Here is a 57,671-nt window from a genome sequence, read left to right as displayed (position 1 = left end):
TTATTTTAGTAACTCTCTCATCTACTTTAACTTCAAACTTTTTAGATGCAAATCCTAAAAGAATCCCAAATAAAAAACCTAATACACCTAAAACTAAAATAGAATAAAATATACTTGAAAAGTCCATTTAATCGCCTCCTGATCTATATAAGTCCTTGGAATCCTAAAAAGGCAATAGACATAAGTGCTGCTGTAAAAAGAGTTATTGGTAATCCTCTAAAATATGGATGTATTTCTTCATTGTCATCTATTTTTTCTCTTAAAAATGACATTAATACTATAGCAAGCATAAATCCTCCAGCAGCCCCTAAAGCATGTACTATTGATTGAATAAGATTATATCCTTCTTCCACATTAGTAACAGCCATTCCTAAAACAGCGCAGTTTGTAGTTATTAAGGGTAAAAATATACCTAAGGCTTTATATAAACTAGGACTATATTTTTTAACAACCATCTCCACAAATTGAACTAAGGAAGCTATAACAAGAACAAAAACTATTGTTTTTAAATAAGTTATATTAAATTTATCTAAAACAAGATTATAAACAAGCCAAGAAATTATACTAGCTAATACCATTACAAAGGTAACCGCAAGTCCCATTCCTACTGCAGCATCCTTCTTTTTTGAAACTCCTATAAATGAACATATTCCTAAAAATTGTGATAAAACAAAGTTATTAACAAGCATAGCTCCAATAAAAATCAGAAATAATTCCATAAACTTCACCTCTAATCCCCATATATTTTATTAAGAATTTTTACTGCATCCAGAACAAGTGCTACAATTATGTTCTAAACATTTAGCCTTTTTCCCTTGCTTTTCAGCTTTCTTTATATTTCTATAATTTAAGAAAGTCATTAATGCTCCTAAGGTTAAAAATGCACCTGGAGCTAATATCATAATAGTAGCTGGCTTAAATCCCTCTGGCATAATGCTCTTTCCTAAAAATGTTCCAGCACCTAGTATTTCTCTAAAAGTTCCTATAGAAAATAACGCTATAGTAAATCCAATTCCCATTCCAATGGCATCAAAAATAGATGGTAGGATTTTGTTATTTGAAGCATAAGCCTCAGCTCTCCCTAATATAACGCAGTTAACTACTATAAGAGGTATGAAAATTCCTAAGGATTTATATAATGATTGAACATAAGCATTCATTAACATATCAACCACAGTAACAAAGGATGCAATTATAACTATATATGCAGGAATTCTTATTTTATTTGGTATAAACTTTCTTAAGGCTGAAATTATCATATTAGAAAAAATTAAAACCACTGTAGAAGCTATTCCCATGCCCACGGCATTTTCAACACTTGAAGTAACTGCTAGGGTTGGACACATAGCTAATACTTGAACAAATATAGGATTTTCAGTAACTATACCATTTTTTAATCTTTCAAATAAAACTTTCAAAAATATCCCTCCCTAATTTAACTAAGATTATTATTATAGAAATTAATCACATTAGTAATTCCTTTTATAATAGCCATTGAGCTCTTAGTTGCTCCGCTTATTGAATCAACATTAACCACTTCACCATAGACACTTAAATCAATTTCATTTGTGTTTTCTTTAACTGAAAGTTTATCTAGGGAAGATACTCCTATAAAAGAATTTAAAAAGTTTTCATCTTCTATTAAATCTCCTAAACCAGCAGTTTCTTTATGATCTATTATTTGTACCCCTGTAATTATTCCACCTGTTGAAATTCCAAGGGCAAATTTAATTGGTTTCTCTTCATACATACCAACTTCACTAGCTTCTATGGCATAACCAATCTCTTTTTCTCCATTAGATACTATAGAAACCTTATCTATTCCCTCTTCTAATTCAATAGTTAATTCCTTTAGGTCTCCTTCTAGGTTAATCTTTGATAAATTTAAGATCTTTTCCTTTGATAGATCTTCTCCTAAAACATTTTCTTTATAAAAACTAATTGCATCATTTATTCCACTTGAAACAGCATTTGATGATATGGTTGCTCCTGTTATTCCTTGAATTTCCCCCTGAGAACTTGGTGAGGTTTTAACTATTTTTATATTATCTTCAATGGTTAACCCTTTAAACTTTTCAGAAAAAGAACTCTCTTCAACCTTAGCTCCTAAACCTGGAGTCTCTGCTTGGGATAATACTTTAACTCCACTAATTTCTCTATTCTTATCAATAGCTACTACCATATCTATTGGCCCATTAAATCCCTTTGGAGAAACTTTTATAATATATCCTTCATTTTCAGAACCATTTTTAGCTTGGAACACTTCTGATATAGTTGAATCTTCATTCTTTTCAAAAGCAAAATCTTCTAATTTATTTGCTTTAGGCAATATTTCTTTTAAATCATCTGCACTTAACTTTGCATTTTGAGCAATAACTTCTTTTGTAAATTCATTTGCAAAACCTAAGAATACTCCTGCAAAAGAGGTTATTAAACAAAGTATAATGCCTAATTTTAGATTTTCTTTCATGATATTTTCCCTCCCATAAATAAATAATTTAAAAATCTAAAATCCTTAGTACACTACTTTAAAATTACTAGTTAATTGTGATTTTAATAAATCAATATTTCATTAGCATTATTTTCTTTTTAGGCTATATTAAAAGGTAGTGTTTTAACTCTTAAAATATTACAAAAAATAAAAAAAACATAAGACTAGATTTGTTTAGCCTTATGTTTCTTAAAAATATAAATTTTCGCTTCTAATAAATATATCTTTTTTCTATGCTTGAATCTGATATTATAGGTGAAATATCAACTTTTAAAACTGAATCTTTAGAGCAGTTTTCCATAGAAATAATAGTTATATTCATATTTACTTTTCCTAATATTTTTACAGGTACATTGTTATTAAATATTACACTTCTCTCTTTAAATCTTCTATAAATCATTCTAAATATATCATAGAAAACATTATTTTTAATTTCTCTGCTTATGCCTAAGCCATGAACATTACCACATTCAATTATTCCTATTTCCATATCCTTATCTGCCTTAAAAAGACAACCATATCCTACAGTTTGTCCCTTTGAAACTTTATAGGTATTTACTGGTTTTGCATAGTATTCATAAGTCTTTTTAATTCCTTTATTAAAGCCTATATATCCATAAAGAACATTACCGGCTCTTGCCCCTGTAGTAAAATCACATGCTTTTCTTAATTGATCATTTACAATAGCACTTGACGCCATGCAGTGTATTATTCTTACTTTATCTTTATACTTTTCAACTGTAGATTTAAATAATTCTATTTGTTTTAAGGTATAATTAACATCCTTAGCATTATGTAAATGAGTATAGATACCATCTATTTCAAGGTTAGGAAATTCATTTTTAATTCTTTCTATAAATGAATCTAACTTGTTAGGCTTTATACCCATTCTGTTCATACCTGTATCTACATATATATGTACTCTTTTCTTTGTTTCCTTATCTAATTCATTTAATATTTCCTCATTATCTAAAGTTAATATTAAATTATCTCTTTCATCTTTAAAATCATCTTTTGTACATAAAGGTGATAAGATAAGTATATCCTTATTAATATTATCTAAGCATAAGCTCTCATCAATATTACCTACTGCTATTATGTCAACCTTATCTTCTATAAATTCAGCAATTTTTTTACTGCCTAATCCATAAGCATCTCCCTTTATAACTGCAATTAGCTTTTTATTTTGTATTAAATCTCTTATTACATTTATATTATTCTCTATATTTTTTAAATTTACATCGCACCAAAAATAATTACTCATTTTAAAATCCTCTTTCTACATTGAAATTACATTTTATATGATAACATTTTTTTATGAATATATAAATTACTAATTTATACCTAAATAAAAAAATCCCTTTACTCTTTAAAGCAAAGGGAAAAATTAATGCCTACGTAAGCCTTTTTAAAGACTCAAAAATAGTATATTCCTAATAATAATTATTTATTCTCTTTATTTTCTTTTAAAATATCAGCAATAGCTGCTATACTTCCTAAAGAAGAAACTGCTTCATTAGGTAAAATAAGCTTATTAGCTGGGTTAGCTGCCATTTCTTTTAATGCTTCAACTTGTTTTAAAGCAATTACTACTTCGTTAGTTCCAGATTCAATTATTGAAGTATTTATTCTTTCAATAGCTGCAGCTTCTGCCTTTGAAACCTCTTCAATAGCTCTAGCCTTACCTTCAGCTTCAAGTAATTGAGATTCTTTTAAACCTTCAGCATGTCTTATATTAGCTTCTTTTTCAGCCTCAGCTCTTAAAATTTTAGCTTGCTTTTCAGCTTCTGCTCTTGCTATTTCACTTTGTTTTAAACCTTCAGCTTGTAATATAGTAGCTCTCTTATCTCTTTCTGCCTTCATTTGTTTTTCCATGGCATCTTGAATTTCAGCTGGAGGAATTATATTTTTAATTTCTACAGAAAGTATCTTTATACCATAAGCATCTGTTATAGAATCTATTATTGTTAAAAGCTCTAAGTTTATTTTATCTCTACCTGATAAAACTTCATCTAAAGACATATTACCTACTATGTTTCTCATGTTTGTTATTGTTGAGTAAACTATACCTGATTTAAAATCTTCTATATTATAAACAGCATCTTTAGCGTTTAATACTTTATAGAATATAACATTATCAATTTCAATTTTTACGTTATCTTTTGTTATTACATATTGTGGAGGTATATCTAGAATTTGTTGCTTTGTTGAAATTTTCTTTCTTACAAAGTCAGCGAAAGGAATAACTAAATGCCAACCTGGCTCTAAAATTTTACTAAATTGTCCAAAACGTTCTAACACATAAACATATCCTGTATTTACAACCTTGATTGATGAAATTGCTGCAAATAACACTATTAATAATAAGATTATAATAATTACAGTAGCTACCATGAGTAACCCCTCCTAGTTTTTATTTTTTTATTAGAATTTTATTTCCTTCTATTCCTATGATCTCGACTTCTGTCCCTTTCTTTAATGGTCCACTAACACTTTTAAATGTCCAATAAATCCCCTCAAATTTAATCAATGATGAATCTTCTACATTTTCATCTAATATAATTTTTCTTCCTATATAGGATTGTTCCATGGTTTTTGTTCCTATATTATCTACTTTTATCTTTCTTTTAATTTTAGGATAAACATAGAAGAAAAATAAAATTGTTATTATGGAGAATAGTATGAATTGTAATATTACATTCACATCTAGAAATGCTAATACTAAACCACCTAAAGCCCCAAAGGAAAATCCAACAAATAGAACATCAGAACTTAAATAGTCTATTATTATTCCAGCTAGAATAACTACTACCCAAAGCCATAACATAGTTTGCCCCCTCCTTTTTTTATTAATTTTAACTTTTTATTAATATTTACTTTATTATACAGTTTATACATTATTATTTCAAGTACTATTTTAAACTTTTTTAAATAATATTTTTAAACTTAATAAGAGTTAATTAATACTATTTATCTCCTGTTGATTTTCTTATAAATTCACATTAATATTTAATATATAGTTTTGTTTAGTAAAAGTTACTACTATAAGAAAATATTATTTAAAAATCTAGTTTTACTTAAAGGATAAACTTTTATTACTATAGAAATACTAAAAATAAAAATATACTGGAGATGATGCTATGGATTTCATAAAAGTAGGTGCAGCTTCACCTAAATTAAAAATAAGCGATACAAAATATAATCTTAAAGAAATAGAAACTATGATTTTAAATGCTATAGAAGAAGAAGTTAAGGTTTTAGTTTTTCCTGAGCTAAGTATATCAGCATACTCTTGTGGTGATTTATTTACCAACAAAAAGTTAATTGAAAATTGTAATTTAGCAATAAAAAATCTAGTTGAATTTTCTAAAGGCAAAGATATTTTAATGGCTGTTGGTGCTCCTTTTTTATATAGATATTCCTTATATAATTGCGCATATGTAATATTAAATGGAAAAGTTTTAGGTATAGTGCCAAAAAGCTACATACCAAACTACTCTGAGTTTTATGAAAAAAGATGGTTTACAGAAGGTTTTAATATAAAAGGATTAAATGTTGATTTAGATTTTCAAAAGGAAGTACCTTTTGGAACTGATTTAATATTCTCATTTAAAAATTTAAAAGTAGGTTTTGAAATTTGTGAAGATCTTTGGGTTACTATACCACCTAGCTCTAATTTAGCTTTAATGGGTGCTAACCTTATTTGTAACCTTTCAGCTTCTAATGAACTTGTATCAAAAAGTTCTTATAGAAAATCATTAGTTCAAAACCAAAGTGCTAGAACAATGTGTTCTTATATTTATTCTTCAGCAGGAGTTCATGAATCAACTACAGATTTATTATTTAGTGGTCACATGATAATAGCTGAAAATGGAACTATTATAAAAGAAAATAATAGATTCAAAAGAGAAAATGATTTATTAACTGGTATAGTTGATTTATTTAAATTAGACGCAGAAAGAATAAAAAATATAAGTTTTAGAAATTCAACTTTTAATGAAAATAATGAACCTAGATTTATTCCTTTTAATTTAGAAAATACAGAGATTAAAAACTTTGATAGAGAAATAGATAAACATCCTTTCTTACCAAAATCTCAGTATGCTATGGAAGCACGTTGTGAAGAAATATTAAACATACAAGCTGCTGCCCTTGCTAAAAGATTAGAGCATACAAACCTTAAGAAAGCAGTAATTGGTATTTCAGGAGGATTGGATTCTACTCTTGCCCTATTAGTTGTGGTAAAAACCTTTGATATGCTAAATATACCAAGAGAAAATATAATAACTATAACTATGCCTGGTTTTGGAACTACAGATAGAACTTATAATAATGCAGTAACTTTATGCAAGGAACTTCACTGTGATTTTAGAGAAATAAATATAGTAAATGCTGCTCTTCAACATTTTGAAGATATAGGACATGATAAAGATATTCATGATGTAACATATGAAAATGTTCAAGCAAGAGAAAGAACTCAAATACTTATGGATTTAGCTAATAAGGAAGGTGGATTATTAATAGGTACTGGAGATCTTTCTGAACTAGCTTTAGGATGGTGTACTTATAATGGAGATCATATGTCAATGTACTCAGTAAACTGCTCTATTCCTAAAACTTTAGTTAGATTCTTAGTTAATTATTTTGCTAATCATGAAATTTCAAATGATGCTAAGGAAGCTTTATTAGATATTTTAGATACTCCTGTAAGTCCAGAATTATTACCAAAGGATAAAGAAGGTAAAATAGCTCAGAAAACAGAAGACATTGTTGGCCCTTATGAACTTCATGATTTCTTCTTATATCATTTTATAAAGCATGGATCAAGTCCTGAAAGAATACTATTCTTAGCTAAGGAAGCATTTAAAAATGATTATAATGAAGAAACTCTAAAAAAATGGCTAGATAAGTTTATAAGAAGATTCTTTACTCAACAATTTAAGCGTTCTGCTCTTCCAGATGGACCAAAGGTTGGTTCTATATCACTTTCTCCTAGAGGTGATTGGAGAATGCCTTCAGATGCTGTATATAATGACTTTTTAATTTAGTAATATTAAAAGGCTTAAAATATGAACTATAAACATTTTCTTCACATTATTTTTAATTAATAAAAAATAATTTTAGACTCTGTTTATAGTTCTTTTTTGCTTATTTATAACTATCATTTAAAATTTAATTTTTAAATAATGGTAAAACTCCTAAATAGATTAATTTTACTATTTTTGCTCCTTTTTTATATAATAAAATCTTATTTTGTAAAAAAAATAAGAACATTGACATAGTTTTGCCAAAAATATATTGTAAAATTTTATATATATAATGTATAATTAGAATTTAGACAGATACTTATTTATTTTATCGAAATATGTTTGATAAAAATTATTGAAAAAGGAGGAGCTATAAAGCTATGAGTAAATATGATAAAAAACTTAAAAAAGCGTTAGCTCAATATGAAAATGGGAATTATGAAGAAGCATTAGATATATGTGAAAAAGTACTTGATAAGGACTATAATAACGAGGAAGCTCTTACACTAGAAAGTAGAGCCCTTGAAAAGCTTAACAGAATAAGCGACGCTATTGTTTCTTGGAAAATAAATGCTGAGTATAATAACAATGAGGAAGCTAGAACAAAACTTGATAAATTTAATAATTTAGATGAAAAAAAACTAGCAATGAGTACTATATTCAGTGAAACTATGAAGGATGAAATTAAGGCTAGACTTCAAGAAGAAGCTCAAAAAGAATATGCTAAGCAATTAGAAAAGAGAGATTCTGAAATTAAGCCATTACCTAAAGACACTGAAAAAGAGAAAGAAAACAAAAAGGTTGAACAAGCTCCAGTTATTAAGATAAATAAAGAAAAACCTAGAGAAGATGTTAAGATTGATGATATAAAACCATTAGATCATAAAGCTAAAGAAACTTCAAAGACTGAAAGTAATCATCTTGATAATGTGACAAAGGTAGATTTCCATAAAAAAGATGAAATTAAAAAATCTAAAGATAAACCTAAGGATGATAATGAACCTAAAGTTATTAGTACTCCTAATTTTAAAAACGAGAAATCTAACGCTAAAAAATCTAACAAAAAGAAACCAGTTAAGTATATAGCTGTAGCTGTTTCAGGTGCTATAGTTTTATTACTTGCTTATGGAGTAACAAAAAATATAAAAACTACAGATGCTAGTAAAAATCAAATAACAGCAAGTGAAGAAGCTAATAATAATGCTAACAAGACTGAAAATTCAACTGACAATAAGACAAATGAAGATTCAAAAAAAGAAACTAAGACTATTACTGCTGATGAATTAAATAAAGCTATTAGTAATAATGATATAAATTCTCTTTATACACTATTAACTTCTACTCCTAAGGATAAAGTACCTCAAGATGCCTTAGATGCTTATAATAAAGCAGAAAATTTAATGAAAACTGATGGGGTTAAGGATTTATACCTAAAAGGATCAGATTTATTTAAAGAGAAAAAATATGAAGATGCCCTTAAGGACTTTGAAAAAGCATATGCCTTTTCATCTGATTCTTACTTGAGACCTCACTTAATTTATTTCATGGGAACTTCTTATGAAAACTTAGATAAAAATACAGAGGCAATCAAGTATTTCCAAGAATATTTAAAGGATTATAAGGCAAAACCAGATGCTGAAGATTTTATGTACACACCTCAATGTTTATATAACTTAGCTATTTTATATAATAAAGAAGGTAACAGTGCTGAATCTAAAAAATATGCGCAAGAAATTGAAAATGATTATCCAAACACAATGTTCTACAATGATGTTACTAAAAAAATTATATACGGTAATTAATAAAAAAGCACAAGGAATTATTCCTTGTGCTTTTTTATTATCTATAGATTAAAACTTTATAGATAATTATTTTAAAATCTCTTCTCATACAAATTTTTTAATAAATTTATATAAGTTATAGTGTCTTATATTGCTTCTGAATCTGGGAAAATCATATTTGCAACCTTCTCAAACTCTACTCCAACATATTTTGAACTATGAGAATCAGATCCTAATACCATAGGTATATTATACTTTAAGCATAAATCTAAAAATATTCCTTGAGGATGTACCTCTCCACATTTCGCTCTTCTAAGGCCTGAAGTATTTAAATCAATTTCATAATTTCCTTTTTTCATTTCTTTTAGAATACTCTCTAAAAGCTTAATATTATATTTTTCATTAGGAAAATCTGCTTTATACTTTCTAACTAAAGTTGGATGTCCTATTCTTTTAGGTTTAAAGGCTCCTAGATCGCATTTAATTGACTTTAACATAGTTTCATAGTATAGATCATAAAGTTTGTCCATTCCGCCAATTTTCTCTACTAATTCACCAATCATATCTGATCCATTACCTATTTGATAATACTCTCCTTGAAACTTCACTATATGAACTGAAAGAATTGCATCATCTAAATATTTTCCATATTTATTTAATATAGCTTTAGTCTCTTCTTCATACCCTTCAACATAATCAACCTCTAAGCCTACATTAACTTTAATTTTATCCTTAACCTTTTCTTTTAACTCAGTTATTCCTTTTATGTACTCCTCTAATCTTTCCATAGGTAAAGCACTGTTTTTTCTTGGTGAAGGGTCTTCCATAGGTAGTGGCATGTGTTCTGTAAAAGTTATTTCTGTAATCCCATTTTTTAATGCAGTATCAATGTACATATCTAGACTATCATTACTACCATGTGGGCAATAAGTACTATGAACATGTCCATCTCTTTTTGTGTTTAAAATCATTTTATCCTCCGTATTATGCTGCTATAAATTTTGTCAAAATCTAAAATCTTAATAAAAAGATTCATTTAGATTTAAAAAATTAAAAACTCTAAGAATAAACTTTATTATAATTTACAATTAGTTTTTAATCCATTTATATTATACCTTATTAAATTAATAAGACAACATACTACGAATATACTGCTATTTTAATTCTAATTCACATATTACTGGGTAATGATCAGAAGGATAGCCCCCATTTATTTTTCTATCATCAATATTTAAACTTTTTATTTCACATTCCTTTGAGTATAGTATATAATCTATTATTCTCCCATCATATCCCCCTTTAAAATAATGAAAAGTTCCAAGTATGTTATTTTTTATATTATCATAGCATACATTAAAGCATGTATTGTTTGTTTCTTCTTCCCTGATTATATTAAAAATATTATCCTCTAAATAACAATTGAAATCACCCATTATTATATATGGAGTTTTATAAATTTTATAATTTTTCTTCACTTCTTTTAATATTATTTTTATGCCTTCTTCCCTTGCAAGTTCACTTTCATGATCTAAATGAGTGTTATATATATCTATCTTTAATCCGCTTATTTTATCCTTTAACTTAAGCTTAGTACATATTCTAGGAAGACTACTATTAAAATCTTTACTTCCCTTAATATTAGGAGTTTTAGATAACCAAAATTGATTCCACTCTAGTACTTCAAACTTATTTTTTAAAAAGAAAATTGCATTAAATTCATCTTTCCCATTTCCTTCTCGATCTTCTCCAACCCATGAATACTCATCTAATAAATCATCCATATCATCTAACATATGAATAAGTCCCTCTTGAGTACCTATTATATCTGGCAAATGGTCTTTTATTAGCTTTGTAATTCTTAAACATCTTTGACTCCATTCATTATTGTCTTGTGCTTTAAAATCATATTTTAAATTAAATGTCATAACCTTTAAATTTCTCATAATTATTAGTTTAATTAATAAATTAATTAAACCTCTCCCCCTTTATCTAAATCTTTTTAAAATAAGCTCTGTTTTAAAAGTTAAGATTTACTTAAAACAGAGCCTAAAACAATTATAATATTTATATAGATATGTTTTATAGTGACAAATTCTAATTTATATGTACTTATTTTAAATTAAATATAAATTATTAAAATTTCAAATTAGACACTTGCTTAAACATATTTATTTCCTTTTCAGATTCTACAGAATCTAAAGTTTCATTCCAATCTTTATCAAAATTAATCTTAAATAGTTCCACATGAGTCTTATCATTTTTAGGTGCCATTGCTACATATTCTGCACCACAAATTAATTTTTGTTCTAAAACCAGATATTCAATCTTTTTTCCATTTTCATCTCTAAAAGATACTACTTGATTATCATTCATTTTTATTTCCTCCTTTAAATTTTTCTTTCTTATTTATTATTTTATATATTTTTTTATTTATTCTTTTTTAATTTTATACTCATTTACGAGTATATTATATACGATATTAAATAAATATTATTAATACTTATTCTAATAAATTTTAAAATAAGTAAATAATTATATGTTCTTTTATAAAATAAATTTCTAAAATTTAAAGCTAATAATTATTTATTTAAATCCCTATTTAAAATTGATAAGACTTAAACTTTAGATAAAAAACAAACCACCTTAATTAAATACTAAGATGATTTGTTTTTTTTGTTATTTATATTTTATAGCTATAATTACATTCCATAAAATCTGGATTACTAAAACTATAATTCCTATCATTATAAAGTAATAATAAGCTAAAAGATTTTGAAAAAATGTTAGCTTTATAACAAGAATTAATATAATAGCCATAATGCTTGTTATTATAGTTTGAATTTTATAAAAACCACTCTTTTTAGCTTTTATAGAATAAATAAACCATATAAAAAATACTAAAGATATAATTAAAGCTATAATTGATAAAATATTTAAATTTTCAATACTTATGCTATTTGAATATTGATATTTCCTAAAATAAACATGGTGCATTACACCAGCTTTTTTATTAGTTAAATATTGAATAGCAATTACCCCAATCCATAATATGGTTTGAATTATTACTATTATTGGATATAGTATTTTTTTTATTTTATCCATGAACTATTTTGTAGGCTCTCCAGTAATTGATGGATTTCCACCATTACTCCAACCAATCCATCCATCACTGTATATAGATGTATTTTTTAGTCCCATTACATTAGCATAAGTGTAAACCTCAGCTGCACGCCATCCACTACCACACATAAATGCAAGATGATTTTTTAAGTTTATTCCTTGATCTTCCCACATTTTTTCTATTTCATATCCATTTCTCATTGTATTATCTACATTTCTATAATACTCTAAAGATGTTGGACCATTTACTCCTGCGTATCCAAAAACAGCACCTTCTATACGGCCTTTTTTATCATGATAGCTATATCCTGATATTTTACCTATATATTCATCCCAAGTACGGTTATCAACTAAAGTAAAATCAGATTTTTTAAGGTCTTCTTTAAGCTCTGGTATAGTAGTAATTACTTCAGGATCTGCTGGTATAGTAGCACCAAAATCTACTCCTGGAGTTTTAGGATTAACCTTAGTTTCTAATTCATATCCAGCACTAGTCCAAGCTCCATCTCCCCCATTTAATACTCTTACATCTTTAACACCCATGTATTTTAAAACACTAGCTAAACGATAAGCTGCCATTTGCTCAGCACCTGTAAGTATTATTGTATCATCTTTATTAATTCCATAGTCTGAAGCAAATTGAGTTAATGTCTTATCATCTGCAAGCATCCAAGTTGGAGGTGGTTCTATAGTGTCTGTATTTATATGTACACTTGTAGGAACGTGTCCCTTTCCATATGTTTGATTTTCATCTCCCCAGCTTGCCTCAAGTACCTTTATGTTTTTAGCATTTTCAAAAGTTTCTGGTTTATTTCCATCAATAACTTCCTTTAATATTTTAGCAGGAACTATTAAACTATAGTCTTCATATTTCTCTAAAGGAAGATCTTTATCACTAGCCCACTCTTTAATATCATATGAGTAAAGATTTTTATATCCTTTTTTTGAAAGATAATCAGCAACTACCTTTGAATCTTCTCCATTAGCATCATATAATATTATTTTCTTATCTGTAGTTATCCCTTTAGTTTTTAAGGCTTCATCTAATTTATTTTCTTTATCCTTAGCATCAACCTTTATCCAGTTTGCAGAAAAGTCCTCTGCATTTGGAATGTGTCCTCCCCTAGCTTCATCATATAATATCCACCCATTATATGAATCACTTAAACGTGTATCCACAGCTATCCAAGAATTATCTTTTAAATTTTCTTGTACTTCTTTTGTGCTTAAAGATTTAATAGAAGTATTTGTTTCATTACTTTTATTTCCAGAACAGGCCATAAAAGTTAAAGTTGTAGATACTGCCATTAAACCTAAAGTTAATTTTTTTAATAAACTCATCTTTTCCTCCTTAGTTTTATTAATTTTCTATTAATTTTAGTACCATTAAAAATAATATCAAATTTATATTATTTAGTAAATAACTATTAAAAATTATTAAATTCACACCAATTTACTAATTTTATTGAATTTATTATTATTTTTTCCATAAAATATATTTATTTTATTATTTTCTCTTTTTTATCAAATATTTTTATGAGTATTTTTAAGTATTTTTTGATTAATTTATTAGATTCAGTAAATTTAAGGAATTAAAGTGCATTTTTCGAAAGATTTTTTAACAAATATGGAGTATGATAAAAATATAAATATTAAATGAGGTGATTTTTTTTATGGAAATTAACAAAAATATAGTCAAATCAATAGCTGAACATCTTTCAGATAGACCTTTTGACTTAGAATATTGGGATGGTGAAATAATTAAGTATGGTGAAGGAGAACCTGAATTCAAGCTTATTATAAAAAATTTCCCAAGTAAAAAAGAACTTTTATCAGATCCTAGTGTAGCTTTAGGTGAAGCCTACATGAAAGGTGATATTGATATAGAAGGAGATCTTCAAAAATTCTTTGAAAGTATTATTCGTAACAAAGATAGCTTTATGAACAAAAATACAGTATTTAGACTTGCTTCTAAAATAAAAGCTCCATCTTTAATAAAATCAAAAAAAGATATAGCACATCACTATGATATAGGTAATGATTTTTATAGTTTATGGTTAGATAAAACAATGAGTTATTCATGTGGATATTTTAAAAATCCAACAGATACACTTTATGATGCCCAGATGAATAAAATACATCATATATTAAAGAAACTTAATTTAAAAGAAGGTCAACATTTATTAGATATAGGTTGTGGTTGGGGTTACTTAATAATAGAAGCTGCTAAACTTTATAAGGTAAAAGCTTTAGGTATAACTCTTAGTGAAGAACAATTTAAGAAAGCTAAAGAAAGAATAAAACAAGAAGGACTTGAAGATTTAGTTGATGTTCAATTAATGGATTATAGAAACTTAGAAAAATCCAACTTAGAGTTTGATAGAATTGTTAGTGTTGGTATGGCAGAACATGTTGGTCACGCTAACTTACCTTTATTCTTCAAAAATGTTGATTCTGTATTAAAAGAAAGTGGATTATTCCTATTACATAACATAACTAACCTTGTAGAGACAGAAGGAAACAAATGGATCACAACATACATATTCCCAGGTGGATACCTTCCAACATTAAGAGAAGAGCTTAATATTGCAGCAGATATTAACTTCCGTACATTAGATGTAGAAAGTTTAAGACTTCATTATATGAAAACATTAGAAGAATGGTGTAAAAACTTCATGAATCATTTAGATGAAGAAAGAGATATGTTTGATGATGAATTCTTAAGAATGTGGCATTTATATCTTGCTACTTGTGCAGCTGCATTCCACTATTGGGATATTGACATACATCAAATCCTATTCTCAAAAGGAATAAACAACACTCTTCCTATGACAAGAAAATATTTATATGAAGACTAATTAATATTAAAGTCTTTTATAAATTAAGTCTTATTATAAGGTTTTAATACAAGACCTTATATATTGTAACATATTAACTTTTTTAGCTATGTTCTCAAAGAATATCTTCTAAAATTATAGGGACAATATATATTGAAGTTCTTTTTAGGAGGTATTTAAAATGAATAATAATAAATCAGCCCATGACATAGCTAAACAAATGATTATTGATGGTGAATCCTTCGATAAAATAAAAGAGGTTACTAACCTAAGATTAAAAGAGATAAAAAGAATTCAAAGAGATGAAATAAATCCAAAGTTTTAATTTCAATAATAAAAAATCCAACTTAATTTTAAGTTGGATTTTTTTATTACATATTTTCAAACATTGATTTTAGTATTGATGTTGAATTTTTAACTCCCACAGGTATAAATTCTTTATAATCCATGTGAGCCCCATTATTAGCATTATCTGATATTGAACGTATTATTACAAATGGAATTTTATTAAGATATGCAACTTGAGCTATAGCTGCACTTTCCATTTCAACAGCCTTAGCATTAAACTCTTCATCTAATACTTTAACTTTATTACTATCTGCAATAAATTGGTCTCCAGATACTATTCTTCCTACATAAGTTTTAACCTCTGGAACATTTTTTGCAGCCTCTTTTGCTAAGTTTAATAATTTCTCATCAGCTTTAAAATCATAAACATCCATTCTAGGTATTTGTCCGATTTTATCTCCAAAAACAGATGCATCTACATCGTGTTGTACATATGTATCACCTATAACTATATCTCCTGGATATATATCTTTAGATACTCCTCCAGCAACCCCTATATTTATTAAAGATTTAACATTAAACTCACTTGCTAATATTTGAGTACATGAAGCTGCATTAACTTTTCCTACTCCTGATACAACAGCTACAACATGTTGACCCCATAAGTCTCCCTCATAAAAAGTTAAATCATTTCTTTTTACTTCCTTTTGATTTTTCATATCCTTAAGAAGTACTTCTAGTTCTTCATTCATAGCACCTATGATTCCTATAGTATTTTCTTCCTTAGATGCTTCTACATTTTTCTTGCTTTCACATGCAATTAAGCTAAAACTTGTAATTAATATAGCTAATAATACACTTGTTGTCTTTTTTAATATATTCAATTTGCCCCTCCTAAAAATGTTTATTCGAACTATATATCATTTTAAAATTTAATAGTTCGTTATTCCACAAATAATTATACATAATATTTTTATAATTACAAGTATTTTTTTATATTTTTTAATATATAACCTAATAAATTAATGATAAACTAAAAAAACAGAGAGGAAAGTAATTTAAAAACTTTCCTCTCTGTTTTAAAAACTTATTAACTTTAAAGCTATTTACGAATTTTATAATTTTCTCAAAATATTAATTAAATAAAAAACTTACTTAAATTAAAGGTTTTATTAATTATATTAAGTTATCCTCTTTTAAAAGCTTATATAATGTTGGACTTAAATTAAACTCATTCATAAGATTATTAACCTCACTTAAAGCCTTTTCTTTCTTACCCTTAGAAACATTTCCTTTAGTTGCTCTTATTAATATATTTTTAGGTGAATGTGCTATATCTATAAATTCTAAAAGCTGAGTTTTATATCCTGCACACTCTAAAAGATTAGCTCTAACTGAATCAGTCATAAGTGCTGATATTCTTTCTTTAATTATTCCATAGTTAGTAAGTATAGAAAACTTTTCACTTTCTATTTGACTATTAAATTCATGTTGACAACATGGAACTGAGAATATCATTTTACTATTCCACTTTATTGCATTATATAAAGCATAATCTGTTGCTGTATCACAAGCATGTAATGTTATTACCATATCTACTTTATTATTATATTTAAATCCATTTATATCTCCAAGCTCAAAATGTAAATTTTCATAATTATATTTTTTAGCTATTTCATTACATTTTTTTATAACATCAGCCTTTAAATCTAATCCTATCATATTAACTTTTATCTTTTTGATTTCAACAAAATAATAATATAATATAAATGTTAAATATGATTTACCACATCCAAAATCTAATATTGTAAGCTCTTTTTGATCTATCTTTTTTATTTCATCATCTATTATTTCTATAAATCTATTTATTTGCTTGTATTTATCATATTTAGAGTTTATAACCTTTCCTTCTTTCGTAAAAACTCCTAAGTCTATAAGAGGCTCTATAATCATTCCCTCTTCTAATATGTAGTTTTTCTTTCTATTATGTTCCTTCTTTAAAACTTTTAAAGCCTCATTATTTTTCTTAATTCCTAAAAATACCTTTCCCTTTTTAGAAACCTTAAGATCGAAAGAACTTTCCTTAGAAAAAGCATTTAATTGCTTGTATTTAGAAACAAATAATTCTTCTATCTTCTCTTTAAGTTCTTTTTTCTCTATATTTTCATGAAAAACTTGTTTTTCAGTATATTTCTCTATTTGATAAAAATCCTTTTTATTTTTTTCTTTAAGCTGAAATACTATTTTTTTATATTCAGTATCCTTATTTAATTTATTACTAATTACTAGTTTTATGATTTCCTCTTCTGTAATCTTATCAATTGCTTTTATTAAATCATCCATTAAAACTCACCTTACAATCTATTATTAAAGTTAAACTTAACATTTTTCTAAAATAAACTCTTATCTCTGATTTTTATTAGTGTCTTTAAGTAAATTTTCTCCTTAAAAATTAAACCTTAATAAATATCCATCATAGATTAAAGTTAAATTACTATTAAACTTAACTTGCTATATAATATAATACATAAGATTTAAATATATATCAAATATGAGCTTATAATTTACATTAGAATATCTTTTATATTTAGAACTCTATTTTCTCCTAATAACTCTTTAGCAATATAACTTAAATTGAAATCCTCTGTAACCAAAGAAAATTCACATTTTTCTTTCAAAGCTACTATAAGTAACAAGTCATTTTTGCTTATCTTTTTTCCATTATAATAATAAAATTCACCTTTTATATGATCAAAATTTATCTCTTTAATAAAATTTTCTGCCATTATATTATCTAATTTAATTCTATAAGGAATTAACTTCATAAAACGCTCTGACATTATTAATTCACCCTTAAATAACATTCTTTCTTTTTTTGCTAGTTCCTTAAGTATTTCATCTATAATTATAATTTCATTTTCCTGTAAAATATCATTAAATATAGTTTCTTCTTTATTCCAAAGTTTTATAATAACATTAGTGTCTAGTATATAATTCCCCAAAATCATCACCTCTTAAAAAAAGCTTAAAGATATTATATAAAAAATATATAGCTAACAAATAAACTTTAATATTAATTTAATGAAAATATTATATTTAAAATAAATGTTTATTTCTAGATATAAAAGCTATTTAAGTCTAAATATATGTAAAAATTTAAAATATGACTAATAAAAAGGTTTATAAAAGATTTTATCTCTTATAAACCTAATTAATAATTTCACCATAATTTATTTAGCATCAAGCTTATTTTTTATAACCCATTGATCTAACTCTTCTTCACTTTTTACTTCAAAAATTTCATCAATTATTTTTCCATTTTTCACATAATACATTGAAGGGGTAGAATCAAATTCTGGAAAAACCTTATTTATTTTCTTTCTATTATTTTGAATTTCCTCTTTAGATGTTCCTTCATTATCCAAAACAACTTCATGAATACTTACTTTGTGATTTTCTAAATAAGGAATTAATATCTTCTTTAAATTTATACAATCTTTACAAGTTGACTGCGTAAAAAGTATAATAGACTCTTCTTTTTCAGCAATTGTAATAGCATTATCCAATTTAATCTCTACTATACTCCCTTTAGAAGTATCCCTAAGATAATTTCCTTCTATACAACCAACTAAATTGAGTAATAGTATAAATATAAATACTATCTTTGTTATTTTTCTCATAATTTAACCCTCTCCCTAAAATGTATATCATTATATTCAAGGAGTAATAAAATTATACTTATCCTCCTTGAATAATTATTACTTGATAATATCTACCTTGCTGTTCTAATAGTTATTGATGACTTTTCTGAAATTTTTCCATTTGAATACTTAGCTGCAATCTTAAAATTATAAATTGTATGTCTGTTTAATTTATTAAACATATATGAAGTTTCATCCGCTTCTAACTGAGCTACTTTCTTTCCATCTCTATAGAGTATATATCCTTCTAATCCAGTAGTTGATTCTGGAGTAGTCCATGTTACAGTTACATCTTTTTTATTAACCTGAGAAGCTTTAAAGTCTCTTACTGGACTAACTATTATTTCCTCAGAAACGCTATCTTCTACTATAACCTTGGAAGTAGCAGATTTTCCATTAGGTATTGTAGCAGTGATTAAGGCTTCTCCTTTGCCTATTCCAGTAACTACTCCATTTTCATCTACTTTAGCAATGCTCTCATCACTTGAAGTCCAAGTAATAGTATCATTACTTTCTATAGGATTTAATACAGCTTTTAGTTGCTCTGATTCATTAACATTTAATTTTAACTCTGTCTTTTCTAATGTAATAGATTCAGCACTTACTTTCCCCTCTTTTCCGTAGAATACTAATTCAGCTGCACTTGCATACTTATTATTTGTATCTCCTAAAGTTTTAAGGGCTGTAAATCTTAAATATTGAGCATTAATAGTATTAAATCTTATAGGATTATATCCTCTATTAGCCAAAGCATTACCAGCTTCATTAACTTCTAGGTTCCCTGTTCTTACCTCAGTCCAATTTTCATTATCTAAACTTGTTTCAATCTTATACTCAGTAACATGACCATTTCTACTGTTTTGTCTTGGTAAATAGTCTATTTGATTAAGATCATAAGCTTTATCTAACTTAATTGTTATAGATACTGGTAGTTTATCTGCAGCTTGATAAGCTGAATGCCAAATGGTATTTTCATCTCCATCTACAGCATTCTCTTTATAATCTCTATCTGCTTCACTAGTTGCATAAATAGCTTCTAACTTGCTAGAATCTATCTTATCCTCCTCTACAGTTTCACGTTCTTCTAACTTTGAAATTTTGCTTCTTAAATTTATTATTGCATCTCCAATTTCTTTTTCACTTGAACTATTTTCTAATACATCTTCAGCATGTTTAATAGCTTCAAGTAAAGCTTCATAAGATTCAATAGTATATATCTCACTTAAAGATTCATAGGATTTAGCTTCTTCTATGGCTTTAGTTAATAAAGTTTTATCAATTCCATCTAAAACAACTATTTCTTTTTCAACTTTATGATTTCCCTCAGCAGTAGTTGCAACTAATTTTGCTACTCCAGGATTTAATCCACGTAAATAATAAGTTGCTTTATCCTCTCTATCTACACGTAAAATTTGCAAAATATCAGGGTTTTCTGAGGCTAATCTATAGTTTAAGTTATTTGCATTATCAGGTGTAACTTCTGCAAAAATAGGAGTAATTCTATTTAAATATACTGATTCTGGAGTATTTTCTGCGAAACTTATTCCTGTTGTTTCCACTTCACTCTTCTCATAAAATTCAATTTCATTTATAGCTAAAGTATTCTTATCTTTATGAGAATCTAAAGCAGTAATTACAATCTTATCAAATTCTTTTCCACCTAATTCATAAACAGTTGTAGCCGATGTAATATTAGCTTTTTCTCCTAAATCAAATTCTTCTCCATTTAAATATCCAACAGCCTTAACCTTTTTCATGGCTGCAATATTTATGGTTCCATTTGAATTCATTCTATTGTATATAGTAAAATTTTCTAAAGTTTTTGGTTCATTAAATTCAAAGGTCATTTCAAAAGGAAGAGTTCCCTTATCTTGTTGATCAGAAGTAAATATCCATTTTAAATCCATACGCGAACTATCATCACTACTTGTTGTTCCATCTATTAATTTATCTAATCCCATTCCTGATTGTAATTGACTTGAGTCACCACTTACAGTAATGTTTTCTTTTGAAACCTTACTACTATTTGGTCTTCCAGATGGTAATTCACTTTCTAAATCAATAATTTTAGCAATAGCTGACTTAGAATTTAACTTGCTATCTACTAATAAAGCATTGCTAATCTCCATATCCCAGGTAATATTTTGTTTAGCTTTTAATGTTATTCTAGCAATTGTATCTGTTCCATTTACTTTTACATTATCTCCTATATTAGTAAAGTTCACATAAACATGTTGAGTATTATCTGTATGAACCCTTGCCTTTGAAAGATTTTTCATTCCAGAAGTGGAAACAGTTCCTTCAGTCTTAATATACTCATACTTAGTAGAATCTAAAGGAATTTCTGCACTAAATGCATTAATATCTGAAAGACCTGTTCCTACTAAATCAATAGTAAATGTTTCACCAGATTTAATTTCAGATTTACTTGGTACAAGCATCATATCTCCTTGAAGTTCTAATCCTTCTGAAGGTTTTACTCCACCTTCCAATTTACTAGAAACATAAGATATATCGTAAGCATCAATCAAACCATTGTTATTTAAATCTGCCATTGATACATAGCCCCAATCAGAGTCAGCAGTAGTTAATCCAGCATAGTTTTCTAGGAATACTAAATCTCCCTCTTCTATTGAACCACTATTATTCCAATCTCCTACAATCTGTCCATTAGTTCCATCAACCTTATAAGGTCTAAACTCTCTCATAGCCAAGAAGTTTCCTATAGATTCCTTAGTTACAATCTTAAAGTAACGAACCTTTATTGGCTTATTAAAGTTTATAGTTTTAACTTCTCCATCAGTAGCCCATGGTGCTATATCTGAACCTTCAGCATTACTAAATACTTTTTCATAAGTTACTCCATCTAAGCTACTATATATTTCTGCTCTCTTAACAGAACCATTACCATTTTTTCTAAATAATAATTCTAATTTCTCTATTGTATATGCCTTTTGCATATCAATTATAAATGGTTTATCTATAGCACTATCTTGTGAGTGGAATTGTGATGAATCGTCTCCATCAACAGCCTTACTTGGTTCATCACTGCTATATTGTCCCCATTTCCACTCTGTTTTCATATCCTTAGGCACATTTCTGTATGGATCTAAATCAGTTTTTACCTTTATCAATTCACTCCAATTAGAATGTCCATCCTTATTTACACTTCTTACACGATAACTATATTCAGTATCATAATTCAATCCTGTATCTAAATACTCAGTATTTTTGATATTTTTAAATATAGTTCCATCAATTTCAACATCATAAGTTGTAGCACCTTCAACTTCATCCCAAGTTAATTTTATAGATTCAGGAGTTATATCTTCTTCTGATGCCCTAAAATTACCTGGAACTCCCAAACTTTCATTCACTTCATTTTTATCAATATCTTGAGTATTATTAAATCCATCAATGGTTAATTTAACTTCATTTTCTTTTACATTTGTTTTATCAACTTTTACACGAAGCTTAGGTGTTGAAGTAATTTCAACCTTTGCAAATTCTGAACCTTCAGTAGCATATTTATTAAGATTTGGAGTTTCATCATAGAAATACATATTGCTTCCCTTTTCAAATTCTTCTAAACTTTGCGCTTCTGTTAGCTGAACATCATTACCACCTAAAGTAACACCTAAATTGCTTGGTTTTTCACTTACATTAACTATAAACTCTGTTGATCTATCTAAAACTATTCCATTATAGTCTCCTTCTAATAATCCTACATTAATAACAGCAGTTCCTTTTCCAGTCTTTGGAGCACTAGAAGTTACCATAGTTTTAGCTGATTTTCCTTCCTTATAATCAGTTGTTAAACCATCATCCTCATAAACCTCAAAACTTGTATCTCCACTTGGATATACTTCATAAATACGATGGGAATCATCTCTTTCTTCTGGATTATTATTTTCACTAGTCATTGGAATTATTGCTCCATTCTTAACAAAGATAGGCAATTTCCATAAAGGAGCTTCAAAATTATTTAATACTCCACCACCCCTATATTGCTTTCCAGTAAAATAATCAATCCAAATTTGCTCTTCATCTGGAAGATAAATATTATTTCTTATATCATTACCTTCTGAATCACCATCTGTATTTTGATATATAGGAGCAACTAACATATTAGGTCCCCACATATATTGATACTGTGTATCAGTTCCATAAGTATATTCTTCTGGATATTCAAGCATCATAGCTCTTATCATAGGAACTCCATTATTAGTAGCTTCATTAGCTATACTATAATTATATGGCATCATTTCTGCTTTTAATTTTAAATACATTCTATTTATTGAAGTATAAGGCTCTCCAAATACATATGGATATTTAGCATTTGCTCCCCATCCATCCATATCTATTTGTACTGGAGTAAATGCCTTCCATTGAAAATCTCTAGTTTGTACTAATTTACTTCCTCCAAATATGCCATCCATATCAGATCCTACATTAGGTTGACCTGAAAGACCAGCCCCTATATATGTTGGTATATGAAATCTTATATATTCCCATTCTCCACCATATTGATCTCCTGACCAAATACTTGCATAACGCTGAGTTCCAGCCCATCCATCTAAACTTACTATAAATGGCCTTGCCTTATCTTTTGAATTATTTATTATTCCTTCAGCAGCTTGTCTAACTGAGTTAAGTGCAAATGAATATCCTGCTCCAACCCATGCCACATCTGTTTTAACTCCATTTGTGCCAGCAACCCCAACTTCCTTATCTATATCACGCTCAAGATAAGCCTCTTGATTTCCTGTAGGTTTTAAAGAACTCTGTGTCCAAAGTCCTGTTTGAATTCCAAAGCCTCTTGCATAATCAACAAATTCTTTTAAATTAGCTATGTTTCCATCTATACTTTCTTCGCGTCCATATCCACAACCATAACCATCATTAGGTAAAAACCATCCAAGTGGTGTATCATTAGAAACATGGTCATCAACTACTTTTTTAGCATCAACCATTAAACTCTCTTGTCTATCAAAACCAGGCTTTTGTGTTTGAGACTCTTGTCCTGTTTCATCATTTATCCAGTCACGAGAATAACAGTTTGCATGTCCTAAATAAAATCCATACTCAGGTAACAAAACTGGTTCTCCTGTTAGTTCTGTGAACTTATCTATTATATTTGTTGGTTTTTCATCAATAAAATAATAAGCATCAAAACGATTCTCTTCATGTTTTGTTGTAACTTTACCTGATGCAGAAACTTCAAAATCATACTCACCAGGTTTAAATGTATGTCTCATAACTCCATACCCATTAGTTGAAAAATAAAATGGATTTGGACTTGCAACACCACCATCTACCCAATTATTTTCATTCTTAATATTTATCTTTTTACCCTTATGAGAGAACCTACCATTTTGCATTCCTCCACCATAGAAATATTCATCTTCATTTGACTCAAGAGTCTGAATAGTACCGTCTACTCTATGCTTTAAAGGTTCAGCTTCCTTCCATACAGTTTTATTATTTAATTTATTAAAAAGCTCCATTTTTCCAGTTGATTTTTCTATTCTTAACTGAACAGCACTTGTAGATATTTTTATTATTTCTCCATCTTCCACTATTGGAGTAGGATTTTCATATTCTTCCTCAGTCTTATTAATTATTTTAGTAATATGGTCCTTACTATTTGGAGTTGGCTCCTCTTGAAATTCTCCTGTAGGATCCATATAAATTCTTAAAACATCCTCTTTCAAGAATGATATTCTAATCTTTTCTCCTGTACTTAAATCCAATAATACATCGTTTTCATTTTGAGTAAAATTTTCTACTCCTCCAATTTGAGAATAATTACTTTCCTTTATTTCTTTTTTCTCCTCTTTTTCGATATTATGATTTATCCCTTCTGTTGGAAAAGCATAAATTAATGTTGAAGGTAAAAGAATATTAGATGTAAAAATAGTACCTAAAGTTAAAACACTTAATTTTTTAATAATCATCTTTCTTTTCATATTTTTCCCCCTAAATTTCTATATTATTTAATTCCAAAAGGAAAATAAATATCTACTTAAAGAATAATAAAGATTAATAAATTCATTATTGGTTTATTCAATTATTAACTCATATTTCAATATTTAATTATATTCACTGAAAATCAAATTAATACAAAATTAAAAATTCATGGATACTTAGTCATGCATTTTTATCTAATGTTCTATATAAAATAAATACTACTTTAAAATAAAAACAGTGTATTAAATAATAAAAATTAATACACTGTTTAAAATTAAGATCTAATTAGATTCTCAACATATGCCATGTCTATATTCTCTTCTAAAAGTTCACAAAGCTTATCATATTGACTCATTTTATAATCTTTATAATTAACTTCATTACTTTCTTCTATGTTTAATTCTTTCTTTAACTTATTTATAAGCTTTTCTCCAAAGTCTCCCTCATCAAAGATTCCATGAATATAAGTACCAAAAACATTTTGTTCTTTGTTATTCATTCCAAGAACATTACCATTTTTCTCTTTTATCCATATATTCTCTTTAGCTGTAGGAACACTTTCCCCATTATGAATTTCATATCCACTTACTTCATTTCCTTCTAAATCAAAGGCCACAACCTGTTTAGTAGTTTTTTCTTTATTAAATGATGTTACTATATTTAAAAGTCCTAAGCCTTCTTCTTCTCTTATGTCACCTTCAACACCAAGAGAATCAATTATTTTTTCTCCTAATATTTGATAACCTCCACATATACCAAATATTAATTTTCCATTAGAACTTTCATTAATTAGCGCCTCTTTAAAACCACTTTCTTTTAAATAAATTAAATCATCTATGGTATTTTTACTTCCTGGAATTATTATCATATTTGCATTTTCTAAATCCTTAGGATTCTCAGCATACCTTATACCTACATCTTTTATTCTTCCTAAGGAATTAAAATCAGTAAAGTTTGACATATGAGGTAATCTAACTATTGCTATATCTATCCCTTTACCATTACCTTTTCTTAATTTAATAGAAGCACTATCTTCCTCTTCTATATCTAAATCAAAGTAAGGCATAACTCCTAAAACAGGGATTTTTATTATTTCTTCTATTTGTCTCATTGCAGGTTCAAAAAACTCTCTTTTTCCCCTAAATTTATTTATTATAACCCCTTTAACCCTTTTTCTCTCTTCTTCAGTTAAAAGCATTATAGTACCAACAATAGAAGCAAAAACTCCTCCTCTGTTTATATCAGCAACTAAAATAACATCAGCGTCTGCTATTTTAGCAGTATGCATATTTGCTATATCAGTTTCTCTTAAGTTTATTTCAGCACAGCTTCCTGATCCTTCTAAAACTATTAAATCATAATCATTTGAAATGTCATCATAAGCTTCTTTTGCTTTTTCCTTAAGATATTTATTTAATTCCTTATATTTATAAGCATCCATAGTGCAATGAACCTTACCTCTAACTATTACCTGAGTTTTAAATCCTGCACTAGGTTTCATCAATATAGGATTCATATATTCCTTAGGATCAATTTCACAGGCTTCAGCTTGTACCACTTGAGCTCGTCCTATTTCATCCCCCTCCTTTGTTACAAAGGAATTTAATGATATATTCAAAGCTTTATAAGGAGCAACCCTATATCCTTTTTTCTTAAAATATCTACAAAAGGCTGCTGCAACAGTACTTTTTCCTACGGAAGATGCTGTACCAAGAAGCATTATACTTTTATACTTCATAAAACACACCTACTTAATATCTAAGAATCCATGAGTTTCTGTTAATATATTATCTCCAGTTTCAAAGTTTATTCTTTCTTTAAATAAAGGTCCATCAAAAACAAATGTATGATATTCTCCATTTTCTCCACAAGCATCTGAACCAGCTGCTTTTAATCTTTCAACTACATCCTTAGTTAAAACTTCACCTAAGAATTCTTCCCCTAAAATGCTTAATTTTACATTTTTAATTACAGTTTTGAAGCCACTATCTATAAACTCGTAAGTTAGAGCCTCTCTATCTTCTTCCCAAAGTGGGAAAATAGCTTCAAGTCCTGCTTTTTCACATTTATCTTCACACCAAGTTCTATGAGCCATTAAATCAATATCTCCAAATACACAAGCTTCTGCACCCATTTCCTCTTTAATCTTCTTTAAAGCTTCAACAAATGTTTCACCATAGTTTTCTTTTCCGTTACTTGCAACTAAAACTAGAGGTATATCTAGAGATTTTGATACGTCTTTTAATAATTTATCTGGTATACCATGGAACCAACTTCTTAAAACTTTTTTATCAACAGTAACTAATAAAGCTACTGGAGTATGTCCAGCCTTTATCATTCTATATAATGATAATGTACTATCCTTTCCACAACTATATGATACAACAAACTTTTTTTTCATATTGTCCACCTACTTCCATCTTTCTAATGCTTCTAGCATGAATTTTCTTATGTCTATTTTATATACATCTGTAATTTTAGAACTATTTAATAATTCTCTTGCTTTTCCACTACTATAAATTTTACCTTCTTTTATTAAAATTGCATCTTCACTAAACATCTGAACTAAATTTAAATCATGTAAAACTCCTATAACAGTTTTGTTATTTTCCTTTGTCCATTTATTTATATAATCTAAAATTTCAATTTGACATTTTAAGTCTAAATGATTTGTTGGTTCATCTAAAAGTAATATTTCAGGATCTTGAGCAAAGGCTCTTGCTAAATAAACTCTCTGAAGTTGTCCTCCTGATAATTCATTTATTAACCTATCCTTTTCATTTAATAATCCTACGCTTTCAATACACTTTAAGACTATATCCCTATCTTTCTTTGTAAGGCTTGAAAAAATACCATCCATATGAGCATATCTGCCTAGTGAAACTGTTTCAAAAACAGTATAAGAAAAATACACTTCAGAATTTTGACTCATCAATGCAACTTTTTTAGCTAAATCTTTTCTTTTTATATTTCTAATTTCTACCCCATCTAGCTTTATTTCACCTTTGTATTCTATTAAATTAGCTAAGGCTTTTAAGACTGTAGATTTACCACACCCATTTGGTCCTATTATAGATATGTTTTCTCCTCTGTTTATGTTAAAAGATAAATTATGTATAACCTCATTACCATCATATCCACAACATAAATTTTTAACTTCTAGCAAAATATCACCTACTTCTTTTTCCAAAGTATAGATATGCAAAAAATGGTGCTCCAATTAATGCCGTAATTGCTCCAACTGGTAATTCTGATGGGGCAATTAATGTCCTTGAAACTAAATCTGTTAATACCATTAAAGTTCCTCCAAGTATAATACACATTGGAATTACTATCTTATGACTAGCTCCAAATATTTTTCTAACTATATGAGGAGTAATAAGATCAATAAATCCTATAACACCACTTAAAGCTACGGCACTTCCAGTTAAAATTGCCACTGAAACAAGTAGTGTCTTTTTCACCTTTTTAGTTTCAACTCCTATTGCCTTTGCTCCATCTTCTCCAAAGCTTAAGATGTCCATTTCCCTTGTATATCTTACAGCCATAAAAATTCCAATTATTAAAAATGGAATTCCAGCCAAAACATATGACCAACTCTTCATAGCAAATGATCCCATTTGCCACATTGTAATAGCCTTTAAATCTTCACTGCATATAGATGTTACAGTTGTTAACATTGCACTAGTAAAAAGTGATAACACCATACCAGCTAATATTACTGTATTATTTGAAAGCCCTCTATCAACTTTATTAGAAAAGATAATAACAGCAAAAACAGTTAAAACTCCACATAAAAATCCTATAATAGGCATAGCTAAATTTCCTATTACAGGAATTGAAATTCCAAGAACTATGTATATTCCAACTCCTAGGGAAGCTCCTGATGAAACTCCTAGAGTATATGGTGATGCTAATGGATTCTTTAATATAGATTGAATTATGGCTCCACTAACTGCAAGAGAAGCTCCAACTCCAAAAGCTAATAATACCCTTGGTAATCTAATTACCCAAATAATTGCTACGTCCTCTGGTTTTATACCAGTTCTAAGAGGAATATTAAAAATTTTATTCCCAACTATAGAAATAGTATCCCATATATTAATATTGGAACTTCCTATGGAAGTTCCAATACAGAGTACTAATATTACTAATGGAATAGCTAGTAATATTAGTAGTTTTCTTTTTTTAGATTCCTGCATATTGTTCTGGATAAATATCCTTTGCCATTTGTTTTAATACATTTACCACGTATTGACTTCCACGTGATGATGCATTATTGTCTACTAAGAATATTTTATTATCCTTAACAGCAGTTATTGTATTCCAACCTGGACGTTTAGCAATTAAATCTGTAGCATTTTCAATATAACTTTCATTTGTTAAAATTACATCTGGGTTTGCTTTTATAACAGCTTCTTCACTTGGAGAAATCCAACCCTTTTCATTACCAAATATGTTTTCTGCTCCAATTATAGTTAATAAGTTATTTAAGAAAGTATCACTTCCAAAGCTATAAAGTTTTGAACCTGATCCAATTTCAAAGTAAACAGTTTTCTTATCTTTTATAGTTTCACCTATAGCTTTTATTTTATCTACTTCACTTTTCATTGAATCAACCATTTTCTTTCCTTCAGCTTCTGTTCCAGTTAACTTAGCTAAGAAATTGATATCTTCATATATTCCATCTATACTATCACTAGTTGGAATATAAACTACAGGTATTCCTGCATCCTTTAAAGCCTTAAATGGATCTTCTTTTCCTGTTCTATTGTGCCCTGAAGCTATTATCACATCTGGCTTAAGAGCTACTATAGTCTCTGCATCTGGATTTCTAAAGTCTATTTTAGGAATATCAGGATTTAATCCTTTTACATCTGCCGAATATTTATCAACACCAACTATTTTATCACCTAGTCCTAAACCTACTAATATCTCTGTATTAGATGGAGCTGTTGATATTATTCTTTCAATCTTTTTAGGTACTGTAAATTCAGTTCCTTCCATATCTTTCATTGTTACTGTTTTACTTCCACATCCAGTAAACATAAGTAATGCCATCATGGTTATCATTACTAAAGAAATTACTTTTTTAAAGTTTCTCATATTCTTCCTCCACTTTCACCTTTATAAATTCTTAAGTTATATGAAGGATTCCTATTTGATTTTATTTAATGATTTTAATATGTATTTTTTTAATATTGCTAAGCATCCCTTACAATCTATAAAAGCAAATCTGAACTTTCCTAAATTAAGCTTAAATCATCATAAATCAAATTTCTCTTTCATAAAACTTAACAATTAAAATATTTGAGGCTTAAATTAATACGTATAAAATAAAAAAACATACCATTTTAAGAAGGTATGTTAAGCATATTTAAATCATACGCACCCTATTATCCTACCCTCAGAAGATAATAGTACTTAAATAAAAGGCAGGTATCCCGACTTTGCTTCTTCCTCCATCTCGTCTTCCCACACAAAAAATGCAGTGACATATTGAGATTTTGTCTGCTTCACGGTTACTGAGGTAGTTGAAGACTTTAACTTCATTCCCTATTAAGCGAAAATCACACCAATTATTAGTTAATCAACTTGATTATATTATTATATTTTATCATTGTCAAACTTCTTAATTTAATATAAAACCTATTAATAATAAAAGTAATAGTATAAGGCTTATTTTAAAACCTTTGAAAGTTCTTCTAAAAGCTTTTTGTTTTCTTCCCTTGTTCTAACTGCCACCCTATAGAAGCTATGGTCTAAGCCAATATAATTACTACAACTTCTTATTATAATACCTCTTCTAATTAATTCTTCTCTTAAATTTATATTTTTATTCAATTTAAAAAATATAAAATTTACTGCACCTTTAAAAGTAGTAATATCTTTAAAATTTTCTAGGCCATTATATAAAAATTCATTTTCTTTTTTTATGTAAGCTACGCTGTTTTTAATATACTTAACATCTTTTAATGCTTCTCTTCCTGCATAGTCTGCTACGGTATTTACACTCCAAGGAGTTCCTACTGAATTTATTTTTTCTATAAAATTATTATTAGAACTTAATCCATAACCTAATCTTATTCCAGGAAAGGCAAATAATTTAGTTAAAGATTTTACTATAATTAAATTTTGGAAATTATCAAGTTCTTTAATAAGAGAGTATCTATAATTATCTTCAACAAAGTCTAAGAAAGATTCATCAAAAACAACTGTAATATTCATTTTTTTTGCTTTTTCCAATACTTTTAATGAAAAATCTTTTTCTATTAAAGCACCTGTAGGATTATTGGGATTGCATAAAAATATAATATCTAATTCTTCCTTGATTTCTTCTAAAAATCCATTATCTACTGAATAATTATCTTTTAATATATAATGGTTAACTTCACACTCAACAGAATTTAAAGCATCCTCATACTCTGAAAAGGTTGGTGCTACTATAAGGGCCTTTTTAGGTTTTATTCCTCTTACTATATTAAAAATAACCTCTGCTGCACCATTTCCTAGAACTATATTTTCTAAAGCTACCTTTTCAAAGTTTGAAATTTCTTTTTTAAGCTCATAATAAGTTATATCTGGATATCTCTCTATAGAATTTATTCCTCTTACCATAGCCTCTTTTACTCTTTCAGAGATTCCTAGGGGGTTTATATTAGCTGAAAAATCAATAATTTTATTTTCTTTTAAGCCATAAATCCTCTTAATTTCTTCTACATTACCACCATGTCCTAAATTCATATAATCACCTCTAAAATACATCTAATAATAAGTGCTACTACCATTCCTAAAAAAGAAACCATTCCTAATATATTATTAGTCTTATAAACATCTGAAATTTCTATTTTCTTTTTAGCATCTCCTATGGTTGGTTTTTCTACAAGCTTTCCAAAATAGTAATTTGCTCCTCCAAGTCTTATTCCTAAAGCCCCTGCAACAGCTGCTTCTGGATGAGCACTGTTAGGACTTGAATGATTATATCTATCTCTTTTGTATATTTTAAAACTGTCTTTGCAATTAAGTCTTAAAATAAAAGAAGAGATTACTATAAGATAAGCTGTTAATCTAGCTGGAATATAATTAAACACATCATCAAGCTTAGCTGAGAAAAATCCAAAATCCTTATATTTATCATTTTTATATCCAAACATTGAATCACATGTATTTACTGCTTTATATAAGAAAGCTAAAGGTGCTCCCCCAATTCCTGCAAAAAGTAAAGGTGCTATAATACCATCTGACATATTTTCTGCTACAGTTTCCACTACAGCTCTAACTATAGCTTCTTCATCTAGATTTTCAGTATCTCTTCCTACAATATAAGATAATTGTTTTCTAGCCTTAACAATATCTCCTTCTTTTAAAATCTTAATTACTTTAAGTCCTTCAACTTTAAGTCCCTTAGCAGAAATACAAAAATAAATAAGTATTCCAGATACTATGGTTCCTAAAATAGGATTAATCTTATTAGCAATATGTACAATTCCTAAAGTTACTCCAAAGGTTATGAAAACTATAAAAAGCCAAGCAAAGAAGCCTGCAATCTTAAGATTTTTCTTGAAAACCTTTCTCCAAAGCTTTTCCATATTAGATGCTAGTTTTCCTATATATCTAATAGGGTGATATGGATTATTAGGATCTCCTATTATTAGGTCTAAAACATATCCTATTATAATTTTTATCATTTCTAAAACCTTTCTATTATTTCTAGTCTTAAATTATCTGTTATGTCTTTTTCAAACTCTAGACTTGAAAAATCTCCTTTTAAGTTATTGATATCCTGTTCAACTTTTAACTTATATCCTCCTCCACACTTAGGTTGATAAGTATAGAAGTCTAATTTATCCTTTTCAAAGAGTTCTAAAATACAAGCTATACTTCCTCCATGACATACTATTAAAGCTTCCTCTTCTCCCTCTTTCTTAAGGGTTAGAAGTAATTTTAAAAATGCTTTTTTCATTCTCTTTTCAAAATCCCTTCTTGATTCACCATTAGGACATGAAACTTCCTTGCTTTCATCTAAGATCCAGTCTAAATATTCCTTGTCTTCCTTTAGCATTTCATAAGACTTTAGTTCAAAATCTCCAAAATTATACTCACCAAATTCCTTTATGACTTCATACTTCTTATTTGGATATAAAATATTAAATGTTTCATTAGCTCTTTTTGCTCCACTTGTAAAATTTCTCTTACATATTGGCAAACTCACACTCTTTCTTTTTTCCTCTAACTCTTTTTTTCCTTCCTCACTTAAAGGCACATCACTTATTCCACAATAAAGTTTATTCTCATTGCAATAAGTCTTCCCATGTCTAATTAAATAAATTATCATCTTATTATTCACCCTTTAATCTTGTTCCTATTCCAAAAAATATTCTATAAACTTCTTCACTTTCCTTTGATAAAAACTGAAGAACTTTTCCAGTCTCTTCTCTCCATAATCTTTCCTCTTTCTTTAAAGGAACTATTCCTGAAGATATTTCATCACAAATTAAAATTTTATCTTTTAATAATTCTTTTTTTTCCTTAAAAAAGCTTAAAGACTCTTTTCCTTGTAAGGCATTAAAATAAATTAATCTATCTATTCCACTAATAACCTTTTTAGAAAAGTCTATAGAATCTTCTTTGCAATAAAATATTTCCTCTTCATTTATGCCTAACTTTTCTCTTACATACCTTAGTTTTCCATTATAGGCACCGCCAAATAAAAGTTTCAAAAGCTTCTCCTCCTTAAATAATTCCTAAAAGTAAAATTCCTGTAAACTCCATAAGAACAAGAATGTATCCTGCAACATCTCCATTTATTCCTCCTAATTCTTTTTTTACTTTTAAAAGTAAAATAAAAGAAATAAGTCCCATTGCTAAAATAGCTATTAAATAATTTATTCCTAAGGTGAAAAACGTTATTAATGCAACTAATACATATATTCCTAGTAAAATTATTTCATCTACTTTTCCAGTTCCTTCTTTAAAAAATTTTGCTAGAGAACTTTGTCCAAGCATCTCTTGACTTACAATAAAGTATCCATTTATTACCCTTGATGCTATTGGTATAAATATTAATATTCTCATATCTAAATTTTTATTTAAAACAGTAAACATTCCAGCAAATTCTACTAATAGTAATAAAACTACAGAAATAACTGAAAAAGCTCCAACTGTAGAATCCTTTAAAATTCTAAGCTTTGTCTCCTTATCTCTTCTAGAAAGAAGTGCGTCAGAAACATCCATAAAACCATCTAAGTGTAAGAATCCAGTTAAAATATATGGCACCGTTAAAATAAGAGCTGCCATAAGCATAATTGGTACATTTAGCTTACTTAATACAAAAAAACTTAAATACCAAAGTGCTCCTATAATTAACCCTATGAAAGGATAAAGCTTCATTATATGTTTTGCAGCCCTGTCATCCCATTCATATTTAGGCAATGGAATAACTGTAAACATGCTTAAGGTCATATTTATAGCCTTATAAAAAATTTTCATCTTCTAAAACCTCCTCTCCTTTATGAAATATTAAGTTTCCAAAGGAAGCTTCTATAACCACATCTGAGAAGGAAGCTAATTCACAATTTATTTTGCCTAATTCTCTTTTAAAAGACTCAGTATAAGAATCATATTTAATTCCATCACTAAAAACATAATCTGAAACTATTACTAAATTAGAAACCTTAGTTCCTAGTCTCTTTATGTCCTTTAAAATATTACTATGTACACTTTCATTAAATTCTTTTCCTACAAACATCTCATTAGTAACTAAAGAGGTTAAACTGTCTAGTAAAACAGTATCTTCCTTAGAAAATTTATAAAATATCTCATTTAAATTTCTATGTTTTTCAATGGTTTTAAAATCATATTTTTCTCTATTCTTCAAATGATTTTCTATTCTCTTTAAATCCTCTGAATCATAAGGGTTCATAGTAGCTAAGTAATAAAGCTTCCCTTTTCCTTTTTTTGAAAGATTACTACTATAAAATTCAGCATAAGAAGATTTGCTACTCTTAGCGCCTCCAATAATTAAAACTATCATAACTAATTAAATTAACTCCTATAATATTTTTAAAGTTTTAAAGAACAATATAACATTCTTCATCCTTTACATCTTCTAAATAGCTGTTATCTATATTTCCTTCTTCAAAGGTTGCCATATTATTCATCATGGCTGTTGCAAAATCAATTACTGAGAAAGCTATTGGGCATCCACTTCCTTCTCCTAATCTCATATTTAAATCTAACATAGGATCTAAACCTAACTCTTTTATAGCTAACTCATATCCTATTTCCTGTGATTTATGAGAAGTAAAACAAAATTCTTTAACTAAAGGATTTAATCTATTAGCTAAAAGAGCTGCCACAACGGATATAAATCCATCTATCACTACAGGGATTCTATAGAAAGCTGCTCCTAAAAATACACCTGTCATTGCTCCAATATCATATCCTCCAACCTTTGAAATAATATCAATAGGATCATCAAAATTAATATTATGTTTTTTAACCACTTCTTCTACAATTCTTTTTTTCTTTTCAAAAGAAGCATTATTTATTCCGCCACCTTTTCCTACTACTTGAGAAGTTTCACACCCAATAAGAGCTTTTAATACTGCTGCTGAAGTAGTGGTATTTCCTATTCCCATTTCACCTACTCCAAGTATTTTATATCCCTTTTCCTTAGCTATTTTTACAGCTTCTATTCCGATTTCTAAGGATTTTTTAGCTTCTTCATAAGTCATAGCTGGTTCCTTATAAATATTTTTAGTTCCCTTTGATATCTTTCTATTTATAACTCCTTCTACAACTTCATCTGAATTAATTCCCACATCAAAAACCATTAAATCTGTTCCATTAGATTTTGCCAATGTAGCTACTCCCGTAGTACCTTTTATAAAGTTTTTTGTTTGAAGTAAGGTTACACATTGAGGTGCTGAGGCTACTCCTTCTTCTTCAACTCCATTGTCAGAAGACATTATAATCACACACTTTTTATCAATATTATTAAACATATTCCCAGTTATTCCAGATAACCTTATGGCTATATCTTCTAACTTCCCTAAACTTCCTAAAGGTTTAGCTAAAGAATCTACTCTATTTTTAGCTTTTAAAATCATGTCATTATCTAAACCTTCTATTCCTTTTAACACCTCATTTAACATTATCCTTTTCCATCCCTTCTTATTTTTTGATATAATATTTTCATTAGAATATAAGGAGATTAAGATGACTAACAAAATGAAAAATCATAAGATAACCAAACTAGGCGGTCTTAATAACTCAAATTATTTATTAGAGTGTGAAAATAATAAATATGTTTTAAGAATACCTAGTAAAGATAATAAAAATAATTTTTCAGAGGAAAATTTTGTTTTAATATTTGCTAATTTGAACAAGCTATCCCCCCCTATTATATATCATAATAAGGATAATGGAATACTAATAAGCAAATTTTTAGAAGATTCAAAGGTAAATATGAGTACATTTACATCTTTAGAATTCCTTGAAAAACTCTCAATTAATTTAAAAAAACTACATATTCTTAAGTGTGAACATATTTTTAACCCTTTTGAACATATAAGAAAAAATTTTCATATTTTAAAATCTAAAAACTTTAATTTTCATGAAGGCATTGATTTAGTCTTAAATAAATTAAATATTCTTGAAGAAAAATTAAGCAAAAATATGACTCTTGGCCTTTGTCATAACGATTTAAATTCTTCAAATGTACTATATCATAATAAAAATGTTCTTTTTATTGATTTTGAATTTTCTGCTATGTGTGATATATTTTTTGATTTAGCTACTGTATCTTGGATGCTTGATGAAAAAAAGAGATATTTTTTAATAAAAAGTTATTTTGGCTACTACTCTTATGAATTAATGGAAAAATTAGAAAATTACCTTTTTGTAGTTAAGCTTTGGAATGCTTCTTGGAGCTTCTTAAAGTCTTTAAATACTAATTCTACATATGATTATAAATTAGGTGGAAATATGATCATAGATGATTTATTATCCACTCTATAAAAGGGCTTTATCAAAATATAACAATAAAACTTACAAACAGTATGAAGAGAATATCTAGATAAGCTTTAGAATTTAAATTATTACGTAGAAAATATCACGTTAAAAAGCTGAGACTGTTAATTTCTTAGGAATACAATCTCACAAAGTTCAATTGCATAAGTTCAAGAATCCAAATTAAAAATTTGGACTTTCACTTAAAATCTAGTAATTCTCGGAATATGTTTGTAAGTTTTATAAAAAGTTATTTTGATATAATCCCATATATACATAGAATAATTATTAAATATAATTCATCTTTTAAAAATTTTATTATTTTTTATTGCAAAGATTCATTACTACTCTTAAATATAAATTTATTGCTGGAAACAGATCTTCTTCATTAAAATCAAACCTAATAGAATGATGTTCATCCTTTAACTCACTTCCAAACATTATATAAGATGCTTTTCCTCCATTTTTCTGTACTCTTTTCATCATATAACATATATCTTCACTAGCACCAAAGTCTTCTTCATCTATTACATTGTTATATCCCTTTATATTTTTTGCCTCCCATTTAATAATATCAATTAACTCTCTATCACTACTACCACTTATGGATCTTCCTAAACAGGATATTTTCACATGATTATCATGCATATCTGCAGAAGCTTTTAGAATTCTAGTTGCATAACTTTCCATATATTCATTTAATTCTGTAGTTTCTCCTCTAGTCTCTACTTCCATAAAAGCTTTTCCAGGAATTACATTTCTACCACTCCCTGCAATTAACTTTCCTACATTTATTCTTGTTATGCCTTCACCATTTCTTGGTATAGCATCTAAGTTTAATACTGCTGTAGATGCAGAAAGCAAAGCATTATGCCCTTTTTCAGGTGCAACTGCGGCATGGGAAGACTTCCCTGTAAATTCAGCATTAATTTTAGATGTTGCTAAAAATCCCTTTGTTCCACAGATTATTTCTCCTGATTTCCTTGCCTTTATTCCTATGTGACCACTTAATAAATAATCTACATCATCTAAGATTCCTGATTGAGCCATTGGATTTCCACCGCAGACGCTTTCTTCTCCAGGTTGAAAAATAAGCTTTATTGTTCCATTAAAATATTCCTTAAATCTAATAATCCCTTCTGCAACTCCAAGACCAATAGCTATATGACCATCATGTCCACAAGCATGCATAATACCTCTATTTAAAGAAGAAAAACCATTTTTAAAAGGAAAATGCTCATTATTTTCACATTCAAGTACTTTTACTCCATCTATATCAAATCTTAAAGCAATAGTTGGACCCTCTCCATTTTGTAAAATCCCAACTACTCCAGTGTATCCCCCAATCATATAATCACTTAATTCTTTATAGGCACCTTGATTTAAGGATTTTTCATAACTTTTCTTTAAATCAAGTTCGTTTGGTACATCTAACCTATGCTCTTCACTTATTATTTCTTTTCCTATTTTTATTTCATAACCCATTTCTCTTAAATATTTTCCAATTAAAGAAGATGTTCTAAATTCTTTCCATGCAATTTCAGGATATTTATGAAAATCCCTTCTATAATTAATTATTTTTTCTCTAATCTCCCTTAAAAACTTCTCAATATCCAATTTTAATCCTCCACATTAAATAATTTTTAAAAATACATATACTTAATAATACTTACCTTCTCTGTATAATAAACCTTTTAAAAAATTATTAATGTTTAAATTAATTTTTTTAAATAAAAAAGGTACTACATCTTTAAAATGTAATACCTTTTTAGTATTTTTCTTATAAATATTTTATTCTAAATAATAAAAAGAACTCGCTTTTTCTTTATTAATGACTGCATCCATCATGATTACATGTATGTGTGCTTGAGAACTCTTTTAATTCACCTTTTTTTAATGCTTCTAAATTAGCTTCTATATCTCCTTCAATAGCTTTGTAAACTTTAATTCCCATAGAATTTAATTTACTTATAGCACCAGCACCAATTCCACCAACAACTACAGCATCTACAACTTCACCTGATAAAGCTTTTATTGGTTGACATTTTCCATGTTCATGACCTAAATCACCATTGCCTACAGTAGTTACTTCATCTTTTTCTAAATCACATATTACGAAAGTTGGAGCAGTACCAAAATGACCATATGGTACACTTTTAACTCCTTCATTATTTTTAACTGGGAAACAAATTCTCATTATATTTTCCTCCTTCAAATTTTTATTATTTATGCATTTAGCATGTTTACATATCTTATTACATTTTTCATAGATATTTTCTTTTGTTTTTATATTATTATCATTATTTACGATATAATTAATTAAGATATTAATGCTTTCTAACTGCTCTATATTTAAATCATAAACAATGTGATAACCTATTTTATATCCAATTACGAGATTTGCATCTTTTAATATTTTTATTTGTTGAGAAACAGCAGATTCTGAAATGCTAAGTTCTCTAGCTATTCCCTTTGCACACATAGATCTTTTATTTATGAGATGTAGTATATTTATTCTAGTTTCATCTCCTAGTGCTTTAAATATTTTTATTTTATCTTCCATAAGCCACCTCTTATTTTTAATTAAGCATTTCCTTAATTAAATTCTACTCCTATTTTTCTAGAAATTCAATATCTAATTAAGTATTTTCTTAATTAAATTTATTTTTTAATATTTTACTCTCTTCTAAAATGATATTAACTCTTATTAAAACAGATTGAATTTATTAAAAAAAATAAAAAAGAGTGGCTTAAAACCACTCTTTTTATATTTAAAATTTATTATTTATTAGAAGCTTTCCATTCATCTAATTGTTTTTGCATTTCAGCTTTTATGTCATCTAATCCAGATGCAGCTAACTTTTTATTTAAGTCATCTAATCCTTTTACTGGATCTACTGAACCTGAGTATAAAGTTCTTTCAAACTCTTGTAATACGTTATTAACTGCTGATATTTGAGTTGTAACTGGCTCTGTATTGAACTTAAATCCTAAGATTGGTGAAGTCTTAGCACCTTGGTTAAATTCTTCAAAAGCATCCCATTTATCTGCTGGGTCACTATCTAAAACGTAAGTATCAAATAAGTTTCCGTAAGCCCAACTTGTAACACTATATGGTCCATTTGGATCTCTCTTTATTTGATTGTCACTAACTTTTTCATAGTGAGTTCCCTCTATTCCAAACATTAATAGGTTTCTTAATGTAGAGTCAGTATTTACTAAGTTTATAAGCTCCATAGCTTTTTCAGGATGCTTAGATGTTGCTGATATAGCAGTCATAGCTCCAGTTGTTGAGTTATTTGTAACATATGGAGGGATTATTGATGATGTTACAACTTCTCTACCTAAAGCTTGTCCCCATCCATTTTCTGCATATGGTTGTCCATCAGCTTTCCACATAAATCTCTTAACTTCATTTTTCATATTATTAACTGCTGCATCTTGATTTATATATCCTTTTTCATAGTATTCTCTTAATTTAGTCATCATAGACTTCATTTCTTCTGTCTCATACATATTTTGTACTGTTAAAGTATCATCATTGTAGAATATTCCTAATGGTCTCATTATTTCATCAAACTCTAATGGAATTGAATCCCCTTGAGTATAGAATGGTACAAAATCTGGTTCCTTTTCTTTTATTATTTGTAACCATGGTTCTAAATCTTCTACTGAGTGTAAATCTTGATATGGAATATCATATTTTTCAACAAGCTCCTTATCAAATACCCACATAGGTGCTCCTGCTATTTCTTTTTGGTTTGGAACTCCATATATTTTTCCATCAACCTCAGCACCTTTCCAAAGTCTTTCATCTATAACCCCTTTAAGGTCTGCTCCCTCTTTATCTAATAAGTCATTTAATTCAAGGAAAGCACCTTTTCTAGCATTTTCTAAATATGGGAAAGCCCATGAACATGTAAATGCTAAATCATATTCTTCTCCTGAGTTAGCTATTACATTCATTTTTTGGCTGTAATCACCAAAGTCAATATGTTTTATGTCTACAGTAGCATTTATTTTATCTTTTATATATTTATTTACTTCCTCTTCTACTAATTCTCCATCTGTTTGAGGTTTACCTATTACATACCATACTAAGTTAACTGGCTCCTCACTTGCTGCTCCTCCCTCTGCTTTTTTGTCACTTGATCCACATCCTGTAAACATTACAGATGTAGTCATTACTCCTCCTAAAATTAATGCTAATAATTTTTTGTGTCTAAGCATTTTTTTTCCCCCTCATATTACTATTTTTATACCATTTAGATCCCTTAATCTCAAAGACTAAACAAACGTTTACAATAATCATATACTTTATCAAATTTAATTAAAATTAATATGATAATCATATATTTTTTTTAGTATTTTGTTTGAGAAGCTTTAAGTAAATTAAAGTTTCTATAGTTAATTTATAACATAACAGTAAAAAAGTCAACATTACAAAAAAGTCCTGTATTAATGTGTCAAACAGGCTATTTTACTACATTTCAAGGGTTTTTAACATTAAAAGATTTTTATATATATTCTGTTAACTTTTTAAATATTTTAAAAAGTTTGAAATTTTTGTAATATAACTATTACATTTTGAATATTTTTATTCTTTCTCTAATCATATATGATTAAAATGTATGATATATTTTTAATTAGACTTATTATTCTGTAGAATTATACTTTTACTTTTTATTCAAAATTTGTTAACATTATAAAAAAGTATATTTATAATAATATTTAAGGAGATAATTAAAATGCAAAAACTTTTACTTGCTTTAATAGTAGGACTGGGTGGATTTTTAGGTGCATCCTTGAGATATCTTATTTCAATTTTTGCAGCCAAAAATTTTGGAGGAAACTTTCCATATGGTACTCTAATTGCAAATATTTTAGGTGCTCTTTTAATAGGTTTCATTATGGAATTCAGTATGGATAGTGCATTAATCTCATCTAATATGAAACTTTTTTTAACTACTGGTATTATGGGAGGACTTACTACATTCTCTACTTTTTCCTATGAAACAATTAGTATGTTAACTAATGGCAATATAACTTTAGGAATAGAAAATATAATCTTAAACTTAGGTTGTAGTTTATTATTTGTTGTAATAGGACAAAAACTTGCTAGGATATTATTTTAATTTTTAGGAGGAATCTTTTATGAGAAATGAATTTAAAGGTAGCTTTTTAAAAATATTTATTGATGAATCTGATAAGTATAATGGTGAGCCACTTTACTTAGAGATATTAAAAGTACTAAAAAAAGAAAATATCTTGGGGGCAACTGTAATAAGAGGAATTGAAGGCTTAGATAGCCATCATAAAATACATTCTGATTTTATTGAAATACTTGCTAGAAACTTACCTATAGTCATAGAAGTTATTGAAAGTAAGGAAAAAATAAATGAATTAATAGAAATCATTGAGCCTATGATAGAAACTGGAACCATTACAGTTATAGATAATATTCAGGTAATATCTTTAAATAAAAAAACAGACTAAAAAGTCTGCTTTTTTATTTTCCAATCATTTAATTGTCTTTCTAATTCTTCCTTAACTTTATCTATTCCAGCACTTTCAAGCTTATTAATAAGCTTTGAAACATATTCATCTGTATCTACTAATCCAGTATATAAACTTCTTGTAAACTCTTCAAGAACAGTATTTACATACTTTAGTTCAATACTTACCTTACTAGGGTCAAACTTAAATCCTAAGGCTTGAGATACATTAGACTTATTATTAACCTCTTTAAATTCATCCCATTTATTTTCTGGTTCATCTTCTAATACATATGTTATAAATAAATTTCCTAAAGTGTAGTAATCAACCATATAATTTTTAGATTCCTCTAAAAGCCTGATTTTATTATTTGAAATCTTTTCATAGTGAACTCCTTCAATTCCATAATTAATAAGATTTCTTAAATACTTATCTGTATTTAAAAGATTTAAAAACTCCATAGCTTTTTCAGGATTTTTTGAATTTTTTGATATAGCGATCATAGAACCATTTACTGATCCATTTGTAATATAACTTTCTAAAATTGGTGTAGCAACAACCTCTCCTCCACTTTTAATAGACCATATTTTTTCAGCATAAGGCTGCCCATCAGCTTTAGTTACAAATCTTTTAGTGGAAAAATCACCAGCATTCCCAATTTTAGTATTGGTATATCCAAGCTCCTTATATCTTCTCATAGTCTTTAAATTATTAATCATCTCTTCAGTTTTAAATATATTTACTACCTTAAAGTTATTACTTTCTAAATTTATTCCTAAAGCAGGGGCTAATTGATCCCAAAACATAGGAACTGAATAACTATCATCAACGTAAAAAGGAATTACCCCTTCTTCATTTTCTTTAATTAACTTTAACCAAGGTTCTAAATCTTCTAAAGTTTTTATATCCTTATAAGGAATATTATATTTTTCTACATATTCTTTAGAAAACACCCACATAGGCATACTAGAAATCTCCTTTTGGTTTGGAATAGCATATATACAACCATCTATTGCTGCTCCCTCCCAAAATTTTTTATCAAGAGCTTTATAAACATCCTTTCCATACTCTTTAATCAGGTTATTTAAATTAAGAAAGTCTCCTTCCTTTGCATTAGGATAATAATCATTAGCCCAGGAAGATGTAAATACCAGGTCAAAAATTTCTCCTTCATCAGTTTTATTATTCATTACCTTTGTAAAATCTGCATAATCTACAAATCTAATATCAATAGTTGCATTTATCTTTTTAGTTAAATAGTTATTTACTTCCCTTTCAACTCTATCCATATCGTCAGGTTCTATTCCAATGGTGTACCAAACCAGCTCTATATTTTTATTATTTAAACGTTTAATATAGTTTCCATTTTTAATTATATTAAATATTATTAGAAATATCATAAGTATTGCACTTATAATAATTAAAAGAGATTTTTCTAATTTTCTCAATATTAGACCTCCTTTTATTTATTACATCTACATTATATTTTGTTTCTCTAATTCTTTAAATGAATATTTTTTATATAATATTACTTTTTTTTATAAACTTATTTACATACTTATAGTAGACTTCTTAAAAATTTAGTAATAAAATATATTTATTAATTTTAGGAGGCAATAAGATGCATTTTATTCAAAATATAGATATAAATATACTTTACTTTATACAAAATAATATACAAAATAAGTTTCTTAATCCAATAATGATTTTCTTAACTTCATTAGGTAATTTAGGCTTTATATGGATTGCCATAAGCATCTTACTTATAATTTCAAAAAAATATAGAAAAATAGGATTATTAACTTTAGCTGTTTTAATTGTTAACACCCTGCTTGGTGAAGGACTTCTTAAACATATTATAGAAAGATCTAGACCCTTTGCAACATATGAAAGCTTACATATAATGATACCTAAACCAAGTAGTTACTCTATGCCCTCTGGTCATACCTCTGCATCCTTTGCAGCAGCATTTATGTTAGCTTATTATTTTAAAAATATAAGAGTATATATCTATTCCTTAGCTTCTTTAATAGCTTTTTCTAGATTATACTTGCTTGTTCACTATCCAAGTGATGTATTAACAGGTGCTTTACTAGGATATTTAAGCTTCTTAATAGTTATAAAATCCTATGAACTTATACAAAAATCTAAAATAAAAGATCAAAGAAAGTCTTTTTAGACTCTCTTTGATCTCTTTTTTATTTTTGATAATAACTTTTCGTAATATTTTATACTATTTTTTAAGGTTGTAACAACATACTCTTCATTTTCCCCAGTACTAGTTTCTCCAGTAAGCATAAACCCTGTTGCGCCACACCTAATAAAATGATATATATCGCTTAATTCATTTATTGTAGGCTTATTTTGTTTATTTCTAATAGATGAAAGTACATTTGTGGCTACTATTATTGATTTATTCTCATTTTTTAAAGCATATAATATTTTTTCTTGCACTATAGGAACATTTAATATTCCAATTTCTGCTGTTAAATCTCCCCTTGCTATAACTATTCCATCTAATTCTTTAGCAACTTCTTTAATATTATTTATTCCTTCATTAGTTTCAATTTTCCCCCAAAGCTTAGGAATAAATTGATTTGACTTTAAATTTTTAAAAACAATATTTTTAAACTCTCTACATTCTTCCATATAAGAACAATAAGAATAATCTATAATATCTACTTTATTATCTAAGGCAAATCTAATATCTTCTAAATCCTTTTCGCTTACCCCCCAATTTTTCCTATCTAAATTAGGAAGATTACATCCCTTTTCTTTTCTAACTACTCCACCTAATTTAACCTTAGTCTTTATTAACCCATTGTTATTGCTTATTACTATAAATTCCATAGTGGCATCTTTCATATATATCTTTTTAAAAGTATTATTGTATATAAACTTATTTTTTATATTTAAAGGTATAAGTTTATTTCTATCAATATTTTTAAGATAAACATCATAAGTTTCCTCTGAACAAAAATAAACTAAATCACCAGAATTAACTTTAAATGTTCCATATATATTATTAGCTACCCTAATCTTATTTCCCTGTAAGTCTAAAAGAATTTTTACATTCTTATGATTGCTTCTTATGTAATCTATACAGCATTCTACATCTCTATGCTTGCCATGGGATAGATTCATCCTAATTATATTGCCTCCACCTTTTACTATGTTATCTATTTTATTGAAGATTTCATTTTTGCTCTGTTCACTTTTGCTTAAAAATCTGGTGTTTATACTGCCTATAATATCCATAATTTCCCCCATAAATATTGCTACTTATTGATTTATATGCATAATAAGCTTTAAATATTATTTATATATCTTATCAATTAAAAAACACTTAACATAATAATATTTATTACTACTAAGTTTATTCCTAAAAATACTTAGTATAATATTACTTAGTATAATCATAAAAAGTTTCTTAAGAAAACTATAATTAAAGAAGTTCTGTCAATAAACTGTAAACTCTCTGTTTAAGTCTTGATAAAACTTCTTTAAAGCAAGGCTATATTTAAACTACTGTTAATTTTAAGTATATATCTTAAAATTAATATTAACTCAAAATAAAGCTTAAAGCAAAATATGGATAACTAAACCTATTAATTAAAGAAATAAGATTAGCTTACTTCCTTAATTATTTTATATAGTGCATCTGCTAATTTTTCTTTATTTATACTATCTATTTCAGTATCACTTATATTTATAATTAAGCATAAAGAGTCTAAATTCTTTACTAAATATAATCCTTTTCCACTTTTGATACTTATCTGTGAAAGGCCTATATAATCAACCATATCTTCTAAGTTTAAGGATACAACACGCCTAAGAATTTGATCATCTCCTAAAATTTCTATTCTCTTATCTTCTCCTATGCTCTTAGTTATTCTTATAAATATATCTGCCTTTGTATTATTAGATAATAAAACTTTCTTAAAAAAACTTTCTCCTAAGCAACACTCTTCATTAAAACAATCTATAGTAAGATCTCCTTCTTCCTTTAATTTTTTTATTAATACTTTTCTTAAATAGGAGTCATTTATATCTAATGCATATTTCACTATAAATCACCACCTTAATTCTAAGGACAATTGTAATATATATTATTCATTTTCTTAAAAAAAGTTCTACTAAAAACATAAGTTTCATAAATTAAACTGAAGGAGGTGATAAATTTGATGAAAAAAATTACTAAAATATTTTTAATAACCCTATGTTTTTCTCTTCTTTTAATTTCATGTTCTAAAATTAATATTCCTTCTAAGGAAAAACCTTCTTTAAACTATCACACTAAAAATTTAAGTGAACTAGTTTCTAAGAATAATATAAAAATCAGATTATTAGATATGAATATTTATAGTGAAGTAATTGTTGATAATGAAGATGTAAGAATTATTGATGACTTATTAAAAAGCTTAAAAGATTCTAACTTTATAAATGAGGAAGCTTTACCTAATAAACCCTTATATAAAATTTTTATAGATTTAAATAGTGAAAAGTATGTAATAGATATTTACGGAGATGATTTAATAACCCTTTATCCTTGGGATAGTGATGTAAGGAAGGATTACTTAAGTTTAAAAGATATTCCTAATTCCTTTAAATTAGAACCATTTTGCCAGTATGTGTTTAATAAAAAACAATAAAAAAAGATATAGGATTTAGTATAAATCATTACTAAATTCTATATCTTTATTAAGAATAAATTATTTATATTTATTTATTTTTATTTAATTCTTCTAAAAGTTCAAATACACGCTTTCTATATAAGGGATGAATCTTATATGGAGCAATTTCATTTAATGGCTCTAAAACAAAACTTCTTTCATGCATTCTTGGATGTGGAAGTATGATCTCTTCATCTTCACTTATTAAATCATTAAAAAATATTACATCTAAGTCTATAGTTCTAGGACCCCACTTAATCTTTCTCTCTCTTTTAAGCTTTTGTTCTACACTTAATAAAAACTTTATTAATTCCTTAGGGTTTAAAAGAGTTTTTATTTTGCAAGCACCATTTAAAAATTCATCCTGCTCAGTATATCCCCAAGGTTCTGTCTCAATTAAATTAGATTTTTTTATAATTTCAGTATGATAAGCCTTATTTATTTCATTTAAAGCTTCTTCTATATAATATTTTTTATCTCCTATATTAGACCCATATGAAAGGTATGCCTCATTCCATCCTCTCTCTATTTCTATAGATACAGTATCTAAACTTCTTAATATAGGTGCCCATGGCTTCTTTAAGGAAACCTTCACTTTTTTTACAAGAGGATATTCTAATAATATAAACTCACATAATTTTTCTGCTGCAGTTTCTATTAAATCATAGCTTTGCTTTTTAAACTCTTCCTCAACCTTATGTGCAAGTTCTCCATAATGAACAGATTTACTTAAATCTCCAGTAACTCCAGCCTCTCTAGTATCTAAGAAAAGTTCTATGCTTAAAACAAATTTTTGTCCAAGTCTTTTTTCCTCTTCAAAGACTCCATGATTACCAAAAACCTCAAAATCTTTAATAATAATTTTATCCATGAAAATTAACTCCTATCTTCTTACCATAGCATCAGTCATAAGGGCAGTTCTCTTATTTTCTAAAACATCATGAACTCTTACAAATTCGCATCCTTTAATTATTCCAAGAGTAGTTGTAGCTAAAGTACCTTCTAATCGTTCATCTGTTGGAAGATTTAAAGTATTACCTATTACTGATTTTCTTGATGTTCCTAATAAAACTGGATAGTCCATATTGCAAAACTCATCTAATCTATTTAATACTTCTAAGTTTTGATCATAATCCTTTGCAAAACCTATACCTGGGTCTAAAATTATATTTTCTTTCTTAACTCCAGCATCTAGGGCTATCTTTATACATTCTTCCATATCAGATTTCATAGTTTCTATGATGTCATCACCATATTCATTATCATTTCTATTGTGCATTATGCAACAAGGTACTCCATATTTAGCAGCCACAGTAGCCATATATTTATCCCTTTTAAAACCCCATACATCATTTATTAAATCTGCACCTGCTTTTATAGCTTCCTCTGCCACTTTACCCTTATATGTATCAACTGATATAGGTATATCAAATTTTTCTCTTAAGGCTTTTATTACAGGTACTACTCTATTTAATTCCTCTTCCTCACCAACAGGTGTATGAGTTGGTCTTGTTGACTCTCCTCCAATATCTATTATGTCAACACCATCATTAATCATCTTCTCAGCTCTCTTTAATGCTAACTCAATATCATTATATTTTCCACCATCTGAAAATGAATCTGGAGTTACATTTAAAATTCCCATTATGTATGTTCTTTTTCCTATTTCAAACTCTTTATTTCCTATTTTCACAAAAGTTCCCCCTTAAATAATTATGTCTAAATTCTTTTTTTCTTTGCTCCACTTACAAAGTTTTTCAGCATTACATAAAAAACAGCTTCTTGATTTTTTATCAGCTAAGTAAATAATTTTATCTAATCCTTCTGCTTCACTATTTCTGTGATTTAAAATTCCACTTAAAATAATCTCTATTTCCTCTTTATTAAAATCACATTCCTTTAAAATATCCAAACTCAATTTATAAGAAGCTTTATTATGTTTTTCTCCACCTTCATATTCTACCCATCGTCCTATATCATGGAGAAGTCCTATTGCATATATAATTTCCTTAGATACATTCATATTTTCCTCTAAGACCATTATGTAGGCAATTCTTGATACATCTAAAAAATGCTCTAAGTTATGTTTACAAAAAATCCTATCCTTTTCACAGAAAGAATTCTTATTTAAATAGTCTTTATACTTACTATTATTAAGTATCTTATTTATTCTCTCCATAATAAACACCTCAAAGAATTAAGATCTACATAGAAATCATTCTAAAAACATCATTTTTTAAGCTTTCATCTTCTAAGAACTTTCCTCTATAAGTTGTTGTTACTGTTTTTGCACCTGGTTTTCTAACACCTCTCATGGTCATACACATATGTTCACCTTCTACAACTACCATTACACCTTGTGCATCTAAGTATTCCATTATAGAATCAGCTATTTCCGTTGTAAGCCTTTCTTGAAGTTGTGGTTTTTTTGAATAAACCTCAACACATCTAGCAAGTTTAGATAAACCTACAACCCTTCCATTTGGTATATATGCTATATGAACTTTCCCATAGAAAGGAACTAAATGATGCTCACACATAGAATAGAAAGTTATATCCTTCTCTAAAACAAGATCATTGCTATGAACTTCAAAAGTTTTACTTAAATGCTCCTTTGCATTCATTCCTATTCCTGAAAATATTTCTTCATACATTCTTGCAATTCTATCTGGAGTTTCTATTAAGCCCTCTCTATTAATATCTTCTCCTATTGCTTCAAGTATTAGTTTCATTCCTTCTCTTATCTTATCTTTATCGATCATTTTGCCCTCCATATTTAAAAGCTTATAATAGAACTTTCATATTTACTTTTTATTTCTTCTATTAAATCTTTTTCCCCAAAAAATTCTTCTTCAAATTGACTTACTCGCATTATTCCAAGAAGAGAATTGCTTATAAAAATCCCTTCACTATTTCTTAAGTCTTCTATATTATAACATCCTTCTTCAACTTGAAAGTTATTCTTTATCCATCCTCTAATTATTCCATCTAAAAGACCACAGCTAACCTTTGGAGTACATATCTTATTATTCTTAATAAAATATATATTACTAGTAGCCCCTTCTGTTAGCTCTTCTCTTTCATTTAAAAATATCACTTCATCAAAGCCTTCATCTTTAGCCTTTTCCTTTTCCATAATATTTTCAATATAGCAAGTGCTCTTTAAATAAGTTAATTTAGAGGTTCTATTTCTTCTTACTTCACTAAGTTTTAGAGAAAATCCTCTATTGTAATCTTCTATGCCATAAGGAATATCTCTAGTTGAATAAATTATATTTTTTTCAGTAAGAGTTATTTTTAAAGCCTTATTTCTTATTTTTTCATTTTTAATAAACTCTCTTAATTCCTCTTCATTAATATTAAAAGGAATATTTAAATTTAAACATCCATCTTTTAGTCTTTCTAGATGTTCCTTTAAAAACACTCCATTATTTAATACAAGTATAGTTTCAAAAATTCCCCGTCCAAAAAAAACAGAAGAATCTATGGTAAGTGAACATTTTTCAACCATACTATAACCTTTTTTATTTTCTCCTATATAAATCACTTTATATCACAACCTAATTATAATACTCTCATTAAAGCCTTTGCCTTATCTAAAGTTTCCTCATATTCCATCTCTTCTTCTGATTCAATAGTTATGCCTCCACCTACTCCAAAATAGGCCTTATTATCTTTTGTTAATATAGTTCTTATTACTATATTAAAATCACAATTTCCTCTTAAATCAAAATAACCTATGGCCCCAGTATAAATCCCTCTTCTAAGGCCTTCTAGTTCCTCTATTATCTCCATACTTCTTATTTTAGGAGCGCCTGTTATAGAACCTCCTGGAAAACATTCTCTTATACATTTTACAGAACTAACATCTTCCTTTAGTTCTCCTATAACTGTAGAAACTAAGTGAAATACTGTAGCATATTCCTCTAATTTAAATAATTCTGTAACCTTAACAGAAAAAGGTTTGCATACCTTACTTAAGTCATTTCTCTCTAAATCAACAATCATTAAAAGCTCTGACTTATCCTTTTCACTATTTAAAAGTTCTTTTTTATTCTTTTCATCTTCTAATTTATCTTTTCCTCTTGGTCTTGTGCCTTTAATTGGTCTTGTTTCAACCTTATTATTAAACACCTTTAAAAACCTTTCAGGAGAAGAACTTATAATTTGAAAACCTTCTAAATTTAAATAACAGGAAAAAGGGGCTTTATTTATACTTCTTAAACTTATATATGTATCAAAAGGATCAGAATTAAAATCACAGGAAAATCTCTGTGTTAGGTTTGCAATATATGTATGCCCTTCTTTTATGTACTCTTTAACCTTTTTTACTGAATTTATATATTCTTCTCTTGAAAAATTTGAAGTAAACTCAGTATTTTTATCTAAGCTGATATTTAAATTTATATACTTATCTTTTATTCTTTCATAAATCTTAGATATACTTTTTTCTGACTCTTCCTTAATTCCTAGGGCTGTTATATATGTTTTTTGATTTCTCAAATCAAATATTATTACATTATCATAAAATAAAAAATAACTATCTGGAATACACACATCATCTTTAGCACTTTTAGGCATATCTTCAATAACTCTTCCTATATCATAAGAAAAATAGCCCATAGCACCTCCTAAAAAAGGTATCTCACTATTATAATTTATTTTATATTCTAAAATAAGCTCTTCTAATTTTTTAAAAGGATCTCCTAAGACTAGTTTTTCATCTATAAAAATCTCATTTCCCTTAGAGCTAAACTTTTTAAAAGGATTTAATCCTATAAATGAATATAAAGAAAATTCGCTATCTTCCTTTGAACTATCTAAAAATATACTGTTTATTTCATCTTTAAATAAAGAATATACTTCATGTGGCTTAAGCTTATTTTCTATTTCCTTAATTTCAAAATTCAAATTACTCACCTTTCTATAATATTAAATTTCCTAGCATTATCAATAAAATTTTTAAGCATTTCATGGCCATATTCAGTTAAAACAGCCTCTGGATGAAACTGTACTCCTTCTATATTGTACCTTTTATGCCTTATTCCCATAACTACCCCATCATCACTTAAGGCAGTTATCTCTAAATCTTCTCCTAAAAAATTTCTATCAACTACTAAAGAATGATATCTAGTTACATTTATATTATTTTTTATTCCCTTAAAAATCCCTTTTCCGTCATGAGTTATTTTGCTCACTTTTCCGTGGACTGGGAAATCCCCTTTTTTTATTTTACTTCCAAAGGAATATCCAATACATTGGTGACCAAGACATACACCTAAAATAGGAATCTTTCCCTTAAATTCCTCTATAATATTTAAACATTCTTTCATGTCCTTAGGTGCTTTAGGTCCTGGAGATATTATTATTCCCTCTGGATTCAATCTTTTTATTTCTTCTATAGTTATTTTATCATTCCTCTTTATCTTTATATCCTCATTTAATTCCTTAAAATACCTAAGCAAATTAAACACGAAGGAATCATAGTTATCTATCATTAAAAACATTAATTCACCTCTAAAATATTTAGTTTAAAATCATTATATCAAAAACACCTAAAAAAAAATATGAATTTTATACCATTTATATATTTGAATCTTCTAATTAATAATCTTAAGTATTGTTATTACTTAATTTAAAGTTAAAAATTAATTTATTTTATTCTCATTTATGTGTTAAAATATTTATACTACAAATTTTTTAAAATTAACAATATTATTCAAATAATTATTATACATACATTGATTTTTTCAGTTTTAAAGGAGGGTTTACTATTAATATTAATGCAGAATTTCATTGTCACTCATTAGCTTCTGACGGAACACTATCTCCAAAAGAGGTAATTGCTGAAGCTAAAAAAGCAGGTATATCCTTAATAGCTTTAACAGATCACGATATAACTTCTGGTCTTGATGAAGCAAAGAAAGCCGCAAAAGAACTAGATATTCAATTTATTCCTGGAATAGAACTTAGTTGTGAGCATAAGGGGTCTACAGTTCATGTACTAGGATATTTTAGAGATGATTCTTATAAATCCGAAGATTTTCAAAAGTTCTTAAATGAATTAAAGGATTCTAGAATAGGTAGAGCAAAAAAAATCGTAGCTAATTTAGAAAAATATTTTAATATTAAACTTGATTATAAAGATGTCTTAGCAAAGGGAAAAGGTGTTGTTGCTAGACCTCATATAGCTCAATGCATAATAGAAGCTGGTTATCCTTATGATTGGGAATATATATTTGATAACTTCATAGGAAATGATAGCCCAGCTTATGTTCCTAACAAAAAAATTTCTGTAGAAGAAGGAATAAATATATTAAAAGCTAATAATGCTATAACAGTGCTTGCTCATCCAAAGCTTATAAAAAGAGTTCCTGTACAAGAAGTTATGGAATTTCCTTTTGATGGTATAGAAGCTATTTACTATCAAAATACTAAAAAAGATACTGACTTCTTTATTTCATATGCTGTTCATCATGATCTTCTTATAACATGTGGTTCAGATTTTCATGGAGATCATGAAGGAGATGAAAGACATGGTCATGTTGGATGCATGAGTATGCCAGAAGAATATCTTGAAAAATTTCTAAAAAAATATAATTGTAATAAAAAATAATATTAATGATTAAAATAATGGTAATATGGTTTAACTGCCAAATTACCATTATTTTTTTATAATCTCAAATAATTTAATATTTTATTAAAAAAAGTATTTACATTTCAATGAAAAAGAATATAATTTAATTGTAGGTATTAATTAATAATTAATATTAGTTGATTTTGATTGTTATAATTTTAACATATATTAGGTGGTGTTTTTATGAATTATTTAGAAGTAAAAAAAGATATTTATTGGGTTGGATCTTTAGATCCTGAATTAAGAGTTTTTGATATTATTATGTACACTCCTTATGGAACTACTTATAACTCATATGTCGTTAAAGGTAGTGAAAAAATAGCTGTATTTGAAACAGTAAAAGAAAAATGTTTTGATGATTACTTATCAAAACTTAATAGCTTAGGTATTGATCCTAAATCAATAGATTACATAGTTGTTGATCATACAGAGCCTGATCATGCTGGATCTGTTGAAAAATTACTTGAATTATCTCCTAAAGCTAAAGTTATAGGTTCAATGCAAGCTATAGAATTCTTAAAAGATATAGTTAATAAAGATTTTGAATATATAGTTGTTGGAGACAATGACACAATTTCATTAGGAAACAAAACATTACAATTTATCTCTGCACCATTTTTACATTGGCCAGATTCAATGTACACTTATATTCCAGAAGATAAAGCTTTAATAACTTGTGACTCTTTTGGAAGCCACTATTCTTGTGAAGAAATATTTAATGACTTAGTTCCTAATGAAGAAGAATATTTAGATGCCTTAAGATACTACTATGATTGTATCTTTGGACCATACAAACCATATGTTTTAAAAGCTATAGATAAGATTAAAGATTTAGATATAGAACTTGTATGCCCAGGTCACGGACCTATCCTTAGACAAGATCCTTGGAAGATAATAAATACTTATAAGGAATGGAGTACTCCAGTAAAACCTAAAATAAATGGAGATAAGAAAGTTACTATTCCTTACGTATCAGCTTATGGTTATACTAAAGAATTAGCTGAAGAAATAGCTAAAGGAATACAATCTGAGCACAATGTTGAAGTTAAATTATATGATTTAACTTATAGCAAGCAAGAAGATGTATTAGCTGACATAGGAGAATCAGATGGTATACTATTTGGATCACCAACAATAGTTGGAGAATTATTACCTCCTATTAGAATTCTTTTAGCTAACTTAAACCCTATTATTCATGGTGGAAAATATGCTGCAGCCTTTGGTTCATTTGGTTGGAGTGGTGAAGCTGTTCCAAGAATAGAAGCTAGATTAAAAGAATTAAAAATGAATATATTTGGACCTGGTTTAAGAATTAAGTTTAAACCATCAACAACTGAATTAAAAGAAGCTTTTGAATTTGGTAGAGATTTCTCAAGAACTATGTTTGGAGAAAAGGAACTTGATTATGCTCCAAATAATGCTACAGAAACTAAAGAAGTATTAACTGGAAATGGTAAAACAAGATATTGGAAATGCTTAGTTTGTGGTGAAATATTCGAAAGTCCAGTATGTCCTGAAGTTTGCCCTGTTTGTGGAGCTGGAAAAGAACAATTTATAGAAGTAGAAATGGATACTTTTGAAAAGAATGATACTGATGATAACTTCGTTATTATAGGTAATGGAGCTGCTGGATTCTATGCTGCTAAAACAATAAGAGAAATAAACAGTACAGCTTCTGTTAAATTACTTTCAAGTGAAGAAGTATCTTCTTACTCAAGACCAAATCTTTCAGATCTTTTAAATGAAGAAATGAATTTAGATACTTTCTACTTAGCTAAATCTTCTTGGTACAAAGAAAATAATATAGAAGAATTACTAGGAGTTACTGTTACTTCTATAGATAAAGATGCTAAAAAAGTAATCTTAAAAGATGGTACTGAAATACCATATACTAAACTTATATTAGCTAATGGTAGCCATAACTTTATTCCACCATTTAAAGTTAAAAATAATAATGAAGAAGTTACTTTAAATTGTGAAAATATTCATGAGTTTAAAGGTATCTACTCTATTAAAGATTTAAAAGATACTTTTGATGTTAAAGAAGAAATGAAAGAAGCTAAGAAGGCTGTTGTTATAGGTGCTGGTCCTCTTGGATTAGAAGCAGCTTGGGAAATGAAACTTGCTGGATTAGATGTTACAGTAGTTGAATTCTTACCAAATCTTATGAATAACCAATTAGATCAAGAAGGTGCTGATATCTTTAGAAATCAAGTTTCTGATTGCGGAATAACATTCATAACATCAGAGGAATGTGCTGAAATAATAGCTAAAGATGGCAAATTAACTTCTTTAAACTTAAAGAGCGGAAAAACTTTAGATGCTGATATTCTTCTAGTTTCAACAGGTATTAGAAGTAATATAGAATTAGCTAAAGAAACTGGAATTGAATGCAATAGAGGTGTTATTGTTAACGAAAGAATGGAAACAAGTATTAAAGACATATATGCTTGTGGAGATGTAGCTGAATTTAATGGTCTTGTTTACGGAAACTGGCCTGCTGCTATAGAAATGGGTAAAACTGCTGGTGCAAATGCATGTGAAGCAGAAAAAGCATTTGAAAACTTTACACCATCTATAATATTAGATGCTTTAAATACTCATGTATTCTCAGCTGGTTTAATAAGATTTAACGATTCTTCTTATGAAAAAATAAGTTCTAAAGATGAATCAAAAGGTCAATATACTAAACTATTCTTCAAAGACAACATCTTAGTTGGAGGAATTATAGTTGGTGATATTTCTAAAGCAGGACAAATAATAATAGCAATAGATAATAAACTATCTAAAGCAGCTGCTTTATCAAATGATTTACTATAAATAAAATAAAAAGTGACTATATAAATTTTATATAGTCACTTTTTTATTTAGAGAAATATATTAAACTTAAGCAAAAATTACTTAAACTATATGCTCTTTGTGCTTGTTATAAGCTTTTTTTATATTCTTCTAAAGCTTTTGCAAGTTGATCTGGACAAGATGTTCCTTTTCCTCTACAATCTATTCCTTTTAATTTAGAAATAGCTTCATCAACATCCATTCCTTCAACAAGCTTAGAAACTCCCATTAAGTTTCCTGGACATCCATTTACAAAGCTAACACTTTTTATTTTGTTATCTTCGATTTCAAAATTAATCTCCTTAGCACAAACTCCTGTAGTCTTATAATTCATAAGTAAAATCTCCCCTATCTTGCTAATTATGAAGATATAGAAACTATTTTAAAGTAGCTATAACTTCAATCTCTATTTTAGCATCTTTAGGTAATTTAGCAACCTCTACAGCACTTCTTGCTGGTTGATTTTCTGTAAAATAAGTAGCATATACTTCATTCATTCTTACGAAATCATTCATATCACTTAAAAATACTGTAGTCTTTATTACTTTATCCATAGAAGTTCCCGCAGCTTCTAAGATAGCCTTTACATTTTCTAAAGATTGAGCTGTTTGTTCTTCAATTGATCCTGCCATTACTCCAGTTTCAGGATTTAGTGGAATTTGTCCTGAAGTATAAACAAAATCTCCTATTTTTATTCCTTGTGAATAAGGTCCAATTGCACCTGGTGCTTTGTTTGTTTTTATTATTTCTTTTGCCATATAAAACATCTCCTATTCTTCAACACATTACTTCTGATACTT

The 57,671-nt window shown here is 27.6% G+C and carries 55 protein-coding genes and 1 riboswitch (1 of these 56 only partly in view); of the genes, 11 read left to right on the top strand and 44 right to left on the bottom strand.

Annotated elements, in window-relative coordinates:
* From CPF_RS06450 to CPF_RS06420, 7 genes are all read right to left on the bottom strand, one after another.
* Positions 1-127: the start of an RnfABCDGE type electron transport complex subunit B gene (locus CPF_RS06450; protein WP_003470383.1), read on the bottom strand. Its footprint begins 695 nt before the window's first position; the window shows 127 of its 822 coding nt (coding positions 1-127); the start codon lies at positions 125-127; its stop codon lies off the left edge, out of view.
* A 16-nt stretch (positions 128-143) separates the two neighbouring features.
* Positions 144-719, bottom strand: coding sequence for an electron transport complex subunit RsxA (rsxA, locus tag CPF_RS06445; protein ID WP_003448909.1), 576 nt, complete (start codon positions 717-719; stop codon positions 144-146).
* Positions 720-749: 30 nt separating this feature from the next.
* Positions 750-1,418: an RnfABCDGE type electron transport complex subunit E gene (locus tag CPF_RS06440; protein WP_003470400.1), complete on the bottom strand. Its 669-nt coding sequence runs from the start codon at positions 1,416-1,418 to the stop codon at positions 750-752.
* A gap of 17 nt (positions 1,419-1,435) precedes the next feature.
* Entirely contained in the window at positions 1,436-2,470 is a 1,035-nt protein-coding gene (locus CPF_RS06435; RefSeq protein WP_011590665.1) for an RnfABCDGE type electron transport complex subunit G, read from the bottom strand.
* A 232-nt stretch (positions 2,471-2,702) separates the two neighbouring features.
* Positions 2,703-3,755, bottom strand: coding sequence for an alanine racemase (locus CPF_RS06430; RefSeq protein ID WP_003475565.1), 1,053 nt, complete (start codon positions 3,753-3,755; stop codon positions 2,703-2,705).
* A 179-nt stretch (positions 3,756-3,934) separates the two neighbouring features.
* Positions 3,935-4,885 carry an SPFH domain-containing protein gene (locus CPF_RS06425; protein WP_003477756.1) on the bottom strand — a complete coding sequence of 317 codons (951 nt, stop codon included), beginning with the start codon at positions 4,883-4,885 and terminating at the stop codon, positions 3,935-3,937.
* 19 nt (positions 4,886-4,904) lie between these two features.
* The gene (locus tag CPF_RS06420; protein WP_003448822.1) at positions 4,905-5,318 is read right to left on the bottom strand and encodes an NfeD family protein; all 414 of its coding nucleotides are present in this window, start codon (positions 5,316-5,318) and stop codon (positions 4,905-4,907) included.
* Positions 5,319-5,631: 313 nt separating this feature from the next.
* Between CPF_RS06420 and CPF_RS06415 the strand changes: the two genes are divergently transcribed.
* Together CPF_RS06415 and CPF_RS06410 are read left to right on the top strand one after the other, a co-directional pair.
* The gene (locus tag CPF_RS06415) at positions 5,632-7,539 is read left to right on the top strand and encodes an NAD(+) synthase (RefSeq protein WP_011590664.1); all 1,908 of its coding nucleotides are present in this window, start codon (positions 5,632-5,634) and stop codon (positions 7,537-7,539) included.
* 359 nt (positions 7,540-7,898) lie between these two features.
* Entirely contained in the window at positions 7,899-9,320 is a 1,422-nt protein-coding gene (locus CPF_RS06410; protein WP_011010208.1) for a tetratricopeptide repeat protein, read from the top strand.
* A gap of 125 nt (positions 9,321-9,445) precedes the next feature.
* Here the strand turns inward: CPF_RS06410 and hisJ are convergent, their stop codons facing one another.
* From hisJ to CPF_RS06385, 5 genes are all read right to left on the bottom strand, one after another.
* A complete protein-coding gene (gene hisJ / locus CPF_RS06405; protein ID WP_011590663.1) occupies positions 9,446-10,270 on the bottom strand; it encodes a histidinol-phosphatase HisJ in 825 nt (274 codons plus the stop codon).
* Between the two features lie 183 nt (positions 10,271-10,453).
* A complete protein-coding gene (locus CPF_RS06400; protein WP_011590662.1) occupies positions 10,454-11,242 on the bottom strand; it encodes an endonuclease/exonuclease/phosphatase family protein in 789 nt (262 codons plus the stop codon).
* A gap of 190 nt (positions 11,243-11,432) precedes the next feature.
* Positions 11,433-11,672, bottom strand: a complete 240-nt coding sequence (locus CPF_RS06395; protein ID WP_003448834.1) for a DUF1292 domain-containing protein — start codon at positions 11,670-11,672, stop codon at positions 11,433-11,435.
* A 303-nt stretch (positions 11,673-11,975) separates the two neighbouring features.
* Positions 11,976-12,401 (bottom strand): hypothetical protein, encoded by a 426-nt coding sequence (locus CPF_RS06390; RefSeq protein ID WP_003458538.1) that lies wholly within the window; start codon positions 12,399-12,401, stop codon positions 11,976-11,978.
* 3 nt (positions 12,402-12,404) lie between these two features.
* Positions 12,405-13,760: a rhodanese-like domain-containing protein gene (locus CPF_RS06385; RefSeq protein ID WP_011590661.1), complete on the bottom strand. Its 1,356-nt coding sequence runs from the start codon at positions 13,758-13,760 to the stop codon at positions 12,405-12,407.
* Between the two features lie 332 nt (positions 13,761-14,092).
* On the opposite strand from CPF_RS06385, the gene CPF_RS06380 reads away from it, so the two are divergent.
* Together CPF_RS06380 and CPF_RS14990 are read left to right on the top strand one after the other, a co-directional pair.
* A complete protein-coding gene (locus tag CPF_RS06380) occupies positions 14,093-15,277 on the top strand; it encodes an SAM-dependent methyltransferase (protein ID WP_003448915.1) in 1,185 nt (394 codons plus the stop codon).
* 160 nt (positions 15,278-15,437) lie between these two features.
* Positions 15,438-15,581: a hypothetical protein gene (locus CPF_RS14990; RefSeq protein ID WP_003458600.1), complete on the top strand. Its 144-nt coding sequence runs from the start codon at positions 15,438-15,440 to the stop codon at positions 15,579-15,581.
* A 46-nt stretch (positions 15,582-15,627) separates the two neighbouring features.
* Here the strand turns inward: CPF_RS14990 and CPF_RS06375 are convergent, their stop codons facing one another.
* From CPF_RS06375 to cobT, 17 genes are all read right to left on the bottom strand, one after another.
* Positions 15,628-16,428: a 5'-methylthioadenosine/adenosylhomocysteine nucleosidase gene (locus tag CPF_RS06375; protein ID WP_003458557.1), complete on the bottom strand. Its 801-nt coding sequence runs from the start codon at positions 16,426-16,428 to the stop codon at positions 15,628-15,630.
* Positions 16,429-16,720: 292 nt separating this feature from the next.
* On the bottom strand, positions 16,721-17,887 hold the full coding sequence (locus CPF_RS06370; protein ID WP_004458297.1) for a class I SAM-dependent methyltransferase: 1,167 nt from the start codon (positions 17,885-17,887) through the stop codon (positions 16,721-16,723).
* Positions 17,888-18,108: 221 nt separating this feature from the next.
* Positions 18,109-18,546 (bottom strand): hypothetical protein, encoded by a 438-nt coding sequence (locus tag CPF_RS06365; protein WP_041702660.1) that lies wholly within the window; start codon positions 18,544-18,546, stop codon positions 18,109-18,111.
* A gap of 228 nt (positions 18,547-18,774) precedes the next feature.
* Positions 18,775-19,224, bottom strand: coding sequence for a glutaredoxin domain-containing protein (locus CPF_RS06360; RefSeq protein WP_011590659.1), 450 nt, complete (start codon positions 19,222-19,224; stop codon positions 18,775-18,777).
* Positions 19,225-19,316: 92 nt separating this feature from the next.
* Positions 19,317-25,214: a discoidin domain-containing protein gene (locus CPF_RS06355; RefSeq protein ID WP_011590658.1), complete on the bottom strand. Its 5,898-nt coding sequence runs from the start codon at positions 25,212-25,214 to the stop codon at positions 19,317-19,319.
* 275 nt (positions 25,215-25,489) lie between these two features.
* Positions 25,490-26,953 (bottom strand): cobyric acid synthase, encoded by a 1,464-nt coding sequence (locus tag CPF_RS06350; RefSeq protein ID WP_011010197.1) that lies wholly within the window; start codon positions 26,951-26,953, stop codon positions 25,490-25,492.
* A gap of 9 nt (positions 26,954-26,962) precedes the next feature.
* Positions 26,963-27,616 carry a diphthine--ammonia ligase gene (locus CPF_RS06345; protein ID WP_003458530.1) on the bottom strand — a complete coding sequence of 218 codons (654 nt, stop codon included), beginning with the start codon at positions 27,614-27,616 and terminating at the stop codon, positions 26,963-26,965.
* A gap of 9 nt (positions 27,617-27,625) precedes the next feature.
* Positions 27,626-28,381 carry an ABC transporter ATP-binding protein gene (locus tag CPF_RS06340; protein WP_003472318.1) on the bottom strand — a complete coding sequence of 252 codons (756 nt, stop codon included), beginning with the start codon at positions 28,379-28,381 and terminating at the stop codon, positions 27,626-27,628.
* A 4-nt stretch (positions 28,382-28,385) separates the two neighbouring features.
* Positions 28,386-29,417, bottom strand: coding sequence for a FecCD family ABC transporter permease (locus CPF_RS06335; protein WP_003458539.1), 1,032 nt, complete (start codon positions 29,415-29,417; stop codon positions 28,386-28,388).
* Positions 29,404-30,321, bottom strand: coding sequence for an ABC transporter substrate-binding protein (locus tag CPF_RS06330; RefSeq protein WP_003464144.1), 918 nt, complete (start codon positions 30,319-30,321; stop codon positions 29,404-29,406). The genes CPF_RS06335 and CPF_RS06330 overlap by 14 nt, the downstream gene beginning before the upstream one ends.
* A gap of 310 nt (positions 30,322-30,631) precedes the next feature.
* Positions 30,632-30,810, bottom strand: a riboswitch (cobalamin riboswitch).
* An 84-nt stretch (positions 30,811-30,894) separates the two neighbouring features.
* Positions 30,895-31,959 (bottom strand): threonine-phosphate decarboxylase CobD, encoded by a 1,065-nt coding sequence (gene cobD, locus CPF_RS06325; protein ID WP_011590657.1) that lies wholly within the window; start codon positions 31,957-31,959, stop codon positions 30,895-30,897.
* Positions 31,956-32,903: an adenosylcobinamide-phosphate synthase CbiB gene (cbiB, locus tag CPF_RS06320; RefSeq protein WP_011590656.1), complete on the bottom strand. Its 948-nt coding sequence runs from the start codon at positions 32,901-32,903 to the stop codon at positions 31,956-31,958. The genes cobD and cbiB overlap by 4 nt, the downstream gene beginning before the upstream one ends.
* Before the next feature lie 2 nt (positions 32,904-32,905).
* Positions 32,906-33,550, bottom strand: a complete 645-nt coding sequence (locus tag CPF_RS06315; RefSeq protein WP_011590655.1) for a histidine phosphatase family protein — start codon at positions 33,548-33,550, stop codon at positions 32,906-32,908.
* Positions 33,551-33,554: 4 nt separating this feature from the next.
* A complete protein-coding gene (locus tag CPF_RS06310; RefSeq protein ID WP_003448817.1) occupies positions 33,555-33,935 on the bottom strand; it encodes a bifunctional adenosylcobinamide kinase/adenosylcobinamide-phosphate guanylyltransferase in 381 nt (126 codons plus the stop codon).
* A 13-nt stretch (positions 33,936-33,948) separates the two neighbouring features.
* A complete protein-coding gene (locus tag CPF_RS06305) occupies positions 33,949-34,704 on the bottom strand; it encodes an adenosylcobinamide-GDP ribazoletransferase (protein WP_011590654.1) in 756 nt (251 codons plus the stop codon).
* The gene (locus CPF_RS06300) at positions 34,688-35,248 is read right to left on the bottom strand and encodes a bifunctional adenosylcobinamide kinase/adenosylcobinamide-phosphate guanylyltransferase (RefSeq protein ID WP_011590653.1); all 561 of its coding nucleotides are present in this window, start codon (positions 35,246-35,248) and stop codon (positions 34,688-34,690) included. The genes CPF_RS06305 and CPF_RS06300 overlap by 17 nt, the downstream gene beginning before the upstream one ends.
* Before the next feature lie 37 nt (positions 35,249-35,285).
* Positions 35,286-36,371: a nicotinate-nucleotide--dimethylbenzimidazole phosphoribosyltransferase gene (gene cobT, locus CPF_RS06295; protein ID WP_011590652.1), complete on the bottom strand. Its 1,086-nt coding sequence runs from the start codon at positions 36,369-36,371 to the stop codon at positions 35,286-35,288.
* Positions 36,372-36,435: 64 nt separating this feature from the next.
* On the opposite strand from cobT, the gene CPF_RS06290 reads away from it, so the two are divergent.
* Positions 36,436-37,236 carry a choline/ethanolamine kinase family protein gene (locus CPF_RS06290; RefSeq protein ID WP_011010189.1) on the top strand — a complete coding sequence of 267 codons (801 nt, stop codon included), beginning with the start codon at positions 36,436-36,438 and terminating at the stop codon, positions 37,234-37,236.
* Between the two features lie 309 nt (positions 37,237-37,545).
* On the opposite strand, the gene CPF_RS06285 is transcribed toward CPF_RS06290, so the two are convergent.
* From CPF_RS06285 to CPF_RS06275, 3 genes are all read right to left on the bottom strand, one after another.
* Positions 37,546-38,844 (bottom strand): M20 family metallo-hydrolase, encoded by a 1,299-nt coding sequence (locus CPF_RS06285; protein ID WP_011590651.1) that lies wholly within the window; start codon positions 38,842-38,844, stop codon positions 37,546-37,548.
* A 211-nt stretch (positions 38,845-39,055) separates the two neighbouring features.
* On the bottom strand, positions 39,056-39,790 hold the full coding sequence (locus tag CPF_RS15225) for a metalloregulator ArsR/SmtB family transcription factor (protein WP_011590650.1): 735 nt from the start codon (positions 39,788-39,790) through the stop codon (positions 39,056-39,058).
* A 218-nt stretch (positions 39,791-40,008) separates the two neighbouring features.
* The gene (locus CPF_RS06275) at positions 40,009-41,457 is read right to left on the bottom strand and encodes an ABC transporter substrate-binding protein (protein ID WP_041702659.1); all 1,449 of its coding nucleotides are present in this window, start codon (positions 41,455-41,457) and stop codon (positions 40,009-40,011) included.
* Positions 41,458-41,975: 518 nt separating this feature from the next.
* Here CPF_RS06275 and crcB point away from each other — a divergent pair.
* Both crcB and CPF_RS06265 read left to right on the top strand, forming a co-directional pair.
* Complete coding sequence (gene crcB / locus CPF_RS06270; protein WP_003458613.1) at positions 41,976-42,362, top strand: fluoride efflux transporter CrcB; 387 nt, start codon at positions 41,976-41,978, stop codon at positions 42,360-42,362.
* A 19-nt stretch (positions 42,363-42,381) separates the two neighbouring features.
* A complete protein-coding gene (locus CPF_RS06265) occupies positions 42,382-42,723 on the top strand; it encodes a DUF190 domain-containing protein (RefSeq protein WP_003476035.1) in 342 nt (113 codons plus the stop codon).
* Here CPF_RS06265 and CPF_RS06260 read toward each other — a convergent pair.
* Positions 42,720-44,171 (bottom strand): ABC transporter substrate-binding protein, encoded by a 1,452-nt coding sequence (locus tag CPF_RS06260; protein ID WP_041702658.1) that lies wholly within the window; start codon positions 44,169-44,171, stop codon positions 42,720-42,722. The genes CPF_RS06265 and CPF_RS06260 overlap by 4 nt on opposite strands.
* Before the next feature lie 173 nt (positions 44,172-44,344).
* On the opposite strand from CPF_RS06260, the gene CPF_RS06255 reads away from it, so the two are divergent.
* Positions 44,345-44,902, top strand: coding sequence for a phosphatase PAP2 family protein (locus CPF_RS06255; protein ID WP_003448881.1), 558 nt, complete (start codon positions 44,345-44,347; stop codon positions 44,900-44,902).
* On the opposite strand, the gene CPF_RS06250 is transcribed toward CPF_RS06255, so the two are convergent.
* On the bottom strand, positions 44,899-45,981 hold the full coding sequence (locus CPF_RS06250; RefSeq protein WP_011590647.1) for a pyruvate kinase: 1,083 nt from the start codon (positions 45,979-45,981) through the stop codon (positions 44,899-44,901). The two genes, CPF_RS06255 and CPF_RS06250, sit on opposite strands and share 4 nt — an antisense overlap.
* 368 nt (positions 45,982-46,349) lie before the next feature.
* Positions 46,350-46,790, bottom strand: a complete 441-nt coding sequence (locus CPF_RS06245) for a hypothetical protein (RefSeq protein WP_003477720.1) — start codon at positions 46,788-46,790, stop codon at positions 46,350-46,352.
* Positions 46,791-46,904: 114 nt separating this feature from the next.
* On the opposite strand from CPF_RS06245, the gene CPF_RS06240 reads away from it, so the two are divergent.
* Positions 46,905-47,375: a DUF4883 family protein gene (locus tag CPF_RS06240; RefSeq protein ID WP_025647813.1), complete on the top strand. Its 471-nt coding sequence runs from the start codon at positions 46,905-46,907 to the stop codon at positions 47,373-47,375.
* A gap of 70 nt (positions 47,376-47,445) precedes the next feature.
* On the opposite strand, the gene folK is transcribed toward CPF_RS06240, so the two are convergent.
* The 7 genes from folK to CPF_RS06205 are packed head-to-tail and all read right to left on the bottom strand — an operon-like array spanning position 47,446 to position 52,903.
* On the bottom strand, positions 47,446-48,267 hold the full coding sequence (gene folK / locus CPF_RS06235; RefSeq protein ID WP_011590646.1) for a 2-amino-4-hydroxy-6-hydroxymethyldihydropteridine diphosphokinase: 822 nt from the start codon (positions 48,265-48,267) through the stop codon (positions 47,446-47,448).
* A 12-nt stretch (positions 48,268-48,279) separates the two neighbouring features.
* Positions 48,280-49,089 carry a dihydropteroate synthase gene (gene folP / locus CPF_RS06230; RefSeq protein WP_011590645.1) on the bottom strand — a complete coding sequence of 270 codons (810 nt, stop codon included), beginning with the start codon at positions 49,087-49,089 and terminating at the stop codon, positions 48,280-48,282.
* A gap of 12 nt (positions 49,090-49,101) precedes the next feature.
* The gene (locus CPF_RS06225; protein ID WP_003458609.1) at positions 49,102-49,575 is read right to left on the bottom strand and encodes an HD domain-containing protein; all 474 of its coding nucleotides are present in this window, start codon (positions 49,573-49,575) and stop codon (positions 49,102-49,104) included.
* 25 nt (positions 49,576-49,600) lie between these two features.
* Complete coding sequence (folE, locus tag CPF_RS06220) at positions 49,601-50,158, bottom strand: GTP cyclohydrolase I FolE (RefSeq protein ID WP_011590644.1); 558 nt, start codon at positions 50,156-50,158, stop codon at positions 49,601-49,603.
* 14 nt (positions 50,159-50,172) lie between these two features.
* Positions 50,173-50,943 carry an aminotransferase class IV gene (locus tag CPF_RS06215; RefSeq protein ID WP_041702656.1) on the bottom strand — a complete coding sequence of 257 codons (771 nt, stop codon included), beginning with the start codon at positions 50,941-50,943 and terminating at the stop codon, positions 50,173-50,175.
* 17 nt (positions 50,944-50,960) lie between these two features.
* Entirely contained in the window at positions 50,961-52,307 is a 1,347-nt protein-coding gene (gene pabB, locus CPF_RS06210) for an aminodeoxychorismate synthase component I (protein ID WP_011590642.1), read from the bottom strand.
* A gap of 5 nt (positions 52,308-52,312) precedes the next feature.
* The gene (locus tag CPF_RS06205; protein WP_003458624.1) at positions 52,313-52,903 is read right to left on the bottom strand and encodes an anthranilate synthase component II; all 591 of its coding nucleotides are present in this window, start codon (positions 52,901-52,903) and stop codon (positions 52,313-52,315) included.
* 266 nt (positions 52,904-53,169) lie between these two features.
* Between CPF_RS06205 and CPF_RS06200 the strand changes: the two genes are divergently transcribed.
* Together CPF_RS06200 and CPF_RS06195 are read left to right on the top strand one after the other, a co-directional pair.
* On the top strand, positions 53,170-54,012 hold the full coding sequence (locus tag CPF_RS06200; protein ID WP_011590641.1) for a PHP domain-containing protein: 843 nt from the start codon (positions 53,170-53,172) through the stop codon (positions 54,010-54,012).
* 204 nt (positions 54,013-54,216) lie between these two features.
* A complete protein-coding gene (locus tag CPF_RS06195; RefSeq protein WP_011590640.1) occupies positions 54,217-56,853 on the top strand; it encodes an FprA family A-type flavoprotein in 2,637 nt (878 codons plus the stop codon).
* A gap of 106 nt (positions 56,854-56,959) precedes the next feature.
* On the opposite strand, the gene CPF_RS06190 is transcribed toward CPF_RS06195, so the two are convergent.
* Positions 56,960-57,205: a TIGR03905 family TSCPD domain-containing protein gene (locus tag CPF_RS06190; protein ID WP_003448671.1), complete on the bottom strand. Its 246-nt coding sequence runs from the start codon at positions 57,203-57,205 to the stop codon at positions 56,960-56,962.
* A gap of 43 nt (positions 57,206-57,248) precedes the next feature.
* A complete protein-coding gene (locus tag CPF_RS06185; RefSeq protein ID WP_003458553.1) occupies positions 57,249-57,629 on the bottom strand; it encodes a RidA family protein in 381 nt (126 codons plus the stop codon).
* Positions 57,630-57,671 lie beyond the last annotated feature (42 nt).

The sequence above is a fragment of the Clostridium perfringens ATCC 13124 genome, from assembly GCF_000013285.1.
GTDB lineage: Bacteria > Bacillota > Clostridia > Clostridiales > Clostridiaceae > Sarcina > Sarcina perfringens.
This window is presented reverse-complemented; position numbering and strand designations above follow the sequence as displayed.

What these genes read in the sequence shown, in the direction of transcription:
- rsxA (WP_003448909.1), bottom strand. Translation starts at nt 719, where the DNA reads ATGGAATTATTTCTGATTTTTATTGGAGCTATGCTTGTTAATAACTTT.
- CPF_RS06435 (WP_011590665.1), bottom strand. Translation starts at nt 2,470, where the DNA reads ATGAAAGAAAATCTAAAATTAGGCATTATACTTTGTTTAATAACCTCT.
- CPF_RS06430 (WP_003475565.1), bottom strand. Translation starts at nt 3,755, where the DNA reads ATGAGTAATTATTTTTGGTGCGATGTAAATTTAAAAAATATAGAGAAT.
- CPF_RS06425 (WP_003477756.1), bottom strand. Translation starts at nt 4,885, where the DNA reads ATGGTAGCTACTGTAATTATTATAATCTTATTATTAATAGTGTTATTT.
- CPF_RS06420 (WP_003448822.1), bottom strand. Translation starts at nt 5,318, where the DNA reads ATGTTATGGCTTTGGGTAGTAGTTATTCTAGCTGGAATAATAATAGAC.
- CPF_RS06415 (WP_011590664.1), top strand. Translation starts at nt 5,632, where the DNA reads ATGGATTTCATAAAAGTAGGTGCAGCTTCACCTAAATTAAAAATAAGC.
- CPF_RS06410 (WP_011010208.1), top strand. Translation starts at nt 7,899, where the DNA reads ATGAGTAAATATGATAAAAAACTTAAAAAAGCGTTAGCTCAATATGAA.
- hisJ (WP_011590663.1), bottom strand. Translation starts at nt 10,270, where the DNA reads ATGATTTTAAACACAAAAAGAGATGGACATGTTCATAGTACTTATTGC.
- CPF_RS06400 (WP_011590662.1), bottom strand. Translation starts at nt 11,242, where the DNA reads ATGAGAAATTTAAAGGTTATGACATTTAATTTAAAATATGATTTTAAA.
- CPF_RS06395 (WP_003448834.1), bottom strand. Translation starts at nt 11,672, where the DNA reads ATGAATGATAATCAAGTAGTATCTTTTAGAGATGAAAATGGAAAAAAG.
- CPF_RS06390 (WP_003458538.1), bottom strand. Translation starts at nt 12,401, where the DNA reads ATGGATAAAATAAAAAAAATACTATATCCAATAATAGTAATAATTCAA.
- CPF_RS06385 (WP_011590661.1), bottom strand. Translation starts at nt 13,760, where the DNA reads ATGAGTTTATTAAAAAAATTAACTTTAGGTTTAATGGCAGTATCTACA.
- CPF_RS06380 (WP_003448915.1), top strand. Translation starts at nt 14,093, where the DNA reads ATGGAAATTAACAAAAATATAGTCAAATCAATAGCTGAACATCTTTCA.
- CPF_RS14990 (WP_003458600.1), top strand. Translation starts at nt 15,438, where the DNA reads ATGAATAATAATAAATCAGCCCATGACATAGCTAAACAAATGATTATT.
- CPF_RS06370 (WP_004458297.1), bottom strand. Translation starts at nt 17,887, where the DNA reads ATGGATGATTTAATAAAAGCAATTGATAAGATTACAGAAGAGGAAATC.
- CPF_RS06360 (WP_011590659.1), bottom strand. Translation starts at nt 19,224, where the DNA reads ATGAGAAAAATAACAAAGATAGTATTTATATTTATACTATTACTCAAT.
- CPF_RS06355 (WP_011590658.1), bottom strand. Translation starts at nt 25,214, where the DNA reads ATGAAAAGAAAGATGATTATTAAAAAATTAAGTGTTTTAACTTTAGGT.
- CPF_RS06350 (WP_011010197.1), bottom strand. Translation starts at nt 26,953, where the DNA reads ATGAAGTATAAAAGTATAATGCTTCTTGGTACAGCATCTTCCGTAGGA.
- CPF_RS06345 (WP_003458530.1), bottom strand. Translation starts at nt 27,616, where the DNA reads ATGAAAAAAAAGTTTGTTGTATCATATAGTTGTGGAAAGGATAGTACA.
- CPF_RS06335 (WP_003458539.1), bottom strand. Translation starts at nt 29,417, where the DNA reads ATGCAGGAATCTAAAAAAAGAAAACTACTAATATTACTAGCTATTCCA.
- CPF_RS06330 (WP_003464144.1), bottom strand. Translation starts at nt 30,321, where the DNA reads ATGAGAAACTTTAAAAAAGTAATTTCTTTAGTAATGATAACCATGATG.
- cobD (WP_011590657.1), bottom strand. Translation starts at nt 31,959, where the DNA reads ATGAATTTAGGACATGGTGGTAATGTAGAAGAAATTAAGAGGATTTAT.
- cbiB (WP_011590656.1), bottom strand. Translation starts at nt 32,903, where the DNA reads ATGATAAAAATTATAATAGGATATGTTTTAGACCTAATAATAGGAGAT.
- CPF_RS06315 (WP_011590655.1), bottom strand. Translation starts at nt 33,550, where the DNA reads ATGATAATTTATTTAATTAGACATGGGAAGACTTATTGCAATGAGAAT.
- CPF_RS06305 (WP_011590654.1), bottom strand. Translation starts at nt 34,704, where the DNA reads ATGAAAATTTTTTATAAGGCTATAAATATGACCTTAAGCATGTTTACA.
- CPF_RS06300 (WP_011590653.1), bottom strand. Translation starts at nt 35,248, where the DNA reads ATGATAGTTTTAATTATTGGAGGCGCTAAGAGTAGCAAATCTTCTTAT.
- cobT (WP_011590652.1), bottom strand. Translation starts at nt 36,371, where the DNA reads ATGTTAAATGAGGTGTTAAAAGGAATAGAAGGTTTAGATAATGACATG.
- CPF_RS06290 (WP_011010189.1), top strand. Translation starts at nt 36,436, where the DNA reads ATGACTAACAAAATGAAAAATCATAAGATAACCAAACTAGGCGGTCTT.
- CPF_RS15225 (WP_011590650.1), bottom strand. Translation starts at nt 39,790, where the DNA reads ATGGAAGATAAAATAAAAATATTTAAAGCACTAGGAGATGAAACTAGA.
- CPF_RS06275 (WP_041702659.1), bottom strand. Translation starts at nt 41,457, where the DNA reads ATGCTTAGACACAAAAAATTATTAGCATTAATTTTAGGAGGAGTAATG.
- crcB (WP_003458613.1), top strand. Translation starts at nt 41,976, where the DNA reads ATGCAAAAACTTTTACTTGCTTTAATAGTAGGACTGGGTGGATTTTTA.
- CPF_RS06265 (WP_003476035.1), top strand. Translation starts at nt 42,382, where the DNA reads ATGAGAAATGAATTTAAAGGTAGCTTTTTAAAAATATTTATTGATGAA.
- CPF_RS06255 (WP_003448881.1), top strand. Translation starts at nt 44,345, where the DNA reads ATGCATTTTATTCAAAATATAGATATAAATATACTTTACTTTATACAA.
- CPF_RS06250 (WP_011590647.1), bottom strand. Translation starts at nt 45,981, where the DNA reads ATGGATATTATAGGCAGTATAAACACCAGATTTTTAAGCAAAAGTGAA.
- folK (WP_011590646.1), bottom strand. Translation starts at nt 48,267, where the DNA reads ATGGATAAAATTATTATTAAAGATTTTGAGGTTTTTGGTAATCATGGA.
- CPF_RS06225 (WP_003458609.1), bottom strand. Translation starts at nt 49,575, where the DNA reads ATGGAGAGAATAAATAAGATACTTAATAATAGTAAGTATAAAGACTAT.
- folE (WP_011590644.1), bottom strand. Translation starts at nt 50,158, where the DNA reads ATGATCGATAAAGATAAGATAAGAGAAGGAATGAAACTAATACTTGAA.
- CPF_RS06205 (WP_003458624.1), bottom strand. Translation starts at nt 52,903, where the DNA reads ATGTTTTTAATGATAGATAACTATGATTCCTTCGTGTTTAATTTGCTT.
- CPF_RS06195 (WP_011590640.1), top strand. Translation starts at nt 54,217, where the DNA reads ATGAATTATTTAGAAGTAAAAAAAGATATTTATTGGGTTGGATCTTTA.
- CPF_RS06190 (WP_003448671.1), bottom strand. Translation starts at nt 57,205, where the DNA reads ATGAATTATAAGACTACAGGAGTTTGTGCTAAGGAGATTAATTTTGAA.
- CPF_RS06185 (WP_003458553.1), bottom strand. Translation starts at nt 57,629, where the DNA reads ATGGCAAAAGAAATAATAAAAACAAACAAAGCACCAGGTGCAATTGGA.